This window comes from Pseudoalteromonas sp. MTN2-4, from assembly GCF_042848605.1.
In the GTDB taxonomy this organism is placed as follows: domain Bacteria; phylum Pseudomonadota; class Gammaproteobacteria; order Enterobacterales; family Alteromonadaceae; genus Pseudoalteromonas.
The window spans coordinates 346,028-403,698 of the sequence record NZ_BTGK01000002.1; the positions used below are offsets into that span (position 1 = coordinate 346,028).

The window sequence follows — 57,671 nt, forward strand, 5'->3', positions numbered from 1 at the left end:
CATCATTAGGCAAAGAGCGGCCTTGCTCATTAATTTTTGTGTAATCAAAACCATGAGAGCCAAACCCTAACTTTGACAAGCCCTCGACACTATCTCGACCAGTTGTACAGTCTTGGTTGAATCCCGACTGTAAATCGCATTGAGGTAAATTTGTATCAGGATAATCCCCTGCGTAGGTCACGCCGGTATCGTTATAAGGCGAAACAATTTCATCACAGGTGCATTCGCCGTCGCATTTTGCAATTTCAATTCGCGATAACGGTGCGCTTGAATTCGCATTTTGCGAATTTTCTATTGAGCTTGTTGAGTTATTATTGCTTTGAACTTGGTTATTTTCACTTACAGGCTCGTATTTACAAGCAGGCATCAAAGCTAGCAACAACAGTATTAATAAAGGTTTCAGCAGAGTCATATAAAACATCCTAATTAAATCGTTTATATGAACCAATGCTCAATTTTCATACCAAAAGAACCTAGCACGTTAATTGCTAATGTATTTATACCTAAAGCAAGGCTTTGCCAATTTAATTAACATATTTAAAAAAGGAGTTTTATTCATAGTAGACGACATTTTAATTTCATTGTTAAAGTCTTATATGTAACTAGGACTAATTATGGAAACTGTCGACCCCCTCTTAATTGCGTTTTTACCTAAAGACATCCGCTCGATGTTTTTTCCTTATGCCAGCGTCCAACTTGGCGCTTTAATTTTGAACTTGCTGATGGGCTTTATTATGGCGAGTTTAATTGGCTACCATTTTAGAAAGTACGCCAATGCATTTTGTAATCGCCAAGACTTCTCTCGTCTTTTCCCGCTGCTTATGCTCACGGTTATTTTGATCATCACTGTGGTCAAAGCATCGCTTGCTTTAGCGCTTGGTTTAGTTGGTGCATTATCGATTGTGCGTTTCAGAACACCAATCAAAGAGCCTGAAGAGCTTGTTTATTTATTCTTAAATATAGGTGTCGCAGTTGCTCTAGGTGCCGGACAAACCCTTGCAGCCATTGTGGCCTGTGTTGTGACTCTATTGTTAGTGACTTGGGTTAAGAAGCGCCACAGCAAAGATGTGCAAGAGAACGGCTTATTTCTATCGCTCAACTATCGCAGTGACGACCCCGATGTGAACATTGCCATTTCGGATGTAAAAAGCATTCTAGATCAATATGTTGACCGCCTTGAATTGCGCCGCTTTGATACCGGTGAGCAACACTTTGACGCCGCTTTCTTTATCTCAATCAAAGAAGCCAAACAAATCGATGAGTTCATGCATGTATTGAAGCAAAAGTACCAAGGGATCAACATCTCACTGCTTGAGCAACATAATATTGCAGGAGTGTAGTTATGAGACTCGATACGCCTAAAACCGCCTACACCCCACCCGAACGCAAGGCGTTTATGCTGGGCGTGTTAATTCTTATATTACTGTTAATACCGTCAGTGAATGCAGTAAAAATAGCTCTTATTCATAGCGGCTATGTTGCCCACTACGAAGATGGTAAAAGCAAACTCATGCAATTGGTGCAAGACATCAGCCTTGCACCTAAGCGCCTGCTGACTGCCGATAAAGACTTGCCTGTTATCAAAGTCGATATTAAATATCAGGACTGGCTCAAACTTGAACAAGATAGAAACAACGCGCTTAAAAACGGCATCATTGCCGAGCAGCGCAATCAAGTGAATGCCACCCTTTATTTAAACCAACAAAAGTACTTTGCCAAAGTACGTCTTCAAGGTGACATGCTTGATCATGTTAGCAATGACACCCGTTGGTCATTGCGCTTTGAACTGAAAAAGAAAAAAGCCTTATTCGAATCTCGTAAGTTTGCTTTAGTGGCCCCCAATGTGCGCATTCATCAAGGCCCGAGTTTATTCAGTAAAACGATGGAGCTGGCTGACTTTGATATTATTGCGCCTAAAAACATTCCTGTTCGTGTTGTACTAAACGGCGTTGATTGGGGCACCATGTTTGTAGAGCAAGCCTTCAGCCAATCATTACTTGCTGTGAATGATCGTACCGAAGGTTTAATAGCTCGACTCGATATACATGAACAAACTCAAAATAGTGCCGATAAGATCACGCGCGTGCTAAAACCTCGTGAGTTGCAACGCGGCACCATTCTCGGTAACCCAGCTCTGAGCCAACAAAGACAAATTGCACTTGCGCTGCTGGATGACTTTTTAAATAAAAAGCGTCCTGCCAGTGATGTATTTGATGCTAAAAAAATGGGCCAATACTTAGCCACGGTTGACCTGTGGGGCGCATGGCATGCACTCACGTGGAATAACTGGCGCTGGTATTACAATCCGCATTTAGCCAAATTTGAACCTATTCAAAGTGATGTAGCGGTTACACCAGCTAAACACAATTGGTTGATGACACCACCAAGCCACGACTTTGTATTGTCAACAGCCATGTTAGACGACCCAATTATTCGCTCTCATTATGATGTGGCTAAGCAAACCTTAATTGAACGTATTAATCAAAACTTAATCCCTGAATTACAAGCCTATGAGCAAACACTACTGAACAAATTACATGGCGACAGCCCGCTATTGGCGCCTTTTGATTTAACGGTTATGAAAACTCAAGTTATGTGCTGGCAAAGTGATTATCAAGGAACTGATTGCCAAAATATTGGACAGTTTGATGCGAGCCTGCACCAACATATGCAGGATTACGCAGGCCACGCCAATTGGGATATCTTAGCGCGCTTTAATTCTAGAGCTGGAACTGGCGTATTAAAGCTCGTCAACAACGATAAAGAACCACTGCACTTAAAAAGTATCACCGGTCTTAATCGCTATGAAGATCGCTCTGAGCTCGAAGAGGTTAACGCGGACTTTCCTCGGGTATTGAACCCTGGTGAGACACTCGACATTAACTTATCTGCTGACATTGTCGCAGTTGATTTACGTGCAGCTTTAGCAAGCAAGAAAATTGCTACGTTTCAGTTTAAAAAAGACACCGCGCCATTGCACTTTATTCCTCGCCCACAGCCTTTAAATACTTCATTAATGAGTCAATACCCGTTTATTGAAGTCAATGAAGGGCATTGGTATGTAAAACCGGGGACTTGGCAAATTAACGACTTTTTAGTGACGCCGGATAACACTGAATTAGTTTTGCCTGCTGGCGCCCATTTAGAGTTTGCAACCAAAGCAGGCTTGATGGTGTTCGGTCACCTAACAGTAAAAGGCACTGCTGATAATCCAGCATCATTAACCAAACAAGTCAGTAGCCGAAAATGGTCGGGGCTCAGCGTGTTCTCAAACGAGTACAGTCCTAAATCGGTTGTTAGACACCTCAATATCAGCTATTCGAGTAATCCTAAGCTTGGCTTATGGCAACCACGCGGTGCAACCTATTTTGTTAAAACACCTGTGCTCCTTGAAGACATTCACATTAGTGAAAATCAGTCAGAAGATAGCTTAAACATCATTAATGGCGATATCGAAATTAATCGCATGTTGATCACCAATGCGTTGTCTGATGCCTTTGACTGTGACTTTTGCGTGGGCACCGTCAATGACAGTGAGTTTAGAAGCATAGGTTTTCGCTCTGGCGGAGACGGTATTGATGTCAGTGGTTCAAAACTTACGCTCAATAATGTGTCATTCAATGGTGTACGAGACAAAGCCATATCAGGAGGTGAACGCAGTCATTTAACAGTGAACACCGCGCGTTTTAATAACGTTAATTTCGGCCTAGTTGCTAAAGACGATACCAAGATAACAGCAACCAATATCACTGCTGAAAACGTTACACATCACGCCCTTATGAGCTATTCGAAAAAGCCAATTTTTGGTGGCGCAATGTTAGATGTCAGTCAGTTTGATTGCTTAGACACGCAATGTGAAAATAAAATCACCGTCGAAACTGGCAGCGTACTTACCATTAATGGTACCGCAATAGATAGCCAAGACCTCGATGTAAAGGGCCTTTACAGAACAATTATGAAATCGGATAAACCAAGATGAATACAGATAATACACCAAATTATCGCTTCGAGGTTAAGATCCCTATTCCGCTTAACCGTTTAGAAGAAGTTAGAATATGGCTAATGACCCATGCTTTATGGTTTAAGCCGCATTTTCCAGACCGGGATGTAAACAGCTTATATTTGGATACCCCTCATTTAGAGCGCTATGAAGAAAACCTCAGTGGGATCAGTGTCCGCAAGAAAGTGCGCATTCGTTGGTACAATCAGCTAGATAATGCCAATAAAGCCAAACTGGAGTTTAAACATCGTCAGGGGGGGAAAGGTTACAAGGTTACTTTCAATACCCAATTTGATTTTGATGATCCAGAGTTTAGCTGGGCCAAAGCGCTAAAACTCAGCTTTGACAATCTGCCTAAGCAAGGGCAATTGCTTTGGGGTGTTGAGCACACCCCCGTGCTTATCTGCCGCTATACGCGCCAGTATTTTATTTCAAACTGCCAGAAAATTAGAGCAACATTTGATAAAAACATTTGCGTCTATGACCAAAGGTATAAAGCCGATGTAAACCTGCACAGAAGTGTGCCGCTCGGAGATTATGTGTTGCTTGAGCTCAAAGCTGATGCTGAATTTGAGAAAGAGCTAAGCCGTTTGTTAGCTACTTGCCCGCTTCGTCAGTCCCGTCATTCAAAGTATGTGAATGGTATTCGGCAATTAATGTGGCAATAAGTATCTCTATGCGCAGTTTATGCTACGCTTGCTTAGTCTTAAGCTGATTAAAATCATTCAAGCAATTAAACTTTATAGTTGCGTTTCCATCGGTTAATACGTCATATTGATTCGTAGCTTAAAACAAGAATCAGAGACTTTTTAATATGAAGCGTATAATTTTATCAACAATGCTTTTAGTCACTAGCTCTAGCTTTGCAGTCACCAAAGCGAAAAAAGAAATCTTACTCGATAACACAGACGTTGAAGTGATCAGAGCCACTTACCCTGCGGGCAGCGAATCAGGCGTACATACTCATGTTTATGCAAACCGCGTTGTGTATTTTGTCAAAGGTGGCGTACTTGCCATCACACCTAAAGATACCAGCAAGCCTGACCGTATTATTACTGTAAAAGATGGCCAAACTCTGTATATGCCTGGCGGCACACACAATGTTAAAAACATCGGCGACACTGAAGTCATCATCGTTGAAACTGAAATCAAAAACAGCAAGCTGTAATTTTCATATTTTAAAAAGTAAAACTGTGACAATCTCAAAATTAAGATCCTTTCTTCTTCTGCCTTTTGTAGGCCTAGCAAGCGCCTGTTTGTTAGGCTGTGCAGCCAAAAGCAAAGTGCATGTCATTGCACCTCAGTGTTCACCAGATGAACTCACAAAGATTTACTCTGCATTAGAGGAGGTTAAACAGATAAGTGTGGTCAAATCTGACGCTGAGTTACCAAATGGCATGCTTCATAATTCGATACTTATGCCTAAGTTAGTTCAAGATTTCAATGTCATTGAAGAGTTAGCAAGTGCTTTGACTTTGCATGGGTTCGAAACACATATCAGCTATATCAACAAATTTAACCATCACTATAAAGATGAACACATTGGTGTGTATATTACTCACTGTACCCTTGCCGCTAGCACTTCAAAAAACTCTCAAATTAATTCGCAAATTGCAAAAAAAGTTTCAAAACGAAATTTAAAAGTTTCGTTTAACTAATAATCAATAAGTTATAATTGGCACAGCCTCTGCTTTATCTATAGTGAGTAAATTAAAGATGAAGTAAAGAGGAAGCCGCCATGTATACGCTAACTACTTATCAAAACCTTAAAGAATTATTTCCTGAATTAAATGCACAGCTTTTCAATAGCTCACACGATTATCGCAAACAAGTGCTTGAGATGATGGCTAAACAAGAGTGTAAATTGCATGATTTAAATGAGCAATTTATGGGTGAAAAGCATGAAGCGTCTCGCGAAGAAGCTTGTGTATTAGGGTACAACTGATGCAAAACTACTTTAAATTCTAACTGCCAGGGTAATGCTACTTATATGTGCACACTCTGGCTTTGCCATTTTTCACAACCACAGAACGAGGTTAAAAAAATGAGATAACTCCTATGATTAGCTTTGCCTACATAATTCGATTTCAAATGGCTTTTAGCCCTGTATACTGCCCGCCTAAGTCAATCAATGTGATAGAGCAGTTCAGGTATTTTTCTATGCGTAAGTCCGACAAAAAAGTAGACAATCAACTCAGAGAATCGCTTACTCAAGTATGTGATGCCGCCCTCAAAGATATCGAAGGGTTCCAGTGGCTTACTCACCAAGCTAACTATTCTGATTTTCCAAGTAGCTTAAAGATCACCTGTGTGTTTGATACAAACGAACAATTGAATGACTACTTAAACTCATCACAGAATGCATATTTACTCAATCTTATCAGCAAAGAGTTAAATATGACGAAGTTAAAAATAAAGTCAGTGGCTAAAGTGGTCAGTTACGACTCGGAAGAAAACTGCCTAGCTGAACATAACGGTAATTGGGCTAGAAGACTAGGTAACTAGGAAGCTAGGTAACTAGGAAGCTAGGTAACTAGGAAGCTAGGTAACTAGGAAGCTAGTTACCTAGAGCTGAAATCAATTTAAATTCACACTTTTCTTCTCAGATAAAACGCTGACAATAGCGCTTAATTTTTGCTCTGCCATGTTCATTGAATTTGTGTGTCGTTCGTCTGCAAATTCTTGATATTCAGAGGCGACTTCGAAAGTTTGGTCAACTCCCAAATATTTGCTCAAAGTGCGAAGATGCGGCACTAAATGGCTATGCGCTTCGTTGATACCGCCTTTTTCAAAACCAAATTCACCACTTGAAGTAATAATAACCAAAGTCTTACCCGACATTAACGGTGCTAGAGGCTTATCGCCACGGGCTAAGTCAAAATCAAAGGTCTCATTAATACGAATGATTTGATCAAACCACGCCTTTAGCTGTGCAGGCATACCATAGTTGTACATAGGTGATGAAATTGCGATCACATCTGCTTTTGCAAGCTCAGCAATATACATATCAGACTGAGCCAAGATCTGCTGTTGCTGTGCCGTTCTTTTTGCCTTTGCTGTAAACACCGCACCAATCCAATCTTGCGTAATAAACTGCGGTGGGTTCACTCCGATATCTCGATACATATACTCATCTATATGAGTTTGCTTTTTCAGCTCTGAGATAAATCTTCTTGCCAGCTTCTTAGAAATAGAATCATGATCAGGATTATCATTAGAAACCACTCTTACGCTTGCATCTATATGTAATACAACACACATTTTTTAGTACCTCATTGGTTTGATTTGAGTGTCATTTTTGTCACTTTTTGATACTTAAACAAACGAGTAAAAAACATTTACAGATGAGTTAATCTTATCTATTTTACTTTTTTAAGTTAACAATAAGCGCTATGCACGTTTCATTACCCGCACTAAAAGCATTTGAGTCGGCAGCAAGATTGGGGAGTTTTAAAGCGGCAGCCACAGAGCTGGCAATTTCACCCACAGCTGTTTCTCACCACATAAATAACCTTGAGCAACGACTTAATGTGAACTTGTTTATTCGTGAAACAAGAAAAGTCACGCTCACAGCTGCAGGAAAACAATTGGCAGAAGCCACAAACCAAGGCTTTAACATCATACAAGCTGGTATTGATAAAGTGGCGGCGAAAGACAAATTGATCAATGTTGCAACCACCTCATCCTTCGCCGCTTTAGTCCTTATTCCAGCGCTACACCACTTTTATCAGCAATTCCCTGAGATAACTGTCAACATTACCAGTGGTGAGCAACTTACAACAGATAACTTCACCTTACCCGTTCGATTTGGAATACGTGAGCAACAAAACCAAGCAGATATCATCAAGTGCGAACAATTTAATTTGTTCAGTGCATCAGATATCGCAAATAAGTTCATCAGCAATGAAAGCGTGACCATTTACACCACCAAGTGGAAAAACAACGCTTTACCAAACGCCCCACTTGAAGACTGGCTTGCTCTTAATGCATTACAAGACAAACAAGTTGTCGTTAAGTATTTCGATCAAGAGCTGTTTGGCATTCAACAAGCCATGCTCGAAAACGCCTATGTGTTTTGTTCAAAAACACTCACTCAAGGATACCTACAAGCCGGACTACTTAAAGAATTGAACACCCAAGCTATCGATTCTGCCTTTTGTTACTACATCGAAAACAAACAAAAAAATACCTCTAGACACAACCATATGTTCATCGAATGGTTAGACAATCTCATGCTGTAATGGAACAATAAGCATCGAGTAAAAGATGAATTAAGGAGAGTTATCAGATGCTTGAACAAGTTATGTCTTTAATGGGTTTAATCGCGTCAATTTGGTTGGTTTTAGGTGTGTTTTATGCTGCAAAGCTTTACCCAAACTACAATCATAGTGAGCAGTTTTGTAGCGAACTTGGTGCCGTTGGTAGCCCAACACAGAGGTTTTCTCCACTTATCAATAACTACCCGCTCGGTGTGCTGTTTTGCCTCTTTGGTGCGTATGTATTTAACTTAGAACCTAATATATGGCTTCAGCTTACTGGAGTATGTATTGTCGTGCATGGTCTAGGCACTTGGGTTGCAGGCTTTTTCCCTATGGATGCAGATCCATATACCAAAGCGCCGAGTCGTGACTGTAACATTCATTCATGGGCAGGGTTATTTATGTTGCTTTCACTGTTGCTAGCGCCCATATTCATGCTCATCGCACCGCTCTCTGCCATTAACAGCATCGCGTTTAAAGCTTTTTCAATCATGAGCCTTATCGCTACTATTTATACTCTTATATTGATGAAAAAGGCCTATGTTCAGAAACAAAAAGTCGGGCTATATCAGCGTATTTCTTATGGCACGCAGTTAGTTTGGTTGAGCGTGTTCTCTCTTGTTATCTCTTTTAGTTAATAACCAATAATGAAGCAATCTTTCGAAATTAGCCGTATACATACGCCGTTAGGTATATTTAGGGTGTCAGGAGAAGTTTCTGATCAAAACGATTTAGCAATATCACAACTAGAGATCATGGGTACTGATGGCTGGCTGTTTCTAGACATTCAATCAGGCAAGGTCGTCAACCTAATTAAACAACTGGAGCCGCATTTGCTGGCTCATATGCAGGGTTAAGCACTTATGGCTGAACAATTGAGTAATAAGAACTTAGCCCTTTTTGATTTTGATGGTACCTTAACCGATGCCGATATGTTCACTAAATTCTTGAAATTTTCAGCGACAAAAAAGCGCGCTTGGTTAATTAGGCTGACACTACTCCCTCTATATGGTTTTTTTAAACTGGGCCTTTTCCCAGCGCCAACTTTGAGAAAGCTGGCAAGCTTTGTCGCATATACAGACAAACCCATTAGCTTCCTGTGCCCTATTGGAGAAGAATACGCGCTTACGGTGATCCCCAAACACCTTCGAAAACAAGCTATTGAGCGCTTGCAATGGCACTTACAACAAGGTGATACCGTTGTTGTGGTGTCAGCTTCTTTAAACCTGTACTTAGAGCCTTGGTGTCACTCCCTTGGGGTTGAGCTAATTTGTAGTGAGCTTGCAACTAAAAATGGCAAATTTACAGGGCTTTATCTAAACGGAGATGTTAGCAATCACATTAAGGCTGAGAGGGTAAAATCAATGTTTAATCTCGACCAATTTAAACGTATTTACGCCTATGGTGACACACCAGAAGACCATGCACTTTTGTCTCTAGCCGACGAACAATATATGAATTGGGTGAAGCAATGATCTAAACTAAGCCACGTTTTTCATTGACTTGAGGCGTTATCAACAGATATTTTAGGTACAAACAAGAATAAATGGATGTTCAATGCTAAAACCGCTTATTTTAACTGCAGCCCTATTTTCTTCTATCAGCGCACTTGCAGCCCCAACAATTAACAACCAACAAGTGGAGCAACAAAAAAGTTGCTTCAGTGGCCGCTTTGAAACTTATGCTATTTGGCGAGGCATGATCGAAACTAAAATCAAAAGAAGGATGACTGAGCCTCAGAAAATCGCTCAACGGATGAAAGTGTTTGATGATCGCTTTGGTGAAGAAAAATTTAATGCTTTCAAAAATAAGCTAGAATGCACAAACTTTAAATACAAGGTAAATGGTAATGATGTTTGGGGTTATGTCATCAAGCCAAAAGGTTCTGTGCAACTTTTACCAACCTTAATTTATAATCGAGGGGGTAATGGTAACTTTGGGAGTGTAGTGTTTGGCGCCATGATGGCGAACCTATTTCCAATTGCCGATCAAGGGTTTGTGATCATTGGCTCACAATACCGAGGTACTTTCAGCAAAGATGATAACCTCGACCAATTTGGCGGTGAAGACGTTAACGATGTATTAGCACTGCTAGATTTAATACCTTATGTAAACGGTGCAGATACCAATAGAATTGGTATGTTTGGCGCGAGTCGAGGTGGTATGCAAACACATTTGGCCGCTAAGCAAGCTTCAAATATCAAGGCCATTGCGACCATTGCCGGTAGTGCCGATTTAAAAGCGGGTCTTGAGATACGTGCCAATATGGAAAAAGTCTATAAAAACCGAATTCCAAATTATGCACAAAATAAAGACCAAGAACTTGCCAAGCGCTCAGTGTTAAATTGGGTAGATACCCTGCCAAAAGACAGACCTATTTTGCTGATCCATGGTGGAAAAGATAAGCGCGTATCAGTTACTCACTCTGAGAATTTAGCAGCCGCCCTCAAAAAACATAAAGTACCGCATAAGTTAGTGCTATACCCTGAAGACAGTCACTTTTTAGAACGCTCTAAAACACAAGCCAATGCTGAGATTGTGAGTTGGTTTAAAGCCCATTTATAAAATAAAAAGAGGCATAGATCAGAACTTGGTTTATGCCTCTCTTACCTTTCTAATCTAAAACCATTACTAATTTTCACTTTCATTTACATTAACTGAATAATAAAAAACTGATGTTTAATCAGGTTTTTGCATATAAAGATCCAAAAAGTAATAACTCATTAATAAAAATAAATCTCATTATTGCACCTTTTTAGGGTAAACTCCTCACCCATAGCCATTTCATTAACAATATACATACAAAATGTGAGGTCATTGTTTTGAACATCAACCGCCTGCTTGGCAAAGTAAAAGTTGCCAATAAGCTGCGAATCTCTATTGCTATCTCTATCGCAATTATAGTGGGGATCCAACTCTCTGCTGCAAACAAACTGAAAGACACAATGACAGCTGAAAGACAAACAAAGGCGATTGGCCTTGTGGAATCTGTCAGCTCTCAACTGAATGCCATTGCCAAGTCAGCCAACCTAACCACTGAGCAAAAACAGACACAAGCAAAGTATTTGATCAATAACACCCGTTTCGGTGAGTCAGGCTACTTTTTTGTATTCGACAACCGAGGTGGCATGGTTGCTCACCCGATTAAACCTGCACTCAACAACCAGTCAATGACAACACATGTAAAACCATTTATTCGAAATGCTTTTACACAATTTGTTGATACTGCAGAACAATATGGTCAGGGCTTTGTCACCTACCAATGGCCAAAACCAGGGTCAAATGAACAAGAAGAAAAGGTGTCGTATGTACAAAAACAGGCGCATTGGAATTGGGTAATTGGTACGGGTATTTACCTAACTGATATTCAAGAGACCTACTACCAAACCTTACGCAGCATTCTTATTGAAATGCTGGTTTACATCGCAATATTACTTATTGTTTCGCAATATGTGGCACGTAACATCACAAAGCCATTGAATAAACTAACTCGCACCATGACTCAAGTGGCGAATGAAAAAGATCTGACAATTCAGCTAAAGCATCAGGGTAATGATGAACTATCTGAAATGGGACGCGCCTTTAATGAAAGTAACGTCCAGTTTAGACATGTGCTAGACAATATTAACGAGAATACCATGTCGTTAGCGTCTCAAGCCGAAGAACTATCTGTAGTAACACAACAAATTAAAACCGGCATTGTTGAACAGCATCAAGAAACTGCGTCAATACAAGACAAAGTCAGCCACCTAAACGAATCGGCCCAAGAAGTCTTTCAACAAACACAAAGTGCGCTTGATAACGTGGAGCATGCTGGTCAGTTAACAGCTCAGAGTTTAAAACACATCAATGACAACGCTGTCTCAATCAATGAAGTGGCTGAACGAGTAGATAGCGCAGAGCATGCGGTGAAGGAGCTACAAAATAGCTCTGATAAAATCACCGAAGTACTCGATGTTATTCAAAAAGTAGCTGAGCAAACCAATCTACTGGCACTCAACGCCGCGATTGAAGCTGCTCGCGCGGGTGAACAAGGCCGAGGCTTTGCCGTTGTAGCTGATGAAGTTAGAACGCTTGCAATGCGTACCCAGCAATCAACAGAAGATATTCAGGCCATTATTAACCAACTTCACACAGGGGTAAAAGCCACTGTTGATGAAATGGTACTATGTAAGCAGTCTGCTAATGAAGGCTTATTAATAAGTAAGCAATGTAATGAGACGTTACAGCAAGTAGATGGCGCGATGCAGGCTATCCAGCTTTCAAACGCCGAAATTGCCGCGGCCGCACAATTGCAGTCTGACAACATCGCTGTCATTGCAGATAACATGGCCAGTATCGCAGCAGTTTCAGAGCAAACCGAAACCGGTGCTGAACACACCCATGCAGCTAGCCAGCAACTCAGTGTAATGTCGCAAGAGTTAAGTGATTTAGTGAGAGAGTTTAAGGTTTAAAAGCGTAAAAGTCAGAGCGCGGTATGTGCGAAGTACCACCATTGACTGCAAAAATAACCTTAACTTGAAATGTAGGCGCGATTTTATATCGCGCTTTTTTTGCGCAGAGTAAACCAGCGCCTAAAGGGTTGGTTAGTTCTGGGATTTTAGGTAAGTTCATATTGTAGGTCGGGCTTCAGTCCGACAAAATATTCAAACCATGGCGACATAAAATACCCGACATAAAGTCGGTGCCACTGGAGCATAAAAACTTTGTCGCCTTGAACGACGACCTACATTCATAAAACTAAACAGGTGATTGCTGTAGGCCCGATTTTATATCGCGTTTTTTGTGCCGAATAAACCTGTGCCTACAAAAATTAGCGTATCTTCAAGGATTAAAAATCATTTCGATAAGATATAAATATGTTTAAAACAACACAGGAACATCTCAGCACCTGCGTTTTGTGTCTTTAACTTTAAGCTTGTTGCTTTCAACTCGCTAACTCCCCCAAATCAATCACTCTGCAATGCTTCTATCGGATCTAACTTTGACGCTTTTATCGCTGGGTATACACCAAATGTTAGGCCCACCAGCGCACAGATGCTGAAAGATAAAACGATGGCGCTGAGCGACCAAGATACTGCCCATTCTGAATAGAAGGCGATCAACTCAGATAAAGCGATACCGAAAAACACGCCAAGCAAACCACCTAAGATTGAGATAGTAAAACTCTCAGTAATGAATTGAACTTGAATGTCTTTTTGCGTGGCACCAATCGCGCGCAGTAAGCCGATTTCTTTGGTACGCTCTAACACTGTTGCCAGCATGATATTCATAATACCAATACCGCCCACCAGCAGTGAAATGCCTGCCACACACGACATCACAATATTAAAAATTTGCTGAGTTTGTTTTTGCTGTGCTAATAGCGCAGCTGGCACAATCAGCTTGTAATCATCAATGTCGTTATGACGGCCCTTAACCAAGGCATCAATCGCTTGTGCGGCCATCACTGGGCTAAAGCCCGGTTCAGTTGCCAGCTTAATACGCGATATTTCAGGGTCGAGTAATTCACTTTTAAAGCGGTGAATGGCTGTTTTTAAAGGAATAAAAATCTGGTTTTGTTCATCGCCTAGCTTCACCCCTTGAAACTCTTTCTTTTTCAAAAAAGGCGCTTCTAAAATACCTACGACTTCAAACCATAAATGATTGATCTTGATTGATTTACCTACCGCATCACCAAGTGGAAACAAAGTTTTAGCGGTATTGGCACCGAGCAGCGCCACTTGTGAAAAGTGTTGTCCGTCTTGTTCAGTGAGCAAACGCCCTGCACTTAAATCGAAATGCGCCAGCTTGAAGTAGTTTTCACTGACCCCCACGGCTTGGCCTTCGAACTTAGCGTATTCACTGAATACATGGTAGGTTTCGACTACTTTCTCTGCGGCAAAATCAGTGATAAAAGGCAAGGCTTCAACGGCGACTTTACCATCATTGAGAGACAAACCATCAGAGTGTTTACGTTGCTCTCTGAGCTCTTCTTCTTCAAAGTCTTTGGCTTCAACAATGACATTGTTTAGACCCATAGAGTCGATCATTTTCAATGCTTCGCGTTGAGCGCCCTCGCCAATATTTAACATGGCGATTACGGCGCCTACCCCGAAAATCATGCCAAGGAGTGTCAAAAAGGTGCGTAGTTTATGTTGCTGTAGCTGTACTACCGCATCTTTAAATAAGCCCACTAGATTCATAATTTGCCCTCCTTTTCGACCAACGCAATCACATCTCCCTCTGAGAGGCCTTGGGTAATTTCAACATGGCTTAAGTTGCTTTGCCCCAAACTCACAGGGGTTTTGCTAAAGTCCGACGCCGTTTTAAGTTGCACATACGCACCGTCTTCATCGGCAAATACACTAAACTTAGGCACAACCAGTTTTTCGGCTGCTTGGTTGGCAATGATATTGGCTATGACTTTTAGACCTGGTCGTAAATGTGCACCTTGTTTATCAATACTGGCAGTCAGCTCATAGTATTTTTGCGGATCTTGGCGTTTGATTGATTTAGGAAAGGGTGCAAGCTTGGTCACTTTACCTGTAAAAGTTTTGCTCGGATCTGAGATCAAAGAAAACTCCAGCGTTTGGTCTTGTTGCAAGTTAATGGCTTCGCGCTCTTTTACGAATAGTTTAATTTGCATCACCGAGATATCAGGTAAACCTGCAATCTTCTGACCTGGCCAAAGTGTTTGCCCAGCTCTTGGCTTTTCGCCGCGCCAGTTTACACTGTGCGTTAACAAGCCATCATGGGGAGCAACCACTTCTAATGACGACAAGTTACCATTGAGCATATCAATTTTGCTTTGGTGCTGTTGACTTTGCATATTTAAGAGATCTAATTCACCTTGGGCACTGCTATTAAATTGCTCTGATTGCCAATTAAAATAATCTGTTTTGGCATTCAGATAATCGACCTTTTGCGCCTGCTCTAAGATATCGAGTTTAGAGATGATGCGTACATCATCAATTGAGAAGGTTTCAGCAAATTGCTTTTCTTCTTCAATGATATCAATGTCATACCCTAGATGCTTTCTTCTTGTGTCAATCTCAGAATTTTTACCAGACAAGTCTTGTGAAACTTTATTGTTTGAAAATTCACTTTCGCGTTTTTGCTTACTCATAACACGACCGTCAAATCGTGCTACCACTTCACCTTTTTTAACTTGCGAATATTCAGGCATTAACCATGCGAGCGTTTGTGGACCACGCGAAGAAACAGGCGTACTAATCACTGTTTCGTTTGCAGCGATTAACTCGCCTTTTGCTTCTACGTAATTCTTAAATGGGGCTTTTTGCACCGTATATGTCAATTGTGCATCGACTTCTGCCAGTTCAGAGCAGGCCGTTAGTAATAATGCACAGGTCACTATCGTTAAATATTTCATAGACGTACCTCATCACCTTGCTTTATACCCTTAGTGATCACTGCAAAACCATTACTGATATTACCGACCTGAACAGGCACCTTATCACCGCCTTTTTCGATTACATAAGCGCTAGATCGAGCACCATTTGACTGATCACTGTGCACTGCAGAGATAGGCACAACTAAAACATTTTCAATTTTATCTGTAGCAATTTCTACCCGAGCGGTTAAGCCTGGGCGCATGAGCGCAGCATCGATGTCATCTAAGGTGATCAACGTATCGACTATGCGACGTTTATCTTGTGGTGATTTTTCACGAAAAGCACTACCGATGGTGGTAATTTTACCCGTTGTGATAAGTGGCTCTGGCCCATCTATAGTGACTTTGACATGTTGATCAAGCGCAATACGGCCAAAGTCTGCTTCATCTATTTGTGCTTTTACTTGCATGTCTTCTATTACTGCCATTTCAATAACTGGCTGGCCAAATTGCACACTTTCACCCACGGTCGGCTTTTCACCACTCGAATTACTGTAATACATCACAATGCCATCCATAGGCGCTTTAACTTTCAGCTTTTCTATGTCTTGTTGTAATGTGTCAGCCTCCGCTTTTAAACGACCTACTTTGCCTTCAGCCAAGCGGATATTGAGTGCTTTGGTCTCTTTTTGAAATGCCAATTTTTTTTGTGCCAGCTCCAGGTCATTTTTGGCAATGGTGAAATCTATCTGTGCCTTGCGCTTGTCATTGTCTGAAAGCGAATCATCGTTAATGTCGGCTTTACGCTCAGCAATATCAAAGTTCATCTGCGCTTCGGCAAGCGCTAGTTTTAGCTCTTCTTGGTTTTTAATTTCGAGCGCCTTTTGGTTCTCAAGTTCTTTGACTGCACGATCATATTCGCTGTTTTTATCAATTAAGCGGTCACGAACAGGTTTGTCGTCAAATGCCGCGACCACCTCGCCCTTTTTCACTTGCTTGTTTTCAGGTGCTAAAAACTTCACCTTGTATTGCCACATACGAGCAATAGAGGGTGGCGCAATTAACGACTGCTTTGCTGACTCTAGTTCACCATTGGCCTGCACGGCCAACTGAAAACTGGTTTTCTCGACAGTGTGATAATCAAATTCATCACTGCCACAGCCTGCTAACGATAAAGCAACAACACTGGCTAGTACGCCTAACTTAAACTTATTCACTTTGGCCTCCTTGCAAACGCACACGACCTGTCATCCCCGGCAGTATTTTTAGCTTTTGTGTTTCATCAAATGAGAAAACAGCACGATAATAGGCATCTTTTCCCCATTCTTGGCGCTCTTCTGGCTGTGTCGATAAGTTGGTTAGCTTGGCTGTGATAGGTGTCTTTTGGTAAGCATCTAGTGTCAAATCAACACTTTGTTCTAAAGTAAGATGCTTGTAGTCAATTTCATGAACCCAAGCCTCAAGGTAAAGCCCTGTCATTGCAGGGATTTCAGCAATTTTCCAACCAGGTTGAGCCGTCGCCCCCGAAAATAACTTCGAGCCATACCAAGGGTGGTTTGCATATAAAATTGGGCCTTGATTGGTTGCCTTATGAGTTAAGTCGTTTAAGCGCTCTCGGTTTTCTTTTAAGTTAATTTGTAAACGTGCGATTTCTATTTCTTGTTTACGAATATTCACCTGCGCAGTGGTTTTTGCTTCAGCTAGACTGGCTTTGGCTTTGTGCTTTTGGATCACCGCTTGTTCAAGTTTGAGCTGGTTTTCTTCGTAGTCGAATACGCTGACATGACTTTTTGGCACCGCGGCGTCTATTTTCGCTTTTTCAAGTAATAAATCTGCGCGAGTTAACGCAAACTCGGCCTCTAAAATCGCCTGCTGACCTTTATTCTGCTGCCTTTTTAATTCATCTCGCGCATTATTTAGGCTCACTTCATCTTGCTCCATGGTACTGGCAATCGTTCCCCCTTCAAATACCACTACAACATCGCCAGGCTTAGCCACTTCGCCTTCTGGTAGCATCCACTCAACCTGAATACGCCAATTGTCGCTCTGCGGCGCATAAAAAGTTTGACTATCGCCAGCCTTGATTTCACCAGTGATGAAGATGCTTTGAACAACCTCTGCATAGCTATTCACACTAAATATTGAGCTTGAAAGTAACATAACTAAACACAATGGTTTTAATGTACGTTGTTTTAAGTAAGCTTTCATCGGCGGCTGTCCTCTATTTTCACGCCATCTTTCATTCGAATAATACGTTTTGCATACTCGGCGATATCATCTTCGTGGGTCACCATAACAATGGTGTGCCCTTGAGCGTGCAAGTCACATAACAGTGACATTATTTCGTGAGAGGTTTTGCTGTCTAAGTTACCCGTAGGCTCATCGGCAAAAATGACTTTAGGCTCATTCACTAGGGCTCTGGCGATGGCCACCCTTTGCCTTTGACCACCCGACATTTCATTCGGTTTGTGCCCGGCTCGATGGTCAAGCCCGACCTTGGCAAGCATGGCTAAGCCTTTTTGTTTGGCTTCTTCTGGTGAGGTTTCGCTGTAACGCAGCGGCAAAGTGACATTTTCAAGAGCGCTCAAGCGAGTTAAGAGGTGAAAAGTTTGGAAAATAAAGCCAATACGCTCGTTTCTTATTTTTGATAAGTCTTCATCGCGCATATCTTGAATAGACTGTTTCGAGAGAAAATATTCGCCTTTTGTCGGTGTATCTAAGCAGCCCAATATATTCATGAGCGTTGATTTGCCTGATCCCGACGAGCCCATGATGGCGACGAACTCGCCTTCTTCAATGGAGATAGAAACATCATTTAACGCGGTGACGCGCGTTTCTCCACTGCCGTATTCGCGATATAAGTTCTTAACTTCAATCACTTGCTACAATCCTTGATTATTATTTTTATCGAACGTTCACCGTATACAATGTGAACAGCTGAGTCAACTCATATAACTCGCTGATTTTAATAGTTAAAAATTATCAAAAATAAATGCAATTTATAAACAAAGTTTTAACAAAAAGATCAAAAAAGCCCCATATGCATAAGCAAATGGGGCTTTTCGGCGTGATGGATGTATCTTTACCTTGTGCTTAATCTAACTGATAAACGCTAAATCCAAGACCAGCTACTTGGCCTTTCTCACCTTCAGCTGATTGATAAATCGGTTTCGCATTTTCACTCATCCCAGTCGACTTAATACTCTGAGATTTCGTGCTGGTATTAAAGATAACCGCTAGGTTTTGCTTACCTTGCTCACCCTGATACGCTCGTTTGATGGCGAATAAGCCAGGCTCATCTTGTGAAAATAGAATGCTTTGCTCACCCTGACGTAGTGCGATATGCGCTTGATATAGCTCAGCATATTCAGCAAAACGCTGATAGAACAGGTGCGATGTATCAAAGTTGTCATCAGCTGTGGTTTTATCTGTGGCTAACAGGTCATCATCGTTATAGGTTTTAACCAATGATGGCATCATGTTTTGTCTTGAATCTTGGTCGCCACCGTCACCCACAAAGCCTTGCTCATCACCGTAGTAAATCACCGGTACACCGCGGCTAAAGTACATCAATGCATGGGCTAGAAGAGTACGTTCAACCATTTCGCTTTCGCTGTAATTAAAATCACTGCTCTTTAAGCGATATGCAATACGGCCCATGTCATGGTTACCCGTAAAGCTCACAAGGTGATTGGCACTAAAGCCGTCTTCATGCTTGTATAAATGATCTTTTGCGAAAAGCTTAGTCAGCTCGCTTGTGCCTTTTTGATTCACCACAACCGCTTCAATACTGCCTTGCAGAGCAAAGTCGAGTACCGATGGCATTTTACCTTCAGTTAAGAATGTACTAAGTAGTTCTGGCTCAAAGCTATACGCTTCGCCATACATCATAAAGTTGTTGATACCTAATGAGGCAGCATGATCCATCAGTGCCGGCGAGAACTGCTCCCAGAATGACATGTCTACGTGTTTTACTGTATCAATTCTAAAACCGTCAGGCTTGAACTCGGTGATCAGGTTCTTGTAGATATCGATCATGCCATCAACCACTTTTTGTTGTGTGGTGTCGACATCGTCTAACCCAGCAAAGTCACCTTTGATTGAGCTTTCGCCCGACCAATGTGAATCACCTTGATTGTTATACAAATCAATGTCGTTTAACCAAGCGGGTACTTTAACGGCTTCTTCGCCTTTAGGGATCAGTGGCTTGTAGCGCTCATTTTCTGGTGTATTGCTGTCTTTAAATTGACAGCGGTCACCTTCAACCAACCATCCTAGGCCATCTTTACCATGACACTGTTCGTATTTGATCACGTCAGCCGTGTGGTTCGTGATGATGTCAAAGTACACTTTGATATTGCGTTCGTGTGCTTGATCAATGAAGTTTTTAAGCTCAGCGTTTGAACCCCAGTGTGGGTCAATCTCGGTAAAATCTAAGATCCAATAGCCGTGGTAACCCGATGTATCGGCTTGCATTGCACGGTTACGTAGTACTGGCGTTAACCAAATCGCGGTAATGCCCATGTTATCTAGGTAAGGCAGCTTTTTAGTTAAACCTGCTAAGTCACCACCGTGATACATGCCTTTGTGAGTAACGTCTAAACCACCTCGTGATAACGCACGTTTAGTGTCGTTTTCAGCTGCGCCCATATCGTTACTCGGATCGCCATTGTAAAAACGATCGGGCAATACAAAGTAGAATACTTCGTCACGAAAGTCTCGTTGCTGATACGGTGTCAGCTTAGCCGCTTTACGTTCAAACTGCTCAACGTTCGTCGCTGCAGCTGCGGTATTCGCCTGCGCTGCTGACTCTTTTGCCGTATTCGCTGATTGGCTACACGCTGTAAGACCTGTCGCTAACATCAGCGACAAGGCAATCTTATTCAATGGTGATTTAAACATAGGATCTCCTTTTTATACCAATCCTCTATATTAAATAGTCTATTTTGAGGATTGGTATCATGCTTGCCTTCAATTAAGAAAGCTTTGCATAAACGCTCGCAAACGCTGGCATTTCTAAGTTGTTGTCATTCATGGTCGCAGTCACAAGTTTGTGATCTGTAATAAGTGATAGCTCACTTACGCCTAACTGCTCAAGGCTGATTGTTTGCGCTTCATTACTCAGGTTAAAGCAGACTAAAAGTGTTTGGCCATTGTAGCTACGTTTAAACGCAAGAATTGGCTCTGGCGTTTCAATAAATTCGATGTCACCGTAAAGAATAGCTTCGAAGCCTTTACGCCATGCACTGAAATGACGGTAGCTATTTAGTACTGAGTTTTCATCATGTTCTTGGGTATCTACTGCGGTAGTATAATGCGCTTCAGGCACAGGTAACCAAGGTTTAGCAGTACTAAAACCTGCATTGTCTTTTTGGCTTTCCCAAGGATGTGGAGTACGGCAACCATCGCGGCCTTTGAACTGTGGCCAGAACGTAATGCCATACGGGTCTTGTAAGTCTTCGTAAGCAATTTCAGCTTCAACTAGGCCAAGCTCTTCACCTTGATAGCTACAAACGCTTCCACGCAGTGATGAAATCATCGCATACAACATTTTCGCGAGAGTAGCATTGCCTTCAGCGTTTTGTGTCCTGCCCCAACGGCTCGCAACACGAATAACATCGTGGTTCGACACAGACCAACATGGCCAACCATCCGATACGCGTGCTTCTAATGACTCTACAACTTGCTTAATGTAGCTTGCTTTAAAATCGTCTGTTAAAAGGTCAAAGCTATACCCCATGTGAAGACGCTTATCACCTTGGGTGTACTCCGCCATGGTTTTTAATGAATCTTCAGACGAGATTTCACCAAGTGCGACTGTGCCCGGGTACTTGTCTAATAGTGCGCGAATGTCTTCCATAAAGCCCAAGTTTTCATCTTGGGTATTGTTGTAATAGTGATACTGATACGCATACGGGTTCTTTGAGTCAAAACCGATATTGGTACGCAGCTCTTGCGCTTTAGGCGGGTTGTCACGTAATTGCGCGTCATGGAAGCAAAAGTTAATTGCATCTAAACGGAAGCCATCTACACCACGTTTTAGCCAAAACTCAATATTATCAAGGGTCGCTTGACGTACTTCTGGGTTATGGAAGTTAAGATCTGGCTGACTGGTTAAGAAGTTATGTAAGTAGTATTGCTGACGGCGCGGTTCCCACGTCCACGCAACACCACCAAAAATCGACATCCAGTTATTTGGCGGTGTGCCATCTGGCTTAGCATCGGCCCATACGTACCAATCAGCTTTGTCATTGGTTTTATCTTCACGACTTTCTAAGAACCAAGCATGTTGATCAGATGTATGACTTAATACTTGGTCAATCATGATCTTAATGCCTCGGTCATGGGCTTTGGCGATCAGATCATCAAAATCTGATAACTGACCAAATAGTGGGTCGATATCGCGATAATCGCTGATGTCGTAACCGAAATCTTTCATAGGAGATTTAAAGAATGGCGATACCCAAATCGCATCTACACCTAAGCTTTTGATGTAGTCTAATTTTGCGATGATACCCGGAATATCACCGATACCATCTTGGTTGGCATCATAGAAGCTGCGTGGATATACCTGATAAATAACGGCGCCGCGCCACCACATTTGTTCTTTCATTTAAAACCCCAAAGACTCTTCATCATCGCCCTACACCTCATTTTGTTCTCAGTGTCACAGCTTAGTGGCACTTAGTTTTAAAAGACCCGAGGCATAATCGGATAGTCGTTATAATATTGTCATAAAGAATACGCGTTATGATTTTTTCGTAACAGCCTTTGCATACGTATTCAGGATTTGCAGTTTTATGAATGACGCTATGATGCAATCATCAAGAAAAATGACAAAGAGGTTGGGTGTGAGTAAAGTTTTTTTGGGTATTAGCCTAGTTACAGGGCTGGTTTTAAACCCACTCATTGCAGTACAAGCTGTTGAAAATAAGAACAATGACAAACCTTATACGATTGCATCAAAAGCGCACAAATATGTGTCTCATAGCTATCAAAATGGTGAGCTGACGGTTACCACAACACTGGGTGATGTTACCTTCTCAGCACTCAATGACAGTGCCATTGAAGCGGTATTCAATGCCAAACAAGCTGCGGTTTCGTCAAATAACCTGCCTTCTTATACCATCAGTGAAACACACCAAGGCCACACCTTACTCTTTAGTCAAAAAGCTTCACAGCAAGGCAATGTGCTTGTTGGCTCAGCAGGCAATATGCGTGTCGAAATTACCACGCAGCCTTATTCAGTCAGTTACTTTAAAGGCAAACAATTACTGGTAAAAGAAGATCAGGGCTTTTACTCAGGCACAGTAATTGAACAGCATGACAGCCAAACTGAAATACATAACGTACATGGTGTTCGCTTTAACTTAAATGACAGTGAGCAACTACTCGGCACAGGCGAGCGCGTATTAGGTATGGACCGACGCGGCCATCGTTTACCTTTGTACAACCGTGCGCATTATGGTTATGAAACTGAATCAGTACAAATGAATTACAGCTTGCCTGCGGTGATGTCCAATAAACAATATATGTTGTTATTCGATAATAGCGCCAAAGGCTGGGTTGATTTAGCAAAGTCAGAACAAAATGTCTTGCAGTTCGAAGCTGTGGCAGGGCGTAACGCTTATATTGTCGTGGCGGGTGATTCTTACCCTAAACTTATCGCCAACTACACCGATATCAGTGGCGCACAGCCCATGTTACCGCGCTGGGCGTTTGGTAATTTTGCTTCACGCTTTGGTTATCGCACACAACAAGAAGTCATGGACACAGTTGCTAAATTCAAAGCGCTAAATATCCCTCTCGACTCCATCATCATTGACTTATATTGGTTTGGTAAAGACATTCAGGGCCATATGGGCAACCTTGCTTGGGATAAAGACGCGTTTCCTGAACCTGAAAAAATGCTGCGCGAACTCCGTGCGCAAGGCATTCAACCTATTCTGATCACTGAGCCATTTATTCTCTCAAGTTCAAAACGTTGGGATGATGCTGTTGCACAAAAAGTGCTGGCAAAAAATGCCGAAGGCAACCCAAAAACATTTGATTTTTACTTCGGTAATACCGGCATTATCGACGTCTTCAACGACACAGGTCGAAACTGGTTTAATAATATTTATCAAGAACTTGCTGAACAAGGTGTACAAGGTTGGTGGGGCGATTTAGGTGAACCAGAAGTACACCCGGGTGATGCATTGCACACTCTTGATAATGGCCAGCAAGTGTCTGCTGATGCCATTCATAACGCCTACGGTCATCAGTGGGCAAAAATGTTATTTCAACATTTACAAACGACGCAACCTGAACAACGTCCATTTATTTTAATGCGTGCAGGTGCTGCTGGCTCTCAGCGATATGGCATGGTGCCTTGGACTGGGGATGTAAACAGAACTTGGGGCGGATTAAAACCACAAGTTGAGTTATCACTGCAAATGGGCATGTTTGGTTTGGGCTACACGCACTCTGACTTAGGTGGTTTTGCCGGTGGTGAGCAGTTTAATAAAGAGCTGTATATCCGTTGGTTACAATACGGTGTATTCCAACCAATTTATCGCCCGCATGGCCAAGAACATATTCCATCAGAAGTAGTATTCCACGATAAAGAAACGCAAGATATTTTGCGTCAGTTCATCGAACTTAGATACCAAATGATGCCTTATAACTACACGTTAGCGTATCAAAATAGTCAATCAGGTCTACCTCTAATGCGCCCTACTTTTATGGATGACGCTGCCAACACAGACCTTTCGAACAAAGATAGCTACCTATGGGGCGACGCGTTTTTTGTACACCCAATTACCTCCGCGAATTTAAGTTCTGTTGACGTCACGCTGCCAGAAGGTGTGTGGTTTAACTACTTCACAGGCAAAAAGTTCGAAGGCGGCAAAACACATAAAGTCGAAGTAAACCTTGAGCAAATCCCTGTGTTCGTTAAAGCGGGGGCAATTGTGCCTATGGTTGAGAAGTTCCAAACCACGCAAAACTACAACTCAGGGCACCTAACCTTACATTATTGGGCCGATAGCCAAGTGCAAACAGCAACGGGTAGTATGTATGAAGACGATGGCCATACCATGAATGCCGACAAACGTGGTGAGTTTGAACTACTTAACTTCGTGGCGAAGCAGAATAATAGCCAACTGGGCATGCTGCTTATGCGTCAGGGCAAAGGCTACAAGGGCATGCCTAAAGCACGTGAGATCACCTTAAAGATCCATAACTGGCAACAGCAGCCAAAGCAGGTTAAGGTAGGCGACCAAATTATTCAATCTTATGATTGGAATAATAAAAACAGCACCTTAACGGTGAAATTTAACTGGCAGCATCAGCCACTGACACTACAGGTTCAATAACATGACAACACAACAGTCTGAGTCTTTAACCCGTATTATCGCCGACATTGGCGGCACCAATATTCGTCTTGCGATTGTCGACGAGCAAGCCGACGGCTATTTCCGCAATATCAGCACCTATAAATGTGCTGATTATGCCGGTCTTGCCGAAGTATTAAAGCTGTATATCAGCGAGCAGCAATTAGAAGACAATCGCTTAAGCGCTTGTTTAGCCATTGCATGTCCGGTGGATGATGATTTGATTTCGATGACAAACCTGCCTTGGCAGTTTTCTCAATCGGCATTAAAAGAGACATTAAAGCTTGAGTCTTTAACGCTGATTAATGATTACACTGCCATTGCCATGGCTATTCCACTCTTGAGTGATGCACAAAAAGTGAAAATCGGTGATGGTGAAGCCGTTGCTGATAAACCTATTTCAGTGTGTGGTCCAGGTACAGGGTTAGGTGTTGCGAATCTTATTCCTGTAGGTGACAAATGGCATTGTGTCAGTGGCGAAGGCGGTCATGTTGATTATGCCCCTGTTGGAGAGCTCGAAATCGAAATTTTGCGTTTCTTAAACAAGATTAAGCAGCGAGTTTCTTACGAGCAATTGCTATCGGGTTATGGTTTAGAACAGGTTTATCAAGCTATTTCTGCCATTAAACAAAACCCAAACACCGAAAAACTCTCGGCACAGCAAGTATCAGAGCGCGGTTTAAACAATGACTGTGAATACTGCAATCTAGCACTCAATGTGTTTTGTCGTGTACTCGGCGCCTTTGCAGGCAATTTGGCGCTAACATGCAACAGTGTCGGCGGAGTCTATATCGCCGGAGGCATAGTGCCGCGCTTTGTTGATTTCTTAAAATCAACGGCATTTAGAGAGCGCTTTGAAAATAAAGGTCGTTTATCACACATTCCGCGTCAAGCGCCGACTTATGTGATCACAGAAAGCCAACCGGGCCTACTGGGTGCTGCAGCTTATGCGATGCAAAGCTAGCAGCTAACAACGAAAAGCTAAGTAGAGCTCTTACTTAGCTTTTCGCTTAAGTATTTATCAAATGTTATACTTTTTTACCCCTTCCACATTCTGCTAAATAACTAAAAAACCTGCTAAATTTAATTAGAAATAGTCCCTTTTTTAAACTAGGCTTAAATTAACCTAGCTGCCTCTAAAAATATCAAAAGCCTTTTATGGATAAACTATTTAAATTCGCGCATGCTGTTTTCGTCTTACTACTTATTATTTCAAGCAACAGCTATGCGCAGATCCCACTGCTAACTAATGAATATTCGATAAAAAAGCTCACTGCCGAAGAAGGGTTTGTATCATCTGAAATCTACTCCATCATTCAAGATAAACAAGGGCTGATTTGGTTTGGCACCGCAGAAAATGGCGTAATGCGTTATGACGGTCGCAAGGTCACACTATTCGAATTTGACAGCATGAGTGAAAATGGCCTATCGCATAATGATGCAGGCAATCTAATGCTAGATAGAAACGGGAATATTTGGATTGGTACTTGGGGCGGCGGGGCTAATAAATATAACCCTGCGACTGGTAGATTCGACACCTATTTACATGACCCAAAACGCAGCGACTCTATTTCAGCGAACCGCATTCAATCACTGCATCACGATGAAGACGGCTCAATATGGCTTGGCTCTTACGATCAAGGATTAAATCTATATCTAGGTGAAAACAAATTTTCACATGTAAAGATAGCCACAGAGAAAGCCTCAGGCTTAAGCCATAATCGAATTTGGGATATTGAAAATAATGACAAAGATGCGCTCTGGATTGCCACCAGCTTCGGTTTAAACTTATTCGACAAAAAGAATTTAACTTTTAAGTATTTTTTTCCAGATCCAACTAACCATACCCCAACAGGTGCGAACGAGATTCGCCATATACTCAAAACTCGCAGCGACCAAATTTATATTGGCACGCAACAAGGTCCTTTTAAATTCAGCCAAGACACTAAACAATTTACGCAATTAGGTCTCATTAATAATGAGAGCTTAGGCCAAGTTAACTCTATGATTGAAGACCAAGAGGGATTTATTTGGTTTGTCACCAGCAAAGGCGTGTTTAGGCTCGACCCTGCCGATGATGAAATCAAGCAACTCGAATTAGAGCACAATAACGGCTTACGCATTATTTTCGAAGACAGTGGCAGAACGCTTTGGATCACCAATGAAGTACAAGGTATTTACAAGCTGGTGCCTCACCGAAAATTTAAATCAATTCAAAACCCAGAGCTTGTGGCACCAAATGGTATTTTAAGGAATACAAACGGTGACTTACTAATCGCGACATCCAATTCCGAATTATTCAAATGGCAAGTTGACTCTCAAAAACTTGAAAAGCTCTCAAATGCTATTTTTAATGAGGAAAATGGCTTTAACAACAACCGCTTGCTAGAGAGACCTGTGCTTTATTTATCTGACGATAATTTACTCTGGATTGCGCAAGATGATGGGTTGGCAACGTTTGATCTTGTTACGAGAAATATCGAGTTAATCACCTACCCCAAAAACGATCCAGGTCACAAAGAGTTTAGAGAGATCCGCGCTCTAAGTGCCGACACATTAGGCAAAATTTGGATAGGTACATACAAAAACGGGGTTTATACCTATGACCCACAACAACGAAAGTTCACACACCTAGATTCAACTTATGGCCTTACCCACCCCGAGGTACTAGAAATATTTAGAGACGATAAAGGTAATATGTGGGTAGGCACAGGCGATGGTGCGAACTTATGGCAAGAAGATATGCAGTTCTTCATGCCCTTTAAAAATAACCGTTACAACCCTGATAGCTTGCTTGGCAGTATAGTCCAAGACATACACCAAACACAAAGTGGCGAGATATGGGTTGCCACGCAAAAGGGACTAAACCTTTACCAACCTGATGCGCAAAACTTCAAACATATAAAAAAAGAAGATGGACTACCCACCAATTTAATTAGAGCCATCGCCGATGACGCTGAAGGCTATCTATGGCTGACCACAAACAAAGGGGTTTCTAAATATTCACCCAAAAACGACACCATTAAAAACTTTGACAGCCAAGATGGCTTGTTAGGCTTGAATTATTACCCAAATAGCCTTGTGAAAGGCAGTAATAACACCTTCTTTACCAGTAGTCAGCGCGGTATTGAGTACTTTAGCTCAACTTCTTTGACCAGCAACCAAGCTGACCCAAACTTAATATTAACTGGGTTTAACGTGATGGGGCAGCCTGTACAGTTAGATATGCCTTACTCTTTTGTCACTGACATCAACCTGTCTTATCTAGATTATGTATTTTCTTTCGAGTTTGCAGTTTTAGACTTTATTTCACCCAACAAAAACCAGTACGCATACAAGTTAGAGGGCTATGACGATAAATGGATTGAGATCGGCAATCGTAACATTGCCTCGTTCACCAATTTAGATGGCGGTGATTATAGGTTTATGGTCAAAGCGACTAACAGTAACGGCGAATGGAGCAAGAACATGCTCACCGTAAACCTGCATGTATCGCCACCGCTTTGGCAAACTTGGTGGGCTTATTGTATTTATGTCTTGATATTACTGACCCTAATTTTCAGTGCAATTTATTTAAGAACACGCCTGCAAAAAGTTGAAATAACAAGACAAAAACAATTTGTGACTAAACTTGAGCAACAAGTCTCTGAGAAAACGGCGTCACTGGAATCTCAAGCCAAAGAGCTGGCTGCTGCGCTCGAGAAGGCAAAAGAAGCTACGCAATTGAAATCTGAATTTTTAGCCAATATGAGTCACGAGATCAGAACACCCATGAATGGTGTGATTGGTATGTTGAATCTCCTTAAAGCCGCTGAGCTAAGCTCTGAGCAAGCACACACGGTTGATATCGCTAGAACCAGTGCTAATTCGCTGCTGACTTTAATCAATGACATTCTAGACTTTTCAAAAATCGAAGCTGATAAACTCGAATTAGAAAATATTGAATTTGATATCAGGGAGTTGATTGAATTACTTGCCGAATCCATGTCACTCAGCGCGCAAAGTAAAGGTGTTGAGATTGTGCTCGATTTAACTGAGCTAAAAACCACGGCAATACAGTCTGATCCGGGTCGGATCAGGCAAATCCTGACAAACATACTTAGTAATGCCATTAAATTTACCGAGCATGGCGAAATTGTTATTGCAGCAAAACTGCTAGCAACAGACTCGCCAGGTGCCTTTGAGTTAAACTGTCAAATTCGCGATACAGGCATTGGTATACCTAACGATAAACTCATCTCACTCTTTGATGCATTTAGCCAGGTTGATGCATCCACAACCAGAAAGTACGGTGGTACGGGCCTTGGTCTTAGTATTACAAAGCGCTTATGTCAGTTGTTAGGCGGTGATATTGGTGTCACCAGTGAAGTCGGTGTTGGAAGCTGTTTTACTATCACTTGCCTTGTAACGAGTCAAAATCAATCAACCACAGAGCAGTTCGATCTCAGGCACCTTGCATTGAAGCTGTTGCTCGTCGACGCCAATAGTTCAAGTCGCTTTGCACTGAAGAAACAACTTGATGCCTGGGGGGTAGAAGTTGCGGATTGCGTTAGCGGTGAAGCCGCACTAAACACATTAAAAACACTAGATAAGCAAAGTACAGCAGCTTTCGATATTGTGCTATTTGATAAGTATTTGCCCTGTATGCAAGGTGAGTCATTTGCGAAACAACTTAGAACTACAACCCGTTTTAGTGAAACGAAACTCGTCATGATGGGCAGGCTCAACGAGCAATATACCCAAACACAAATTATCGAACTGGGGGTTAATGCCTATTTTTACAAACCAATTACCCAAGCCGCCTTACTAAAGTCCCTCGCAATAGCGAGTGCCGAACTTCGCCAACAGCTTGAAGCGAGTAATTTACAGGCACTCAGTGTTAAACAAGCCCCAACTACACCTCATCCAGAGTCTGATTGGGCCACCAATGTCCATCTATTACTGGTAGAAGATAACAAAGTTAACCAACTGGTAGCATTAAAAGTATTGAGTAATATTGGTATAAAAACAGAGGTAGCGGAGAACGGCTTACAAGCTATCGAAAAGCTCTCTGCATCAAACGAGTCCCAACCATTTACCTTAATTTTAATGGACTGCCAAATGCCTGAAATGGACGGTTATCAAGCAACTCAAGCCATTCGTCTAGGTGAAGCAGGCGATAGCAATATCGCCATTCCTATTATTGCTATGACCGCAAATGCGATGCAGGGTGACAAACAAAAGTGCCTTGATGCGGGCATGAGTGACTATATTACAAAGCCGATTGTTGAAGCCCAAATCATTGAAAAGCTAAAAGAGTGGTCGTTAAAATAAGCAGCCTACTTCTCTTAACGATCACTTAATCTAGTGTTTTACACAATGCTGAATACGTATGCATAACATGGTGGTTGTTCCATATACTCGGTAGTATTGATTGAATGCCATATTAAATGCCATTTTTTTACGGTTTAAACTGACTAATAAGTGAATACTAATTGGTCAAAATCATCTGTATAAATATTGGTATAAATTCACAATAAGAGTCGCTTTATGACCAGACAACAAACACAAAACACCAAGCCAAAATTGAGCTTCTGGCAGATCTGGAATGTCAGTTTTGGTTTCTTAGGCGTACAGTTTGGCTTTGCCTTACAAAATGCCAATGCCAGTCGAATTCTTTCAGACCTTGGCGCAGACCTTCATTCTCTTTCTCTTTTTTGGCTAGTAGCCCCTGTAATGGGCTTAATCATTCAGCCCATTGTTGGTTCAGCGTCAGATAAAACATGGAATCGTTTAGGACGACGTAACCCTTATATTTTAGCCGGTGGTATTGCCGCTGCATTTGGTATGTTACTGATGCCAAACTCTTCAAACATTGCCACCTTTATGACACCGCTCTTATTTGGTGCCATGATGCTGGCATTGATGGATGCCGCATTTAACCTAGCTTTCCAGCCATTCCGTGCGCTTGTGTCTGATATGGTCTCTGAAGACCAACGCAACCTAGGTTATTCAATTCAGTCTTTCCTTATCAATATCGGTGCAGTATTTGGGTCGATTCTACCTTTCTTACTGACCAATGTGATTGGGCTAGAAAACGTTGCAGATAAAGGCGAAGTCGCCCCTTCTGTGATTTGGGCATTCTATATCGGTGCAACAGTGATGTTAGGTTCAGTGCTTTGGACTGTTCTGCGTACTAAAGAATACGCGCCTGGCGAAAATGGGCTGCCAGAACTAAACCAAGAAGCCGAAAAGCTGCCACTGGGTGAGCGTCTTGCTGGTTTCTTTGGGCTAATGAAAACCATGCCTGAGACCATGAAGCGTCTTGCTATTGTGCAGTTTTTCTCATGGTTTGCGTTATTCATTATGTGGGTTTACACCATGCCAGCCATCACTCAACATATCTGGGGTGTGGATGCAAAATGGTTTGATCCTGATTACTTATCTCAAGTTGGCCAAGTACCTGCACATATTGCACAGGCTAAGGGTACTGCAGGTGACTGGGTCGGCATTATGTTTGCTGCATACTCTGTTTTTGCTGCTATCGCATCATTATTTATGGCAAAAGTCGCTAATCAAATAGGTCGTAAGCTGACTTATTCTATTTCACTTCTAGCAGGCGCAATTGGCTATATCAGTATCATTTTCTGGCAAGACAGTACGCTGACAATGGTGAACTTAGGGATCACTGAAATCGAAGTACCACAAGGTGCTGTGATGTTACTTATTTCTATGATTGGCGTTGGTATGGCGTGGGCTGCAATCTTAGCCATGCCTTATGCCATTCTTGCTGGCAGTTTACCGCCGAAACAAACTGGTGTGTATATGGGTATTTTCAACTTCACCATTGCCGCGCCACAAATTGTATCTGGCTTGTTTGCGGGTTGGATTTTAACCTCAGTGTTTGAGAACCAAGCGATTTACATCATGATGATGGCCGGCGGCGCAATGCTGCTCGCAGCCTTGGCTGTTTACTTTGTAAAAGAAAATGGGTCGGAAACAACTGAGACCAATTCAAAGCAAGCAACAGCTTAATACGAGAATCAAAGTAGCGTTTAAAAGTTAAAGTTTATTTAACGTTATCCCAAGCGAAAAGCCGATTAAAGCCAAACTTCAATCGGCTTTTTTATATCTCTCCTTATTGACTACCTCTCAACATTCTCTCTAAAGCCAATCATTAGACACTTTTTAGACTGCTCTGCTTTTGGCAATAAATCGGAAGCGATGGCACAGTTTTCTGTAGCCATGTTTTGCTACTTCTCCAACCGTTCACTGTTTCAATTGTTAAATAAAACAGTGAGCTCTGTATTTCTGCGGACAATGTGTATGAGAAAATTATTATTACTTACAAGCTTGATAGCCCTTAGCGCATGCAATAATGACACATCTGTTTTCATTGAAGATGATAACAACATAGGCAGTCTGCCAAGCATTCCCCCTTCACCAGAACATAATCCAACGACTGATGAAAAAGTTACATTAGGTAAACTACTATTTTGGGACACTATTCTATCGGGGTATAAAGATATTGCTTGCGCCAGCTGCCATCATCCAGATCACGGTTACGCTGAAAACATAGACTTAAGCATAGGTGTCGGCGGCTCTGGCTTGTCTGAAAATAGGCATAGCGGAAAGCTTATTCATCGCAATGCACCAACAATACTAAACGCAGCTTTCAATGGTATGGATGAAGATGGGGCAGTTAATCCACTGAACAGCCCAATGTTTTGGGATAATCGAGCCACCCCATTAGAAGAAAGTTTTGCTCGTTTTGCAATCAGACGTTGAAATGCGCGGTGATACTATTTCTGAAGACGAGATTATGCAGGTACTTTCAGAACGTTTAATCAATATTGCCGAATATCGCAGCCTTTCTAATGATGCATTTGGCGATGAAACTATAAACGCCGTTCGTATCACACAAGCAATTGCCGCTTTTGAACGTAGTTTAATCGTCTCAGACAGCCCTTTTGACCTGTATGCACGCGGAGATGAAAACGCCTTAACCGAGCAACTAATTCGCGGTATGGATACTTTTGTTCAAGCTGGTTGCGCAGAATGTCATGGTGGTCCAATGTTCTCTGACTTTGAATTGCATCAACTTCCTGTAAAAGAAAACGCCAAGTTAGTACAACTAGGGGTTGTTGATGAAGGAAATGAGAAACGCTTTAGAACACCATCATTGCGTAACCTTTCTTTCACAGCGCCCTACATGCATAAAGGCACAGAAGCCACATTACGTGATGCAATTCTATTCTATGATGACATTGCCAACCCAGGTAACTCAGAAGAGCTGGCGAACTTTAATTTTGATGATGTAGATTCAGAAACACTAGATGCTATTGAGGCTTTTATTCATGCTTTGAGTGATGATCGCTTTGACAAGAGTATCCCGCAGACAGTGCCTAGCGGCTTAAAGCCTGGTGGGAATATATAAGCATTTGTTGTGAATGTGGGGAAAAAAGGCCCACATTCTTATTTCTTCTTTAACAAGACTGCCTAACAATAAGCTGAGGTTCTATCAAACGGCTTTCTACCGCCTTGCCTGCAATCATATCAAGCAGCGCTTCGACCAATAACTCACCTGCACGCTTAGTATCTTGTTTCACCGTAGAAAGCGGTGGCGAGGTAAAGTTGGCAACAGCAATATCATCAAAGCCAGCGACTGCCACATCTTCTGGGATGCTTAAACCATGCTCTTTAAGCGCGCGCATTGCCCCTACAGCAATCAAGTCACATGCTGCACAAATTGCATCAAACTCAACGCCTGAGTCGAGCAATTTTTTCGCAGCATCATAACCCGCTTCTTCAGTATACAAAGCGTTTATTTGCAGCTTCTCATCAGCCTTAATAGCGTGCTCTTCTAGCGCAGCACAGTGGCCTTTATATCTGTCGAAAAACTCTGGCGCATGGCTTGAAGCTGTACCCAAGAAAGCCAACTTTTTACAACCCTGATTCAGTACATGTTGTGTTATTTCTTTGCCACCAGCAAAGTTGTCACAACCAATTGCTGAGCCTTTGAGTTGATCTTCACCCACACCCCAGCGTACATAATGGGTGCCTTGCGCAGAAAGTTTTGTGAGTTTTTCAGCAAAATCGACATAGTCTCCATAACCCAACAAAATGAGGCCATCGGCTTTATTACTATCTTCAAAGTCTGCATGCCAGTCATTACTGGCTTGCTGAAAAGAAACCAATAAATCATAGCCTCTATCTGCACAGGCACGGGTAATGCTGCCCAGCATAGATAAAAAGAAAGGATTAATGGCTGAACCATCATCGGTTGGGTCTTCAAAAAGCAACAAGGCTAACGTATCACTGTGTTGGGAACGCAGATTACTGGCGTTTTTATCAACTTTGTAATTTAATTCTTTAGCAATTTTTTGCACTTTTTCGCGGGTTTCTTGGTTCACCAAAGGGCTATTACGCAAAGCGCGCGAGACCGTTGATTGCGACACCCCAGCAAGGTAAGCGATATCGAAAGACGTTGCTTTTTTCACAGACAAAACTCGTAGTTAGACTCATCTAAGAATATACCTGAGTAGACCTTTTATGTGTAGTTAAAAGCACAGGATTGATTAGTAAAGTAAAAACCGACTCTTTGTTGTTGGCGAGACTTTAAGTCGCGCAAAATACAGGCAAACAAAAGCGTGTGGTAAACCCACGCTTTTGTAGAATAGTAATGCTTATTTATGATTGAGACTCAAGGTCAATTTCTTCTCTCACTTCATCATCACCCAATGCCATCACGTCTCTTACGTTCTTTTGCACTGTAATAGCAGCAAAACCACTCAATAAAAACGCCATGGCGTAAAAGCCTTTTTCGCTCAGTAATAACTCTGCGTTTACTAGACCCACAGTTAACAGTGCAATTGCAGATCCAGCAGCGACCCAGCACATCATAAAATAAGGTTTTGAAATGGTTTGACCTTCCATTTTATCTCGAATGGTCTTTTGTAAAGACACGAATGAAAACAGGCCAAATAACAATACAGCTAGGTAGTAGCCTTTTTCATTCAATTGCATGGTGGCATTTGCTAAACCAATTAAGAATGCCGCCACACCCGCTACCAACATAGCAACGGATGCCATTCTAAATGCCTTGCTTGGTTTGTTTATAAGTACTTGTTTATTCATCATCTGTGTCTCCATTAATCTTGAATTCGTTACGTCTTGTAAGTGACTTCAGTATTAGAGACACAGCAAATTTAGTAAACCCAAACTATCAAAGGTTAGTATTTGGGGACTAAAAGTATTGTTTTAATAAACTTTATTGAGGTTTTATTAAATATGGCCCCTGAAACAAGTTCAGGGTGACGAGCACTTTTACATTAAATCTCTAAACGCCGTCATCCTGACGAAGGTCAGGATCCATTGAGTGAAAAATCCTTATACTCACTGAAAATGATTACTTCAAAGTGTTGTTAATAAACCCTTGTATCTGTTCAAGCATTTGCTCGTAGTAGGGGTTAAAGGTTAAGCGCTGCAAATTAGGGGTCGTTTCTAAGTTCGCCTCTGTAAGCTCACCTAAAGTAACCGCATTGGCTGTTTTACAACTGACGAATAGTTTAGTTCCGGTTAGATGCTCGCAATTACGATAACTGCCCTGCCAACCATAATGCGGGTTACTCGGCGCATTTGTTGGGGATGTGTGTGCTATATCAAGCACACGCTTACAATACACTTGCCCTTCACACGAAAAAGTCGTGACGGTTTTTAATGAGTTAGGTAAGGCATTAAGTTGATCTTCAACGTTATTGGCATAGTAATACACAAGCTTATCTAGTGCTTGCGCTGCGCCGTTTTGTGCGTGCCAGCGAGCCAGTATGTTTACCGTTGCTTCGCTGTTGATGGTTTGGTCAACTTCGCTCGCCACCACAAAAAACGGTATATTGCGCAGCCCTTTTAACTTTTTCGGTTCAATCCGCTTCATAAGCGCATGAACTTGTGCGCCCGCATTGGCAGGAAACGATTCATACTTAGCAAAGTCGATATCAGCCGCTTCATCTAAATAGTCGGTAAACCAACTGACGTATTTCGCTGCCCACGCCATACCCGCTTTTGCTTCACTGGCTGGCGACCACAGCATTACCCCTTTAAGTTTTTGCAGCTCACTTTCGTTCAAGGTATTGTGATTCAAGTAATCAACAACCAAAGCCCCCCCTGTTGAAAAGCCACCCAAATACACGTTATCGAAATCGTTAAGCATGCTTTTAATGGCATACGATGCCGCTTGTCGCCAATCAGCTTGATCAATATCAACCAAGGCTTCTGCGGCTGTACCATGTCCAGGTAATAACAGAGTACGCACCGATATACCCTGCTCTACAAATGAATTGGCTAAATCATGAAATAAATATGGTGAATCAGTTAAACCATGAATCAGTAATACCGCGGCTTTTTCGTTATCGGCTTTAACTTCAAACGGCGTGATTAAATCTACGACCTGAAGAGACTTGTCTGCATACAAGCGTTTGCTGGTTGGCGTTGTAATTGGGCAAGGCATACTGGCTTTGGGGTTTTGCGCATTAATATGTACACGCGCTGCAACCAAATAATCTTGAAAAGGTTTGTTTGATGCAAAATCGAAGTTGATACGCTGCAAACCCCCTTTAGCAAATCGATAGGTGCCTGCTTGTTTAAACTTTTCGATTTGCGCAAGGTCATTATTAATCGTCACACAGTTAAGCGAACTTGATGTTTCGGCCGCGAACACATTGGCTGAGAAAGCACTTACAGAGAAAGTACTCGCAGATAAAACGAAAGCACTCAACATCGCTTTTTTGAAAATAGTATTAACTGACATGGAAAGTGTCCTTCTAATCTTGAGATTTATTGCGTCGAAACTGCTCGAATAAAGTCGGTTCCCATGCTCGCATCGCGAACAGCAGCCCCATATGTTTTCGTTTCGAAATTGGTAGAGCTGAATCTTCTTGGTTTAAAATCGCAGCTTCTTTAGTCAACTGATTCAATTTACGCTGAATGATCTCAATCGATGAATTTGAATAACGACCACGTAAATAAAAACGAAAACTATCTTCTTCATCAAACTTGCTCGCCATAAAACGATGCAACACTTCTTGTTCCATAAATCGCTCTAATGGGCCGTTTTTGATCCACCTGAAATCTTGGGCTATGAGGAGTTTATAGTGGTTGTTTGGTAGTAGTTGAATAAGCTTGATTTTATCGAGCCGCGCAAATAAGCGAATAAGCTCAAATTGGTCGATATCATATTGCTCAATAATGTCATCAAACTGCCATGCATCACGAACACAGACCGCCACCAGTAGCAACTTAGGGTTATCAATAAGCTCTTGCTCTTGATCTAATGTTAGCTCTGTTAGTTGGTCTTGTTGCTTCTCAGTAATAGTAAATAAATCAGACAAGCTAATCTGCAATAAATGACAGATCTCTTCTAAGCGTTGCAAAGTAAAGCTTTGCTGAGCAAAAATCCGTTTGATATTAGCCTCACTCATGTCGAGTTTTTCGGCAATGCCTTTGTACGTTAGCTTTTGCTGTTTAAGCAGCATTTTAAGTGTATCGCTCACCTGCGAAATTTGACTCATAGTGTTCCTTAAATTTATTCCCAATGGCTTTCAAAAGCGCATATATGACAAGAGAGTCATTACCGCCAACAACCAAGAAAATTGAAATAGCCAGAGTAAAACGCCTGATAGTTTAGGATTACTATACTTAGAGTTTCTTAAATTGCTACATCTAATAACTGAGTTTACGTAATTAATCCTCTGGTCTAACTTATAGTCAACGCAAACAAACACAGTATGTTGATTTTTAAAGGACACCACTATGAAACGCATTTCTCAACTTTTCACATTAGGTTTAATTGCATTGACGTCATTTGCATCACACGCAGAATCAGCGTCTGAACATGCCAGCAAAGGCAGCCGCCACTCTGCACTTGCTAGCGCACACAGTACAACAGCCAGTGCCCAAGTAGCCAGCGGCGTGGTAGCAGTACCTTTATTAGTTGTTGGCAGTACAGCATCAGCAAGCCAAGCAGCTGGCGAGTCACTAATCGATGCTGCGTCAGGCAAACATAAAATCGATAAGCATGAACCGCTCGAAATTACCGAGATCACCATTACCGTGGACCGCTCACCCGCAGAGCAAATGAAGAAGTCAGACAAGAAAGACTAATTAAGCAACTTAACTCAAATACCTACCAAAAGCTGTAAAGCCCCTTTACGGCTTTAATCAAGGAGCACATTATGCGCTACTTTAAATCTCTCATTTTCACATTTGCTCTATTGCTTTCTCTAAACACCTTTGCAGGCAGCCAGCAAAACAGCGAATCTAAATTTGCAGCCGAAGAAGTCGCAAGCTTTGCCAAATCCGTCGAAAAGTACGCCGCGAAACAAGGTGCGCGTGCATTCATTATTGCGCGTTTAGGTCAACCAGAAAAAGACTTACCTCGCGGCTTTCAATTCACTCACACTGCTATTGCTGTTTATTCTCAGATCTCTTTAGAGAATGGCGAAAAAGCCAAAGGTTATGCCATTTATAATCTCTATCAAAATGCCGATAACCCAGCAAAAAGTGTGTTAATGACTGACTATCCTGTCGATTTTTTCTGGGGCGTAGAAAGTCTAAAAGCCGGTATTATCATTCCCTCACCTGACTTGCAACTTCGTTTAATTGAAGCCATCGCATCAGGTAAAAACAAAGCACTACATAACCCAAATTACTCGTTAATCGCCAACCCGTTTAACAACCAATTTCAAAACTGTACAGAGCACACGCTGAATGTGATCAATGCTGCAATATACGAAACCGATGACATAACGCGTATTAAAGCCAATACCGAAGCCTACTTTAAGCCACAATCTGTGAAAGTGAGCCGCTTTAAACTCGCATTAGGAAACTGGTTTGCTAAAGGTGTGAGCACCGACGACCATGAACGAAAGATTCAAACGACCAGCTTTACGAGCATTGCTCGGTATTTACAAGAGTTTGGATTGATGAAAGAAGCAGTGGTTTATGAAGAGAAGAATATAAGACAACTTCTGTAGAAATTACACAAATATGGCCTTAAAGATTAAGGCCATATTTTATTTAAAGTAAGCTAGCTGTTTGCATCACTTAGCTTTTAATACGTCTTCCTCTTAATGCAAAAGCAAGCATAATTAAGCCAAATATGCCAAATGAACCGCCACTGTCTTTGTTTTTGACTTCAACACTCACGGTTTCAGAATGAGACAGGCCAAATTCGTCTGTGGCAGTCACTACAAAAACTAAAGTGCTGGTTTCATCAACATCAGGCGCCGTAAAACTAAATTGGCTTTCATTACTAGGCAATGCTACTGATTCACCCGAAGTTTGTTCCCAACTAATAGTAATGTTATCGCCATCTGGGTCTTCTGCACCTACTACATTAATGCTGAGTGACTCTCCTTCATCAACACTTGACTCACTGCTAGTAAGTGTGAATTGAGGGGCATTATTTTTGATTACATTAACTTTTACTAGTGCAGTTGAGGACGCGCCAAATTGGTCTGTTGCAGTAAGCTGATATACTACAACTAAATCTTGAGCTACTTTGTCAGCACTAAGTTTTACTGTACTTTCCTCACTTACTAGCTGATTTTCTGATGCTATTCTTACCCAAGAATAAGAAATGCTATCATTTTCTTTGTCCGTTGTTTGACTAGCATCTAAGGTAAATTCTAATTCACTTCGAACCGTAATAACTTCTTCAGCTAACGTAATTTGAGGAGCATGGTTTTTAGCTATATTTACTTTAACGAATGACGAGGCAGAAGCACCATATTCATCTGTTACGGTAACTTGATAAATCTTGGTTGTATCTTCACTCACCTTTCCAGCAATCATTGCTAAACTGCTTTGCGTACTAAGAACATTTTCAGGTTCACCAAAGTCAACCCATGCAAAAGTTAAATTGTCTCCCTCAGGATCAAATGTTTCGCTTGCATCAATGCTAAACTCGGTTTCACTTCGAACACTTACTTCAGATTGATCCAATATAATGCTTGGCTCTAAGTTTACAAACGTTGCTTGGATATTTTTTAAAGTGACACTGTCTTGCCCAGTAGAGACAGAGTAGTCTTTTATATATTCAACTCTAATTTGATTCAAACCATCTACTAAATCTACACTAAATGGTCTGTACTCTCCTGGTTCGCCACTATCAGATAAAACCTTTTCTTCATTATGGAAGATTTCAACAAAGTCGTATCTTTCTTCACTTGAAATCAGATAGTCAAAGCCAATAGATGTAATGTGGGTACTATCAGCCTCAATCATCAAAATAGACTTCTGCGATTGTTCAGTAATTTCTGGGGTTTCATCAGAATCTGAAATATCACCACTTACAAGAGTTGGCTGTTCAGATGTCATATCTACGAACCAGTTTTCGTTGCCACCTGTTGACCACTTTATACCTGAAAAGGTTGCCATCAACTCATTCACATTTTGATCAAAATTAAACAGCCTTGTATAACCAAAAGTAACATTATTGATTACTTCAGATGGTGAAGTAATATGGGCATTAATAGTATATTGACCTGTTTTAGAGTTATCCGGAGTCATCACTTCAAATTGACATTCTAAGCCAGACTCAATCACTGAGTTTGAACAGTTTTCTTCAGAAAACTGATAACCTTCTTTATCACTTGAAACACTAAAGTCAGCGATAGATAAAGGCATTTCTAAAGTATTTTTGAACGTGCCTTTAATAGCCATTGATGACTCATCTGTAATGTAAGAGTGAGTCTCATTTTGACCAAGACCAAAATCAAAAGCCTTTGACTGTATCCAGAAAAATAATGACTCTACATCTGCATAAACGCCTGGTTTATTAGGCAGAGCACATCCGTCACCCCAGCTTACTACACCAACCTGAAACCATTCATTATTCTTTTGTACAATTAGTGGTCCACCACTGTCGCCTTGACATGAGTCTTTGCCGCCCTCTGCCAAACCGGCACAAATCATAGTATTAGATATTTGTCCGTTGTAGTGCTCAGTATTGTTACACACTTCATTTGTGACATAAGGCACATTGACTTCTTGTAATCTTGTAGGTGTTTCGCCACCAAAACTCAGTCTTCCCCATCCCATAACTTTTAAATTATCGCCAGCGACTAGGCTATTACGAACTTCTTGATCTGCCAGTTTAATAGGTGTGATATTTTGAACTGGACGGTCAAGCTCTAATACAGCTACGTCATTGTTATAAACGTAATCAACACTATATTGTTCATGCATCGACATAGAAACCACGTTGTAGGTTTCCCACTGCGATTCATCGGTCAGGTCATGACCTTCGAATTTAACAGTAAAATCTTCCGCACGCATTCCCTCAATACAATGACTTGCTGTGAGTACTTTATTGCCACCAATGAATGACAAACCGCAAAAATGGCCACCGTTATAATGGAGACTCCCCATAAATGGATATGCAAATGGAGTAGTCTCTTGCCCGCCTACGATACGAGGCTTAGACAAATGAGTAACAGCTTTTTGAGATTTTATAGGTGCTGCTTTATCACTTGCGTAACTCGTAAATGGCGCAGTAATCGTCGCTAGAAGAAGCATTCCCTTTAGATTATTGTTCATTTTTGTTCCTGTTTTGTTAATTTCATGGCGTATTGTATAAAAAAATAACTATTTGTCTATGATGGAGTTACTTCAACTTTCAATATTTAATAGCCAATTTCAATACTGTTTAGTGCCCCCTAAAGCGAGCAATACTGCGATTTACCAAACCGTCAACATGACGCGTATTAAGACCAATGTTGAAGCCGATTTCTTCATGCCATAACCTGTGAAAGTTAGTCGCTTAAAATGCGCATTTAGAATTGTATTGGCTAAAAGAGTGAGTGTCGTCCGAGACTAAAAGCACGGACACTTTTTAAATGTCTAATAGTGCTGAAAATAAATGGAATGAAATAAAGGAATAGACTGTGACCGACCCCATTGTGGTGTTTTTAACCTTACTGATTGTGGGCCAGATTTGCTTAAGTGTGCCACTGCTGCTTGCGCGTGCAAAAAAACATACGTCTTATTTGTACTTAGCACTATTTTTGTTTGGCTGTGGGGTGCTCGCAATGAACAACATTGTCTTGCAATCGCTACCCCAGTGGTACCACATTTATACTGTTGTGGCGTTTCCGACGTTATTCTTGCTTTGCCCTTCATTGTGGTTTTATATAAAAGGCATAACAGCCCAGCAAACGTTTATTTGGCAAAGAAAACATGCTTTGCATTACGCTTTAGTTGCTCCGGCAGTCTTGGTTTCAGGTATGATGTTATTTTTATAAATGATAGAACCGTCTCTACTCCACTTGCCAAAACAATTATTATTAGCTTATTAATCATGATGTTGTTTTGGCTTGCTCAGTGCGTTTTTACGCTTTTTTTAATCGCGAAACGCTTGAAAGATTATCGAAAGCGCTTAAAGGATTTCTTCTCAAATAATGAACACCATGACTTAAAATGGTTTAACTGGCTGATGTATTGTGCAATCAGCTTTTGGTTGCTGTCTCTTGTCAGCGTGTTTTCATCAAGTCTGTTTAACGCGTTATTATTCAGTGCCAGAACCGAGGCTTTTATCACTCTGTGTTTGTTATGGAGTTTGGCTCACTTTGGTTTACAGCAAAAACCTGTTTTAACCACCTTTAATGAAACAGATACACAAGGCTTTCTATTAGAGGATAAACTTAGCGCAAAACAACACGCTCTTGAAGCGACAGCATCTGAGCCTTTAAATACCCAACGCACACTTGATGCACCTAAAAAGTATCAACGCTCGGCACTGAACTCAGAACAAGCCAGCCGCATTGCCGAGAAGATAAATACCGCGATGCAAGAGCAGCACCTGTATTTAGACCCGAGCTTAACACTACACAAACTCGCCGCTCACCTGAGCATTTCACCCAATTATTTATCACAAACCTTAAATGAAACCTTGGGTGTTAATTTTTTTGATTATGTAAATCAATGGCGTATTGAAGCTGCCAAACCCAAAATCATCGCTAATAAAGATACGGTGCTCGACATTGCACTCGAGGTGGGGTTTAACGCCCGTTCGTCTTTATAAGGCGTTTAAACAAGCAACAGGGCAAACGCCCAGTGAATATAGGAAAGTGAACTAGCGCCTTTGTGTTAAATGTTGTCATTGATGCCGAACTACAAAAAACTATCAGACTCAAATTTTGCTTATATCTATGCATAAAACCTACAGACAACTCCCCTACCCCTTCTATATCGCCTGAAAGTAAGCAATTGATGAGTAATGTCAGCGCATGGATGCGCTGCAAGGCTGAGTTAGTCCATGGATGGGTGACGAGTGAACGATGCGAAGCATCGCAGCGCGAGGAAGTGGAGGCATGGATGCCGACAGGCTGATGCTTCAGGGAAGAATTTCGTAGCAATTTCAAATTGAATGACTCAGCCGCCCTTTGGTTGCCGTCGCCAACGCGACAAGAAGTGAAATTGAAGGCTAATTTAAAATACCTCAACTACAGCTAAAATGGCTAATTTATGGTTGCGCAAAAGTAACTTTGCTTCTCACACAACTTCTGTAACCTCAACTACAGCTAAAATGGCTGACTTATGGTTGCGCAAAAGAACCTTACTCCGTAAGGTGTATTTTGCACGGTATTTAACAAAATATATACAAATGAATAATCTCATGATAGCCTATTCCGGTTTTTATCTATTAATTTGTTAAAACACGGATAGGGGTTGAATGAAGGAAATCGAAAGAAAGCGAAGTGCAGAAAGCTTTAAGCTTCATGTGCAACGTTCACTACGGCAAATGCGGCAAAGTAAAGGTATGTCACAAGCGCAATTGGCTAAAAAAATGATATCCAATGTTGATCAATCTACGATAAGTAATTGGGAGTCTGGCAAAAGTGAAATGACGATGACGCAACTTTTAGATGTGTTATTCATTTTTGGTGTTGACCTAGATTCTTATTTTTCGTTTTTAAGGAGAGATTAAATGGACGCATTATCAGAATATTTAGATCTTATAAATTACCTACCTTTTCTTATCGCAACTTTTGCATTGATTCATAATTGGAGCAACATAGGCGCTAGATGGCTACTAATTCTAAGTCTGACCGTTGCATGTCTTGAGGAGTATACTCAAACATACGCTATTCACTGGACAACCCATTATTATGCATGGGCTATTTTCTTTAATTTTTTATACATATTCCCTATTTTGTTCAGAAAAAAAATAGCGCAAGAAATTTTCAATAGAACAGGTAATAAGTTTTTTTATGAAGCTACTAAACTAAAATTTAGCCCGCAAGAAGCTGCAATAATGCTCCTATGTTTAATATCTGTAGTAGGCCATGCTATAAGTTATGTAGAAGTTTTCTTGTATAAAAGCTTCTTAATTGATGTAATGTATTTTAAGAACTATATATTAGCAAAACTTCAGCTGATACTACACATATTAGCAACTTTAGCTATTCTATCACTTTCTTTTAGATTCAAAGGATTAAATTATGCAGCGACTAAAGCTTAAAGATTTGGAACGGGTTACTGCTGGTATTGGTGGTATAGGTGGCGGTATTTCTCCACCTAAAGATCCTCCTCGCGGTGATGAAAAAACAGAACAATCAACCAACACCGACGGTAGCTACCAACCAGCGACTTTACCTGCCGAACCTGACGAAGGTTAATTAGTCTTCACTAATTAACTCAACCACCTAAATAAACCCTGATTTTCAGGGTTTATTTGTTTTATTCCCTCCAAAAAATCCCTACACTAAATAACCCGTTCAGCTGACGTGCACCCTGCGCAATTAGAATGCCTGAACTGATAAAAAAATCTAACTATAAAAATAAAATGAAAATACATTCGTTCAACAGCGATGTTTCAAGGAAGTAATATGGCTTTAAAAAGACTGTTATTGTTAAGCGCATTTCTAGTTGGCTGCAATGACAATAATGAACAAGCAACACAACCTAATGCTCCTCTTTCAGCGCAAAAAAGCGCTGATACAGCTGTCACTGACAGCCACAAACATGCTGCCAATACTGAATTACCAGCAGAGATTATCGCTGAGCCTGAGCCGCTTGAAACTCCGCCTCAAGTCACAACGTATACTTTAAAACGCGGCCAAACCATTACCCATGTTTTAAAAGAAGCCGGATTCAGTTTATCGCAAATTTATGCGCTAGCCCGCGACATAAAGCCTCATTTTGATTTTAAGAAAATTAAATCTGGCACTCAGTTCGATGTTGTCACGCATGTAGTAAATGCGCCAGTTATGGCTGCTGAAACAATGACTGATGCCGACATAAACAGCAACGACACCGCAGACACTGACACAGTAAAAGAACAAAAGCACCTTCGCTTTGCCACCAGCTATGGTGAATTAATTGAAGCCACATTAATTGATCACACTTGGCAGTTGTCGCCTATTTCAATAGAAGTGAGACAGCGTCGCTTCAGTAAATCATTTGAGATCAGTCAAAGCCTTTATAAAGCAGCGAGTAAGGCAGAGATCCCTGCCAATGTGATCAACAGTGCGATTTTAGCCATGTCTCATTTTGTCGACTTTCAACGTGAGATCAGAACTGGCGATAAGATCACATTAAACTTTAGCCAATCAAGGGTGCAGCAAGACGCACATTTATTTGAAAAGTTTAGTGCTCCACAAAAACTTGTTGCCATAGAATTTGTGAACAACAAAGACGTCTACCAGCTCTACCAGTTTGAAGACGCCTATTACTTTGCAGATGGGAAACTGGCACAAAACTTTTTAATGAAAACACCGCTCAATGGCGCGCGACTTTCATCGTCTTTTGGTAAACGAAAACACCCTGTATTAGGCTACACTCGCCAACACAAAGGCATTGATTTCAGTGCACCAACTGGTACACCTATTATGGCGGCAGGTAAAGGCAAAGTACTCAAAGCCAATTACAGCAAAAGCTTCGGTTATCGTGTCTTATTAGAGCATCATAGTGGCTATCGCACCTTGTATGCACATTTAAAAGGGTTCGCAAAAGGCATTAAAAAAGGCGCGAGTGTAAAACAAGGGCAAATCATTGGTTACTTAGGTAATACCGGTATGTCTACAACCCGTCACTTACACTATGAGGTGCATAAAAATGGCAGAGCAATCAACCCATTAACCATGAAACAACCAAGTAATATTCAGTTGAAAGGCAATGATTTAGTGGCATTTAAAACGCATATTCAAGGGGTAAATCAAAGGTATGCCGCCATTCGTAAAAGCGATACGCACATTGCCGAGTAATCGCACCGTCTAACTCAATCATAAATGACGAGACTTTAGAAAATCGAGGGCAGAATAACCTGAGCCCTCGATATATAATCACGCTCACACCATCTCCCCCCTCTGTGTTTTCACATACTCAGCTACTACGACACATCGAAAAGTAAATTGCTAAAAGCACACAAAAAACCAAAAAACCACAACCTTTTAACTATTAATTGTAAATTTAATGTTTACTTTTTACTCTTTTTATGGATTACTAATAGCTCAAAAATAAAACACTCTTTCAAGGACTGGCCAAAACTCATCTAATCTCTAGAGAGGTAAGCTATGTTAAAACCCCACCATTTAGGCACCTTGCTGATCGGCTTATGTTGCTTCATATCTGCGCAAGTTTACTCGGCAGCTTGTACTGGCAAACTCTATGGTATAAATGCAGGTCGAGGAGAAGTCGGCTTAGTTTTTGATGTAAATGAGTATAGTGGTGACACATTTATTCATTCCAAAGCACTCTTTAGCTCTGCGGCATTGACTTATGCCAGCGATTTAAATCGCTTGTACTATATCAGTGCGCCTAGAGCGCATGAGTATCAGCTTGATTTATTTGGCGTTGATTTAAATAGCACAGAGTTGAAGTCTCTACCTATTTCGGCCAGTCGGCACAAATACACCCGGATTGCCTATGTAGATATGACAACCAAAACACATACTTCTCTGGCGAAAAGTAAACCTATGTACCGTTTAGCTTATAATGAGAATACCGGCTTGCTAGTTGGCTCTTACTTCAATAAGTTATACAGCATAGACCCTCATACTGGCGCGACAACTTTACTTGGCACACTCTCAGGCTACACAGAAGACAGTGAAATGTGGCGAGGCGATCTGGCTTTTAATCAAGGGCAATTATATTTGGTTACTAACTCTGCCATTTTTACCGTTAACCTTGAGTCACTAACATTAAATAAGCTTTCCTCTCATTCTATCCCAACTTTAACAGGGGCGGTATTTAATGGCGCAGGTGCTTTGATTGTTAGCCGAGATAAAACCAATGATTATGGCAGTCTAAATAAAACCGACCTCTACCAAGTTCAACCTTATACGGGAGAGGCATGTAAAATGGCAACGCTGCCTGCACAGCTAAATGATTTAGCCGTTGATAACACTGACAGTATAGGTTGCCCTGAAACACCATTATGCCAACCTCTCACACAACCTGAAATTTCTCTTTCTGCAATTACAGCTTCGGTGAATGAAGGTGGCACGTTAGAGTTTGAAGTCACGCTTGATAGAGCAACAGGGCAAGACGTTAAAATTGATGTTTCAACGACCCCAATCACGACACCGAATAATGATTACACCTACCCAGATCAAACCGTCACGATTGCAGCCGGTGAAACCAGTTATCGTATCCAGATCCCAACCATTGATAACTCGGTATACGAAGGAAATAAACAATTCACAGTACATGTTTCTGCTGCAGAGCATGCGACAGGGAGTGCACAGCAAATAGCAACCATTATAGAAAATGACCCGAATACCGCTGAACAATTACAAAATGCCGCTAAAAATGGTCAAGTCAACTGGGAAGGCTCAGATGGTTGCTGTCACGGCCAGCGTATTAGAGGCATTAAAGGGTATTTTCCAAATGCGCCCGCAGGCACTGTTGTTAATTTTTATATCAGTAGTCAAAAAATAGCAACGAAAACACTGTCTGGCAGCTTTGCTTATGCAGGAGACAGTCAAAGTACTTGGTGGATGAACAATGGCACGGTAGCTTGGGCAACACTGACGTATAACGGTGTGACAGTAAACGTTCATACTGGTCATAAATCTCAAATTCACAATCATCACAATGTAAACTGCGCAAACGGTTGCTGGTAAAGCGACTCCCCCACAAGTAGTGCAAAAGCAAAATGGCTTCTGGAGAGAAGCCATTTTTTTGCTGAGAGCTAAAGCCAGTTATCACTATCTGGCTTAATCGAAGTTTAATAGATCTTGATATACCCTATTCATATCGTAATGCTGTGATTGGTCGCTCTTTTGCTGCAATAGCTGATAAAGAGCCTACCGTTACCCACGCAATCACAAAGGCCAAAGTCGTTGCAACCGCAAATGGCAATATTGATAAATCAATACGATACACAAAGCTGTTTAACCACTCTTGCATAATGAAGTAAGCGGCAGGCCAAGCAATGATGTTGGCGATCAACACCTGCTTTGAGAACTCTTTATTGATTAAGATAACAATATCTAACACCGATGCGCCTAGTACCTTACGAATACCAATCTCTTTTGTGCGGCGTTGTGTGGTGAACGATGCCAGACCAAACAACCCTAAACATGCAATGAAAATAGCCAGTAATGAGAACAGGTTAAATACAATGAATTCTCTATCTTCTTGCTGATACATTTGGTTGAATCTATCGTCTAAGTAGTCCAATGCAATCGGCTGCTCAGGTACAAACTTGCGCCATGTTTGCTCAATATAGTCGCGTACTTGTGCGGTGTCGCCCGTGTACTTAATCGACATGTTGTAACCATTGTTATGGTTAAGCAAATGGTAGGTCGGTGCCACTTCTGTTTTTAAAGACGAGAAATAATAGTCTTCAGTTACACCCACAATGGTCGCTGTGCCTTCAGAAGTGCGAGTGAATAACACTTTAAATTGCTTACCTACTGCCTCTTCTGGGGCATAACCCAATGTTTTTGCGGCTACGCTATTAATGACCACACTAAACTCAGGGTTTGGGTTTTCTTCTGAAGGTCGAGAAATTGCATCTGCAGTAAAATCACGGCTGAACCCTCGGCCACTCAGTAACTTAATATTGTAAGACGAGAAATAATCTTCATCGACTGCCAGTACAGGCATAAGCTGCATCTCTTTCGTTGCAGGGTGAATTAAGCCCATAGCATCTGTTAGAGAGCCAGTTGGGAAGCGTGATGTTTTAGTTACGCTGCTAATATTTGGATTCGCCAATAGTTGCGTTTTAATGGCATCGCGCTGTGGGCTGGCTTCTGTGGTATATAAACCACGCAGTACAAAGGTATTCGACTTGTCATAACCTAGGTCGATGTTGCGCGCATAACTTAACTGTAAGCTTGCAACCACGGTCGCCACAATCAAGATGATAGCCACACTGAACTGAAAAACTACAAGACCTTTACGCAGTAACGCGCCGGCTTTACCTTGCGTCACTTCACCTTTCAGCACCTTTGCGGGTTTGAAAGCACTTAAGTAAAACGCAGGATACGCACCTGAGATCAACCCGACAAATAAACCCAAAGATAGCAAAATAGCTAATGTGCTTAAATCGAAGTAGTTAAATACCAGCTCTTTGCCAATAAAATCTGCGAAGATAGGCAAGGTCGCCTCAACCAGTGCAATGGCGATGAATAAAGCAATATAACAAAGCATAATAGCTTCAACCATAAACTGAGTAACTAAGCTGTGCTTCTTCGCGCCTAGGGTTTTACGTACCCCGACTTCTTTTGCGCGTTTAGTCGCCGTTGCAGTAGACAGGTTCATAAAGTTCACACACGCAATCAGTAGAATAAGCGCGGCAATAATACTGAATGAATAGACGATATTGATGTCGCCATTTTCTTTCATTTCACCATAGAATTTAGAGTTGAGATAAATATCAGTGATGTTAATAAGCGTATAATTCAGCGCATCACTCACCCCTTCCCCAACATGGTTTTCTAAGAAATCAGGAAAGCCAGCTTCAAGGGCTTTGATATCTGTATTCGGCGCAAGCTGAAAATAAGTCAGATAGTTAAAGCTTGGGTTTTGATCCCAATTTGGGTTTTGTAAAAACTCAGGGGCAGTACCCATACTAATTAGCGCTGAAATATCTAAGTGAGTACGCGTTGGTAAGTCTTTAATTACTCCTGTGACTTTTAAACTAATGCGATTAGCCAACATTAGGGTTTCGCCCATCACATTAGTGCTTGAGAAGTAACGCTGTGCCGCAGATTCTGTCAGCACCACAGAATTTGGAGCAGCAAGGGCTGTTTGTGCATCGCCTTGTAACATTTCTAAAGAGAAAAAATCGATCACATTGGCATCGGCTAGATTAATGCCATCATCACTAAAATGTGTATTACCAAACCCTAAAGTAGCACCGATTTCACGTAGTCGCGTTGCTTCTTGGATCTCATCAAAGTTTGCCGAAAAACGTTCAGCGTTATAAACCGAGCCTTGTGCAAAATGCTGCGCAGGCGAGCCTGGCACTGTCATTTTTAATGACGTACGGTAAATGTTTTCGTGGCCTTTAATGTGTTTATCGTAACCTAACTCAGATTCAACAAAGATTGCCATGCTTATACAAATCGCCAAGCCAATTGCTAAGCCAAGAATATTAATACCTGAGTAAAGTTTTTGTTTTAACAGATTGCGATAGGCAATGATCAAATAGTTATTAAGCACAACGCACCTCCTGCATATTTTGTGACACGATATGACCGTCTAATACATTGATAACGCGGTGTGCGTAATTGGCATGGTGATCTGAGTGAGTAACCATCACAATGGTTACGCCTTCACGATTTAATTGCGCAAGTAACTTCATGACCTCTTCACCGTTTTTAGAGTCCAAGTTACCTGTTGGCTCATCGGCCAGTAGCATTTTTGGTTCAGCAACAATAGCGCGGCCAACTGCGACCCTTTGCTGCTGACCACCCGAAAGTTGCTGCGGATAGTGATCTTTACGGTGCGCAATGTCGACCTTTTCTAAAATCGCCAATACGCGCTGCTCACGCTCTTTTTTCGCTATGCCTTGGTAAACCAATGGCAGCTCAACGTTTTCAAAAACAGTTAATTCATCAATTAAGTTAAAACTTTGGAAGATAAAGCCAATGTTGTCTTTTCGAATGTCGGCCAGCTTATTTTCGGTGAAGCAACTGATGTCTTTACCATCGAAAATGTATTCTCCTTGATCGATATGATCGAGCATGCCGACGATATTCAGTAGCGTTGATTTACCCGAGCCTGACTGACCCATAATGGCCACAAATTCACCACGTTCTACGTGCAGCGAGACGCTATCAAGCGCATGTGTTTCGACTGATTCTGTGCGGAATATTTTGCTAATGTTGGTTAAGTTGATCATCTGTTTAGTCCTAATTCTTTTTAATTTTTAATTGGTGACGCACGTTTACTGCGTCAGCTTTAAAGTCTGCATATCGATAAAAGTGCTATAGCTTGAGGTAATGACTCTGTCGCCCTCGTTTAATCCCTCTAACACTTCAATGAATTTGTTATTGCGCTGGCCTAAGCGAACTTGTTTACGAACTGCAACATCACTACCTTGCTCGATTACAAACACCCACTTACCAGCTGTATCGAGGAAGAAGCCGCCATTTGGGATCATCTTGGCTGGTTTTGCATCGGCAAGTAGCAATTCCATCTGCAGAGTTTGGCCGCGACGAATACGCTCGGGTAAGGCATCGTTAAAGGTTAAATCGACTTCAAAACGGCCATTGCTTACCTCGGCATACACTTTTGCCAGTGTTAGTGTGTAATCTTTACCTTGGTGGGTGATTTTTGCGGTTTGACCAGCAAATACACGGCCCAGATAAAACTCATCAATTAACGCGCTGACCTTGTACTCACCGACAATATCAACCTGACCTAAGCGTGAACCACGCGACTTTGACTCACCCAGCTCAGCATTAAATGCGGTTAGCTGACCGTCAATCGGTGCTTTGATCACTAGGTTTTCAAGGTTCTTACGGGCGAAGCTTAAGTTCTTATTAAGCTGTGCAACACTGTCTTCAAGCTGAGCAATTTGGGCGGTACGAATAAGCTCATCTTGCTCTTGTTGTTCAATTACCAATGTACGACGATCTTTTAAATATTGTGTGAGGTCGATAACTGCTTTTAATTCGTCTTGCGATACTAGGTTGTTCGCCACCAGCTTTTTGTGCTGTTTTAATTTGCGCTCGCTTTGTTTGATCTCGAAATCCAGCTCTAATAAGTTACGCTTTAGATTTAAACGGTTTTGGTCGATGGCTAAACGGGTATTGTGTAGGTTATTTAACTGCTCAGAAATTTGTGCTTCACGAGAGATAACATCAAGCTGCAAGCCTGTGTTACTCAAAGCTAAAATCTTATCACCCTTTTTAACCATGGCGCCTTCTTCTACAAAGCGCTGCTCTACACGGCCCCCCTCAATGGCGTCTAAATACACTGATTTGCTCGGGGTGATATTGCCACGTAGTGGGATCATATCGGTGAATTCACCACGAGTGACTGTACTTACCTTTATTTTGTCCATGTCTAGGTTATAACGACTGCCGCTGCTATTCGCGGTATTGCTTATTAAAAAATACGCGATGGCAATTGCAGGGAATGCCAACCACCCTGCTTTAAATGTGCGTTTTTTGCTGATCACTTTATCCATTTCTAACATCCTAATCGTTTAGATTTGTTAGATATAAGACAATTACTGTGCCAAAAACAAAAACCAATATAAAACAATCAGTTACCATTTTAAGTACGATTTAACACAGATAAAAGTGTAAAACTTTAAAACACTTGGTGTACGATATCGTACACTTTGAAAGTAAGGAAATGCGCCATGGCTGTAATTGATAAGTCGATTCTGGTGGTTGATGACAACGCCGAGATCTTAATTGCCACTAAGATGTTATTAAAGCAACACTACAAACGTGTTGTCACGCTAGATAACCCACATAACATCAGTGACGCCATGGAGAAAGAGTATTTTTCTCTTATCTTACTCGATATGAATTTCACCCGAGAATCCACCTCTGGGGCTGAAGGCTTTTACTGGTTAAAGCAAATAAAAGCCATAGACGAAGACGCCGTTGTGGTGCTATTTACAGCTTTTGGTGATATGTCGATGGCGGTGGATGCCATTAAACAAGGGGCCAGTGATTTTGTGCTAAAGCCTTGGCAAAACGAAAAACTATTGGCAACCGTGGCAAACTGTATTGACTTAAGCGCACAGCGCCAAAAAAGCAAAAAGCTGAACCAAATCGCGGCGCTGTCTTTGGCAGATCAAAATCGTCCATTTGAGAACCTGATTGCTAAAAGCCCTGCCATGGAGCAAGTGTTCACAACCCTCGAAAAAGCCGCAAAAACCGATGCCAATGTACTGATTTTAGGTGAAAGTGGCACAGGTAAAGAAGTTATCGCCCGGGAATTTCATAAACAATCACTGCGTGCCAACGATACCTTTTTATCGGTTGATATGGGCACCATTGCCAGCTCATTATTTGAAAGTGAGCTGTTTGGTCATGCCAAAGGCGCATTCACCGATGCCAAAGAAAACAAGCAAGGTCGCTTTGAGCTGGCAGATACCGGCACCCTCTTTTTAGATGAAATCGGGAATATTCCACTCGAATTACAAGGCAAGCTGTTAACTGCCATTCAAAACCGTGTGATCACCCCAGTTGGTGGCAGCAAAGAAATTTCGGTCGATATTCGTTTGATCACCGCGACCAACATGAATTTATACGACATGGTGCGTGAAGGCTCGTTCAGACAAGACTTGTTGTATCGCATCAATACCGTCGAGATCACACTGCCGGCACTGCGCGATAGACCACAAGATATTCCCTTGCTGATAGAGTTTTATGCTGATCTTTACTGTAAAAAATACAAGCTAGGCCATAAAACGGTGAGCGATAAGACCATGGCGCAGTTACTTGCCTATGATTGGCCGGGTAATATTCGTGAATTACAGCATTTAGTTGAGCGCTCAGTGATTTTATCAGACGGTGAGCAACTGCAATTTCAGCTCATGCCCAGCCAAGAGGCGCAAAGCGGTACAGCGCAGTTCGACACCTATAATCTTGCTGACATTGAACAAATGACCATAGAGCGTGCTATTGCTGACTTTAAAGGCAACATAAGCCATGCAGCTAAAGCACTCGGTATAACCCGTGCGTCGTTATATCGCAAAATGGAGAAGTACGGTGTTTAATAAAAACAGCGCGGCGGTGTTGGGTTACTTTGTCTCGGCGGTTGGTTTTGCTTGTATTGGACTCTATGGTGTTGCATTCAGCCATGCCACTTTGCTCAGCATTTTGGCTTTATTTGGCTCTGCCCTATTTGCAGCCCTAACACTCAAACTTTTTGCCAAACAGCAACAGCAGTTCAACGAAGTCATCAACGCACTGAAATATCTAGACAGTAGTTTTCGCCTCAGTGAAACCCACACCCTAGGTGCTAAAGAGCAACAGGTCTGCAATGAACTGATCAGAAAAGTACAAGACGATAAATTCAAGCAAGCCGAGCAAGTCGCTATTTTCGAGACCATGCTACAACATATTGATGCAGGGGTTATTCTCACCAAAAATCAGCAAGATGTGGTGGTGTGTAACAATACGGCTAAGCGAAGCCTAGACATTCGAACGTTTAGCGATGCAAAAGAGCTTTTAACCGCAAAGCCCATTCTTGAGCAAACCAAGCAAGGTGCCAGTGTCGAAGACGACATGTTGTTTAAATATTTCGCCTTTAATTACCATAACAATCGCTATGAGCTTTGGTTGTTTACTGCCATTTCTGAGCAAATAGAAAGTACGCAAATGGATTCGTGGCAAAAGCTTATTCGTGTATTAATTCACGAAATTGGTAACTCTGTCGCCCCAATTTATTCGCTCTCAAACACCCTAGCGACCATCACAGAGCAGCAACTTGCAACCCAAGTAGATGACCAAGACTTAGTCGACGATTACCTGCAAAGCCTGAACGCTATTGGCATTCGCAGCCAGTCCTTACTTGGCTTTATTGAAGATTATCGTAAGCTCACACATATTCCTCATTTAGAGCTACAACCGATCTCAGTGCAAAGCCTATTTGATGATTTGCAGCCGCTCGTTAAGCCACAATTTGATGAGGCCAATATCGCTTTAACACTTTCGATTGAGCCCGAAAACTTAACTGTCTCAGGCGATAAAAAGATGCTTGAGCAAGTGCTGGTTAACTTAATCACCAATGCGCTAGATGCCTTAAAGTTGAGTCAAAAAAATGAGAAAGCAGTGAACATCACTGCGAGTATTAACCGCTATGGAAAATGCGAAATCACCATACAGGATAACGGCGATGGCATAGAACCCAGTGCACTTGAGAAGATCTTTGTGCCTTTCTTTACCACTAAACCTAAGGGTTCAGGCATAGGCTTAGCCCTTAGTCAGCAAATTATTCATCGTCATAAAGGGCGTATAAAAGTGGCCTCTGAGGTAGGTGAAGGGGCAAGCTTCACCTTGATGTTATGACTTAATTATCTATTCAAAACTCGAAAACAAAGCTAAAACTTAATTTTCTCAAGTTTTCCCGAGTCATATTTATATGCGAATGGTGAGATGTTGTAAGGTAAGTTAGGGAACTCGTTGTAAGCAATAAGTGCCATTTGATGAAGAGATTTTTGATCGTTAAGCTCAGCAATCAAAACAAATTGTCGACTGGGCATAACAATACCAACTGGCCCATTAAACTTTTCAGCTATTTTCTTTTGAAAATAAGACGAAAATACTCCACTTGCCTCGTAGGTTTCATCTACGACAAACATATACAAATTTATATCACCATCCAATTCCATCTTATTTATAGAAGCATCAGCTTTTTCTAAATATTTATTGAAATTTTCAAATGCTATAGATTTAAGTTGAGCTTTCGATAAATTAAAATCAGAAAAAGCAGACTTGCTTAAATATTGAATACTTGTTGGTGTATCTAGTGCCAATAGAAGAATGAGATCATCGTTAAGAATTTCATGATAAAACGGAAATGGGATTTCATCTCCTGACTGGTTTATTTGAGCCGTAACTTTATCAATATAAGATTTAGGTTTCACAACGGGCATTAACTGGCTCAGTTGAATTTGCTGTTTGTCAGTGAGTAATGTGTATGACTTCATAGATGAAATGAAATCTGAGAATACGTCATCAATTGACTCACCATGTTCACTATAAAGCAGATAAATATTTCCTAAGTGAGTACTTGATGATGTCCCATCGGCATAAATTACATTTATGTTTAAGTCATCTTTTATTTCAAATTTAGCACCCTTGAAATGATTTTTAGCCTCTTTGACATATGCTTTTGTAAAAGCAGTTTTAGAAATGACATCAGCATGACTGTTAAAAGCTAAAAAGGTTACAACTACAGCAACAAAAAGTTTAAGTCCAATTTTCATTATTTTATCCAAGTATAAAGTTAAAAATAAATTTAACATGGATATTGAAACACTTACATAGTTCACTTTTTATTTGTTATTTCCCGCAAAAATAATCACTGTAGATAATGTCTCTTGCGGACCAATTTTAGCGGCACCGCCGAGCACATATACCTCTCCGTTTAGGCTCACTTTACCGTGACCATGACGCGGGGTCGGTAAGGGTTCAAGCTCCTGCCACTCGTCAATGTTAGGGTCATACAAAAACACTGAATTAAACACTTTGCCATCTTGCCAATTGCCGGTGTTTGAAAATGCTTCGCCGCCAGAGACGATAATCTTGCCATCAATCACGGCAGCAGCAAGGCCTGCCGCAGCAATCGGTAAAGGAGCGCGAGTTTGCCAAGTTTCAGTTTGGGTATCGTATACTTCAACAGTGTTTAAGTTCTGTCGATTTTCACCGCCAGTCCGTCCGCCAATCACATAAATATCATTACCGACCACTGCACCTGCGGCCGAAGCGCGGGCTGTCGGTGCGGGTTTGGCTTTTCGCCAATACGCGTTATTCACCAACACATAGTGGGCGTTGGTGTCGATGTTTTGCTTCTCGCCTCGTTTTCGCGTTTTCCCACCAATCACATGAATGCTTTTACCAACGCTTGCATAAACAGACTCGGCCATAGGAATTGGTAAAGATGATGCACTCATCCAGCGACTCTTTCTGCTGTCTAAACGGTACACTGAGCGTTGTGGTTGCCACGCATCCTCTTTAGGGCCGGAGAAACCACCGATGGCATAAACATAATGAATATTGCTCGTCATTCCCAAATGATGCCGAGACTCAGGTAAATCGGGTGCTTTTTCCCAAAACTGTTCTGCAGGATTTAAAATAAAGATCTTTCTTGTTGGCCCAAGGCCATAGAAACTCTCTGATTTTGATGGCACGAAGCCACCCCCAACGAATATACGATCTAAAAACACCGCTGGGTAAACCTCTTGTATGGCGACAGGAAGATCAGGTGCAGGTTGCCAAATTTGCTCCATACCAGCCGGCTCTATAGTATCGACAGCTTTCTCTTCAGCAGCAGAATAGAAACTAATCAAGCTCAATAAAACCAAAGTAATCATTCCAGCAGATAATTGTTGCATGTACATTCCTTAAAAAATGTTCTTTCAATTATACCATTCAGGGGTGTATCTAGATCAGTAACATAGCCGTCATATTTGGAGAAGATAAATGCGTCTAATCGTTGATTACTAAAGATTAGTTAAAGCTAGGTGATTTTGACAACTCAATCAGCATAAATACAAATGAATGACTGATATTGCATTCAACTCA

51 protein-coding genes (1 of these 51 cut by a window edge) are annotated in these 57,671 nt (G+C 41.5%); 31 read left to right on the forward strand and 20 right to left on the reverse strand.

Going from position 1 to position 57,671, the window contains the following annotated elements; genetic code table 11:
- Positions 1 to 412 carry the 5' end (the start) of a DUF1566 domain-containing protein gene (locus ACGHEH_RS06525; RefSeq protein WP_390443094.1) on the reverse strand. 989 nt of this gene lie to the left of the window's left edge, so the window shows 412 of its 1,401 coding nt (coding positions 1-412); the start codon lies at positions 410 to 412; its stop codon lies beyond the left edge, outside the window.
- Positions 413 to 614: 202 nt separating this feature from the next.
- Here ACGHEH_RS06525 and ACGHEH_RS06530 point away from each other — a divergent pair, with 202 nt between their 5' ends.
- From ACGHEH_RS06530 to ACGHEH_RS06560, 7 genes are all read left to right on the forward strand, one after another.
- Positions 615 to 1,340, forward strand: a complete 726-nt coding sequence (locus ACGHEH_RS06530) for a DUF4956 domain-containing protein (RefSeq protein ID WP_390443097.1) — start codon at positions 615 to 617, stop codon at positions 1,338 to 1,340.
- Between the two features lie 2 nt (positions 1,341 to 1,342).
- The gene (locus tag ACGHEH_RS06535; protein WP_390443100.1) at positions 1,343 to 3,979 is read left to right on the forward strand and encodes a hypothetical protein; all 2,637 of its coding nucleotides are present in this window, start codon (positions 1,343 to 1,345) and stop codon (positions 3,977 to 3,979) included.
- Positions 3,976 to 4,668 (forward strand): polyphosphate polymerase domain-containing protein, encoded by a 693-nt coding sequence (locus ACGHEH_RS06540; protein ID WP_390443102.1) that lies wholly within the window; start codon positions 3,976 to 3,978, stop codon positions 4,666 to 4,668. The genes ACGHEH_RS06535 and ACGHEH_RS06540 overlap by 4 nt, the downstream gene beginning before the upstream one ends.
- A 146-nt stretch (positions 4,669 to 4,814) precedes the next feature.
- The gene (locus ACGHEH_RS06545) at positions 4,815 to 5,168 is read left to right on the forward strand and encodes a cupin domain-containing protein (RefSeq protein ID WP_390443104.1); all 354 of its coding nucleotides are present in this window, start codon (positions 4,815 to 4,817) and stop codon (positions 5,166 to 5,168) included.
- An 88-nt stretch (positions 5,169 to 5,256) separates the two neighbouring features.
- Entirely contained in the window at positions 5,257 to 5,658 is a 402-nt protein-coding gene (locus tag ACGHEH_RS06550; protein WP_390443107.1) for a hypothetical protein, read from the forward strand.
- A gap of 80 nt (positions 5,659 to 5,738) precedes the next feature.
- Positions 5,739 to 5,945, forward strand: a complete 207-nt coding sequence (locus ACGHEH_RS06555; protein ID WP_390443109.1) for a hypothetical protein — start codon at positions 5,739 to 5,741, stop codon at positions 5,943 to 5,945.
- Positions 5,946 to 6,160: 215 nt separating this feature from the next.
- Positions 6,161 to 6,505 (forward strand): Fis family transcriptional regulator, encoded by a 345-nt coding sequence (locus ACGHEH_RS06560; protein ID WP_390443112.1) that lies wholly within the window; start codon positions 6,161 to 6,163, stop codon positions 6,503 to 6,505.
- A 72-nt stretch (positions 6,506 to 6,577) separates the two neighbouring features.
- Here the strand turns inward: ACGHEH_RS06560 and ACGHEH_RS06565 are convergent, their stop codons facing one another.
- A complete protein-coding gene (locus ACGHEH_RS06565; RefSeq protein ID WP_390443114.1) occupies positions 6,578 to 7,261 on the reverse strand; it encodes an FMN-dependent NADH-azoreductase in 684 nt (227 codons plus the stop codon).
- A gap of 131 nt (positions 7,262 to 7,392) precedes the next feature.
- On the opposite strand from ACGHEH_RS06565, the gene ACGHEH_RS06570 reads away from it, so the two are divergent.
- The 6 genes from ACGHEH_RS06570 (at position 7,393) to ACGHEH_RS06595 (ending at position 12,713) form a co-directional block, all read left to right on the forward strand.
- Entirely contained in the window at positions 7,393 to 8,241 is an 849-nt protein-coding gene (locus ACGHEH_RS06570) for a LysR family transcriptional regulator (RefSeq protein WP_390443116.1), read from the forward strand.
- 47 nt (positions 8,242 to 8,288) lie between these two features.
- Positions 8,289 to 8,897 carry a DUF998 domain-containing protein gene (locus ACGHEH_RS06575; RefSeq protein ID WP_390443118.1) on the forward strand — a complete coding sequence of 203 codons (609 nt, stop codon included), beginning with the start codon at positions 8,289 to 8,291 and terminating at the stop codon, positions 8,895 to 8,897.
- A 9-nt stretch (positions 8,898 to 8,906) separates the two neighbouring features.
- Positions 8,907 to 9,116, forward strand: a complete 210-nt coding sequence (locus ACGHEH_RS06580) for a hypothetical protein (protein ID WP_390443121.1) — start codon at positions 8,907 to 8,909, stop codon at positions 9,114 to 9,116.
- Positions 9,117 to 9,122: 6 nt separating this feature from the next.
- Positions 9,123 to 9,734 carry an HAD family hydrolase gene (locus tag ACGHEH_RS06585; protein WP_390443124.1) on the forward strand — a complete coding sequence of 204 codons (612 nt, stop codon included), beginning with the start codon at positions 9,123 to 9,125 and terminating at the stop codon, positions 9,732 to 9,734.
- A gap of 82 nt (positions 9,735 to 9,816) precedes the next feature.
- Positions 9,817 to 10,824, forward strand: coding sequence for an alpha/beta hydrolase family protein (locus ACGHEH_RS06590; RefSeq protein WP_390443127.1), 1,008 nt, complete (start codon positions 9,817 to 9,819; stop codon positions 10,822 to 10,824).
- A gap of 257 nt (positions 10,825 to 11,081) precedes the next feature.
- Entirely contained in the window at positions 11,082 to 12,713 is a 1,632-nt protein-coding gene (locus ACGHEH_RS06595; protein ID WP_390443130.1) for a methyl-accepting chemotaxis protein, read from the forward strand.
- Positions 12,714 to 13,208: 495 nt separating this feature from the next.
- On the opposite strand, the gene ACGHEH_RS06600 is transcribed toward ACGHEH_RS06595, so the two are convergent.
- The 7 genes from ACGHEH_RS06600 to ACGHEH_RS06630 all read right to left on the reverse strand — a co-directional run bounded on the left by ACGHEH_RS06600 (position 13,209) and on the right by ACGHEH_RS06630 (position 22,205).
- The gene (locus tag ACGHEH_RS06600; RefSeq protein ID WP_390443133.1) at positions 13,209 to 14,444 is read right to left on the reverse strand and encodes an ABC transporter permease; all 1,236 of its coding nucleotides are present in this window, start codon (positions 14,442 to 14,444) and stop codon (positions 13,209 to 13,211) included.
- The gene (locus tag ACGHEH_RS06605; RefSeq protein ID WP_390443136.1) at positions 14,441 to 15,631 is read right to left on the reverse strand and encodes an efflux RND transporter periplasmic adaptor subunit; all 1,191 of its coding nucleotides are present in this window, start codon (positions 15,629 to 15,631) and stop codon (positions 14,441 to 14,443) included. The genes ACGHEH_RS06600 and ACGHEH_RS06605 overlap by 4 nt, the downstream gene beginning before the upstream one ends.
- A complete protein-coding gene (locus tag ACGHEH_RS06610; RefSeq protein ID WP_390443139.1) occupies positions 15,628 to 16,809 on the reverse strand; it encodes an efflux RND transporter periplasmic adaptor subunit in 1,182 nt (393 codons plus the stop codon). The genes ACGHEH_RS06605 and ACGHEH_RS06610 overlap by 4 nt, the downstream gene beginning before the upstream one ends.
- Complete coding sequence (locus ACGHEH_RS06615) at positions 16,802 to 17,800, reverse strand: HlyD family secretion protein (RefSeq protein WP_390443142.1); 999 nt, start codon at positions 17,798 to 17,800, stop codon at positions 16,802 to 16,804. Before ACGHEH_RS06615 ends, ACGHEH_RS06610 begins: the two co-directional genes overlap by 8 nt.
- Positions 17,797 to 18,471: an ABC transporter ATP-binding protein gene (locus tag ACGHEH_RS06620; RefSeq protein ID WP_390443145.1), complete on the reverse strand. Its 675-nt coding sequence runs from the start codon at positions 18,469 to 18,471 to the stop codon at positions 17,797 to 17,799. Before ACGHEH_RS06620 ends, ACGHEH_RS06615 begins: the two co-directional genes overlap by 4 nt.
- Positions 18,472 to 18,685: 214 nt before the next feature.
- Positions 18,686 to 20,494: an alpha-amylase family glycosyl hydrolase gene (locus ACGHEH_RS06625; RefSeq protein ID WP_390443148.1), complete on the reverse strand. Its 1,809-nt coding sequence runs from the start codon at positions 20,492 to 20,494 to the stop codon at positions 18,686 to 18,688.
- Positions 20,495 to 20,567: 73 nt separating this feature from the next.
- Positions 20,568 to 22,205 (reverse strand): alpha-glucosidase family protein, encoded by a 1,638-nt coding sequence (locus tag ACGHEH_RS06630; RefSeq protein WP_390443151.1) that lies wholly within the window; start codon positions 22,203 to 22,205, stop codon positions 20,568 to 20,570.
- A gap of 238 nt (positions 22,206 to 22,443) precedes the next feature.
- Here ACGHEH_RS06630 and ACGHEH_RS06635 point away from each other — a divergent pair, with 238 nt between their 5' ends.
- The 6 genes from ACGHEH_RS06635 to ACGHEH_RS06660 all read left to right on the forward strand — a co-directional run bounded on the left by ACGHEH_RS06635 (position 22,444) and on the right by ACGHEH_RS06660 (position 33,382).
- Positions 22,444 to 24,948 (forward strand): TIM-barrel domain-containing protein, encoded by a 2,505-nt coding sequence (locus tag ACGHEH_RS06635; protein WP_390443154.1) that lies wholly within the window; start codon positions 22,444 to 22,446, stop codon positions 24,946 to 24,948.
- A gap of 1 nt (position 24,949) precedes the next feature.
- Positions 24,950 to 25,930: a glucokinase gene (locus tag ACGHEH_RS06640; RefSeq protein ID WP_390443156.1), complete on the forward strand. Its 981-nt coding sequence runs from the start codon at positions 24,950 to 24,952 to the stop codon at positions 25,928 to 25,930.
- A gap of 194 nt (positions 25,931 to 26,124) precedes the next feature.
- Positions 26,125 to 30,279, forward strand: a complete 4,155-nt coding sequence (locus ACGHEH_RS06645) for a response regulator (protein ID WP_390443158.1) — start codon at positions 26,125 to 26,127, stop codon at positions 30,277 to 30,279.
- A 216-nt stretch (positions 30,280 to 30,495) separates the two neighbouring features.
- Complete coding sequence (locus tag ACGHEH_RS06650) at positions 30,496 to 31,980, forward strand: MFS transporter (protein WP_390443160.1); 1,485 nt, start codon at positions 30,496 to 30,498, stop codon at positions 31,978 to 31,980.
- 291 nt (positions 31,981 to 32,271) lie between these two features.
- Positions 32,272 to 32,733, forward strand: coding sequence for a cytochrome-c peroxidase (locus ACGHEH_RS06655; RefSeq protein WP_390443162.1), 462 nt, complete (start codon positions 32,272 to 32,274; stop codon positions 32,731 to 32,733).
- Positions 32,708 to 33,382, forward strand: a complete 675-nt coding sequence (locus ACGHEH_RS06660) for a cytochrome-c peroxidase (RefSeq protein WP_390443164.1) — start codon at positions 32,708 to 32,710, stop codon at positions 33,380 to 33,382. The genes ACGHEH_RS06655 and ACGHEH_RS06660 overlap by 26 nt, the downstream gene beginning before the upstream one ends.
- 49 nt (positions 33,383 to 33,431) lie before the next feature.
- Here the strand turns inward: ACGHEH_RS06660 and ACGHEH_RS06665 are convergent, their stop codons facing one another.
- The 4 genes from ACGHEH_RS06665 to ACGHEH_RS06680 form a co-directional block, all read right to left on the reverse strand.
- Positions 33,432 to 34,445 (reverse strand): LacI family DNA-binding transcriptional regulator, encoded by a 1,014-nt coding sequence (locus ACGHEH_RS06665; protein WP_390443166.1) that lies wholly within the window; start codon positions 34,443 to 34,445, stop codon positions 33,432 to 33,434.
- Positions 34,446 to 34,635: 190 nt separating this feature from the next.
- Positions 34,636 to 35,082 (reverse strand): inner membrane protein YiaA, encoded by a 447-nt coding sequence (yiaA, locus tag ACGHEH_RS06670; RefSeq protein ID WP_390444155.1) that lies wholly within the window; start codon positions 35,080 to 35,082, stop codon positions 34,636 to 34,638.
- A 271-nt stretch (positions 35,083 to 35,353) separates the two neighbouring features.
- On the reverse strand, positions 35,354 to 36,751 hold the full coding sequence (locus ACGHEH_RS06675; protein WP_390443168.1) for an alpha/beta hydrolase: 1,398 nt from the start codon (positions 36,749 to 36,751) through the stop codon (positions 35,354 to 35,356).
- 13 nt (positions 36,752 to 36,764) lie between these two features.
- Complete coding sequence (locus ACGHEH_RS06680; RefSeq protein ID WP_390443170.1) at positions 36,765 to 37,511, reverse strand: helix-turn-helix domain-containing protein; 747 nt, start codon at positions 37,509 to 37,511, stop codon at positions 36,765 to 36,767.
- 241 nt (positions 37,512 to 37,752) lie between these two features.
- Between ACGHEH_RS06680 and ACGHEH_RS06685 the strand changes: the two genes are divergently transcribed.
- Positions 37,753 to 38,103 carry a hypothetical protein gene (locus ACGHEH_RS06685; RefSeq protein WP_390443173.1) on the forward strand — a complete coding sequence of 117 codons (351 nt, stop codon included), beginning with the start codon at positions 37,753 to 37,755 and terminating at the stop codon, positions 38,101 to 38,103.
- Between the two features lie 71 nt (positions 38,104 to 38,174).
- Complete coding sequence (locus tag ACGHEH_RS06690) at positions 38,175 to 38,975, forward strand: DUF2145 domain-containing protein (protein ID WP_390443176.1); 801 nt, start codon at positions 38,175 to 38,177, stop codon at positions 38,973 to 38,975.
- Positions 38,976 to 39,045: 70 nt separating this feature from the next.
- On the opposite strand, the gene ACGHEH_RS06695 is transcribed toward ACGHEH_RS06690, so the two are convergent.
- The gene (locus tag ACGHEH_RS06695) at positions 39,046 to 41,541 is read right to left on the reverse strand and encodes a trypsin-like serine protease (RefSeq protein WP_390443178.1); all 2,496 of its coding nucleotides are present in this window, start codon (positions 41,539 to 41,541) and stop codon (positions 39,046 to 39,048) included.
- A gap of 58 nt (positions 41,542 to 41,599) precedes the next feature.
- Between ACGHEH_RS06695 and ACGHEH_RS06700 the strand changes: the two genes are divergently transcribed.
- The 6 genes from ACGHEH_RS06700 (at position 41,600) to ACGHEH_RS06725 (ending at position 44,621) form a co-directional block, all read left to right on the forward strand.
- Positions 41,600 to 41,746 carry a hypothetical protein gene (locus ACGHEH_RS06700; RefSeq protein WP_390443181.1) on the forward strand — a complete coding sequence of 49 codons (147 nt, stop codon included), beginning with the start codon at positions 41,600 to 41,602 and terminating at the stop codon, positions 41,744 to 41,746.
- Between the two features lie 142 nt (positions 41,747 to 41,888).
- Entirely contained in the window at positions 41,889 to 42,245 is a 357-nt protein-coding gene (locus tag ACGHEH_RS06705; protein ID WP_390443184.1) for a hypothetical protein, read from the forward strand.
- 56 nt (positions 42,246 to 42,301) lie between these two features.
- A complete protein-coding gene (locus tag ACGHEH_RS06710; RefSeq protein ID WP_390443186.1) occupies positions 42,302 to 43,024 on the forward strand; it encodes a helix-turn-helix domain-containing protein in 723 nt (240 codons plus the stop codon).
- Positions 43,025 to 43,675: 651 nt separating this feature from the next.
- A complete protein-coding gene (locus ACGHEH_RS06715; protein WP_138479151.1) occupies positions 43,676 to 43,930 on the forward strand; it encodes a helix-turn-helix transcriptional regulator in 255 nt (84 codons plus the stop codon).
- Positions 43,931 to 44,464: a hypothetical protein gene (locus ACGHEH_RS06720; protein ID WP_390443189.1), complete on the forward strand. Its 534-nt coding sequence runs from the start codon at positions 43,931 to 43,933 to the stop codon at positions 44,462 to 44,464.
- Complete coding sequence (locus ACGHEH_RS06725) at positions 44,445 to 44,621, forward strand: hypothetical protein (RefSeq protein WP_390443192.1); 177 nt, start codon at positions 44,445 to 44,447, stop codon at positions 44,619 to 44,621. Before ACGHEH_RS06720 ends, ACGHEH_RS06725 begins: the two co-directional genes overlap by 20 nt.
- 803 nt (positions 44,622 to 45,424) lie before the next feature.
- Here ACGHEH_RS06725 and ACGHEH_RS06730 read toward each other — a convergent pair.
- Positions 45,425 to 45,487 (reverse strand): hypothetical protein, encoded by a 63-nt coding sequence (locus tag ACGHEH_RS06730; RefSeq protein ID WP_390444157.1) that lies wholly within the window; start codon positions 45,485 to 45,487, stop codon positions 45,425 to 45,427.
- Positions 45,488 to 45,710: 223 nt separating this feature from the next.
- On the opposite strand from ACGHEH_RS06730, the gene ACGHEH_RS06735 reads away from it, so the two are divergent.
- The gene (locus tag ACGHEH_RS06735) at positions 45,711 to 46,208 is read left to right on the forward strand and encodes a M23 family metallopeptidase (protein WP_390444159.1); all 498 of its coding nucleotides are present in this window, start codon (positions 45,711 to 45,713) and stop codon (positions 46,206 to 46,208) included.
- 309 nt (positions 46,209 to 46,517) lie between these two features.
- On the forward strand, positions 46,518 to 48,068 hold the full coding sequence (locus ACGHEH_RS06740; protein ID WP_390443195.1) for a Calx-beta domain-containing protein: 1,551 nt from the start codon (positions 46,518 to 46,520) through the stop codon (positions 48,066 to 48,068).
- 124 nt (positions 48,069 to 48,192) lie between these two features.
- Here the strand turns inward: ACGHEH_RS06740 and ACGHEH_RS06745 are convergent, their stop codons facing one another.
- The 3 genes from ACGHEH_RS06745 to ACGHEH_RS06755 are packed head-to-tail and all read right to left on the reverse strand — an operon-like array spanning position 48,193 to position 52,591.
- A complete protein-coding gene (locus ACGHEH_RS06745; protein WP_390443198.1) occupies positions 48,193 to 50,616 on the reverse strand; it encodes an ABC transporter permease in 2,424 nt (807 codons plus the stop codon).
- Entirely contained in the window at positions 50,609 to 51,298 is a 690-nt protein-coding gene (locus tag ACGHEH_RS06750) for an ABC transporter ATP-binding protein (RefSeq protein ID WP_390443200.1), read from the reverse strand. The genes ACGHEH_RS06745 and ACGHEH_RS06750 overlap by 8 nt, the downstream gene beginning before the upstream one ends.
- Positions 51,299 to 51,343: 45 nt before the next feature.
- A complete protein-coding gene (locus ACGHEH_RS06755) occupies positions 51,344 to 52,591 on the reverse strand; it encodes an efflux RND transporter periplasmic adaptor subunit (protein WP_390443202.1) in 1,248 nt (415 codons plus the stop codon).
- A 177-nt stretch (positions 52,592 to 52,768) separates the two neighbouring features.
- Between ACGHEH_RS06755 and ACGHEH_RS06760 the strand changes: the two genes are divergently transcribed.
- Entirely contained in the window at positions 52,769 to 54,139 is a 1,371-nt protein-coding gene (locus tag ACGHEH_RS06760) for a sigma-54-dependent transcriptional regulator (RefSeq protein ID WP_390443204.1), read from the forward strand.
- The gene (locus tag ACGHEH_RS06765) at positions 54,132 to 55,433 is read left to right on the forward strand and encodes a sensor histidine kinase (RefSeq protein WP_390443207.1); all 1,302 of its coding nucleotides are present in this window, start codon (positions 54,132 to 54,134) and stop codon (positions 55,431 to 55,433) included. The genes ACGHEH_RS06760 and ACGHEH_RS06765 overlap by 8 nt, the downstream gene beginning before the upstream one ends.
- A gap of 32 nt (positions 55,434 to 55,465) precedes the next feature.
- Here the strand turns inward: ACGHEH_RS06765 and ACGHEH_RS06770 are convergent, their stop codons facing one another.
- Together ACGHEH_RS06770 and ACGHEH_RS06775 are read right to left on the reverse strand one after the other, a co-directional pair.
- Positions 55,466 to 56,353, reverse strand: coding sequence for a DUF1444 family protein (locus ACGHEH_RS06770; RefSeq protein WP_390443210.1), 888 nt, complete (start codon positions 56,351 to 56,353; stop codon positions 55,466 to 55,468).
- A gap of 69 nt (positions 56,354 to 56,422) precedes the next feature.
- Positions 56,423 to 57,481 carry a Kelch repeat-containing protein gene (locus ACGHEH_RS06775; RefSeq protein WP_390443213.1) on the reverse strand — a complete coding sequence of 353 codons (1,059 nt, stop codon included), beginning with the start codon at positions 57,479 to 57,481 and terminating at the stop codon, positions 56,423 to 56,425.
- Positions 57,482 to 57,671 lie beyond the last annotated feature (190 nt).

Bases quoted from the DNA above. Each gene is read 5' to 3' on its own strand.
- ACGHEH_RS06530 (WP_390443097.1), top strand. From the start codon at position 615: ATGGAAACTGTCGACCCCCTCTTAATTGCGTTTTTACCTAAAGACATC.
- ACGHEH_RS06535 (WP_390443100.1), top strand. From the start codon at position 1,343: ATGAGACTCGATACGCCTAAAACCGCCTACACCCCACCCGAACGCAAG.
- ACGHEH_RS06540 (WP_390443102.1), top strand. From the start codon at position 3,976: ATGAATACAGATAATACACCAAATTATCGCTTCGAGGTTAAGATCCCT.
- ACGHEH_RS06545 (WP_390443104.1), top strand. From the start codon at position 4,815: ATGAAGCGTATAATTTTATCAACAATGCTTTTAGTCACTAGCTCTAGC.
- ACGHEH_RS06555 (WP_390443109.1), top strand. From the start codon at position 5,739: ATGTATACGCTAACTACTTATCAAAACCTTAAAGAATTATTTCCTGAA.
- ACGHEH_RS06560 (WP_390443112.1), top strand. From the start codon at position 6,161: ATGCGTAAGTCCGACAAAAAAGTAGACAATCAACTCAGAGAATCGCTT.
- ACGHEH_RS06565 (WP_390443114.1), bottom strand. From the start codon at position 7,261: ATGTGTGTTGTATTACATATAGATGCAAGCGTAAGAGTGGTTTCTAAT.
- ACGHEH_RS06570 (WP_390443116.1), top strand. From the start codon at position 7,393: ATGCACGTTTCATTACCCGCACTAAAAGCATTTGAGTCGGCAGCAAGA.
- ACGHEH_RS06575 (WP_390443118.1), top strand. From the start codon at position 8,289: ATGCTTGAACAAGTTATGTCTTTAATGGGTTTAATCGCGTCAATTTGG.
- ACGHEH_RS06580 (WP_390443121.1), top strand. From the start codon at position 8,907: ATGAAGCAATCTTTCGAAATTAGCCGTATACATACGCCGTTAGGTATA.
- ACGHEH_RS06585 (WP_390443124.1), top strand. From the start codon at position 9,123: ATGGCTGAACAATTGAGTAATAAGAACTTAGCCCTTTTTGATTTTGAT.
- ACGHEH_RS06590 (WP_390443127.1), top strand. From the start codon at position 9,817: ATGCTAAAACCGCTTATTTTAACTGCAGCCCTATTTTCTTCTATCAGC.
- ACGHEH_RS06600 (WP_390443133.1), bottom strand. From the start codon at position 14,444: ATGAATCTAGTGGGCTTATTTAAAGATGCGGTAGTACAGCTACAGCAA.
- ACGHEH_RS06605 (WP_390443136.1), bottom strand. From the start codon at position 15,631: ATGAAATATTTAACGATAGTGACCTGTGCATTATTACTAACGGCCTGC.
- ACGHEH_RS06615 (WP_390443142.1), bottom strand. From the start codon at position 17,800: ATGAAAGCTTACTTAAAACAACGTACATTAAAACCATTGTGTTTAGTT.
- ACGHEH_RS06625 (WP_390443148.1), bottom strand. From the start codon at position 20,494: ATGTTTAAATCACCATTGAATAAGATTGCCTTGTCGCTGATGTTAGCG.
- ACGHEH_RS06630 (WP_390443151.1), bottom strand. From the start codon at position 22,205: ATGAAAGAACAAATGTGGTGGCGCGGCGCCGTTATTTATCAGGTATAT.
- ACGHEH_RS06640 (WP_390443156.1), top strand. From the start codon at position 24,950: ATGACAACACAACAGTCTGAGTCTTTAACCCGTATTATCGCCGACATT.
- ACGHEH_RS06645 (WP_390443158.1), top strand. From the start codon at position 26,125: ATGGATAAACTATTTAAATTCGCGCATGCTGTTTTCGTCTTACTACTT.
- ACGHEH_RS06650 (WP_390443160.1), top strand. From the start codon at position 30,496: ATGACCAGACAACAAACACAAAACACCAAGCCAAAATTGAGCTTCTGG.
- ACGHEH_RS06655 (WP_390443162.1), top strand. From the start codon at position 32,272: ATGAGAAAATTATTATTACTTACAAGCTTGATAGCCCTTAGCGCATGC.
- yiaA (WP_390444155.1), bottom strand. From the start codon at position 35,082: ATGAATAAACAAGTACTTATAAACAAACCAAGCAAGGCATTTAGAATG.
- ACGHEH_RS06675 (WP_390443168.1), bottom strand. From the start codon at position 36,751: ATGTCAGTTAATACTATTTTCAAAAAAGCGATGTTGAGTGCTTTCGTT.
- ACGHEH_RS06680 (WP_390443170.1), bottom strand. From the start codon at position 37,511: ATGAGTCAAATTTCGCAGGTGAGCGATACACTTAAAATGCTGCTTAAA.
- ACGHEH_RS06685 (WP_390443173.1), top strand. From the start codon at position 37,753: ATGAAACGCATTTCTCAACTTTTCACATTAGGTTTAATTGCATTGACG.
- ACGHEH_RS06690 (WP_390443176.1), top strand. From the start codon at position 38,175: ATGCGCTACTTTAAATCTCTCATTTTCACATTTGCTCTATTGCTTTCT.
- ACGHEH_RS06695 (WP_390443178.1), bottom strand. From the start codon at position 41,541: ATGAACAATAATCTAAAGGGAATGCTTCTTCTAGCGACGATTACTGCG.
- ACGHEH_RS06700 (WP_390443181.1), top strand. From the start codon at position 41,600: ATGATGGAGTTACTTCAACTTTCAATATTTAATAGCCAATTTCAATAC.
- ACGHEH_RS06710 (WP_390443186.1), top strand. From the start codon at position 42,302: ATGATGTTGTTTTGGCTTGCTCAGTGCGTTTTTACGCTTTTTTTAATC.
- ACGHEH_RS06715 (WP_138479151.1), top strand. From the start codon at position 43,676: ATGAAGGAAATCGAAAGAAAGCGAAGTGCAGAAAGCTTTAAGCTTCAT.
- ACGHEH_RS06720 (WP_390443189.1), top strand. From the start codon at position 43,931: ATGGACGCATTATCAGAATATTTAGATCTTATAAATTACCTACCTTTT.
- ACGHEH_RS06725 (WP_390443192.1), top strand. From the start codon at position 44,445: ATGCAGCGACTAAAGCTTAAAGATTTGGAACGGGTTACTGCTGGTATT.
- ACGHEH_RS06735 (WP_390444159.1), top strand. From the start codon at position 45,711: ATGAAAACACCGCTCAATGGCGCGCGACTTTCATCGTCTTTTGGTAAA.
- ACGHEH_RS06740 (WP_390443195.1), top strand. From the start codon at position 46,518: ATGTTAAAACCCCACCATTTAGGCACCTTGCTGATCGGCTTATGTTGC.
- ACGHEH_RS06750 (WP_390443200.1), bottom strand. From the start codon at position 51,298: ATGATCAACTTAACCAACATTAGCAAAATATTCCGCACAGAATCAGTC.
- ACGHEH_RS06755 (WP_390443202.1), bottom strand. From the start codon at position 52,591: ATGGATAAAGTGATCAGCAAAAAACGCACATTTAAAGCAGGGTGGTTG.
- ACGHEH_RS06760 (WP_390443204.1), top strand. From the start codon at position 52,769: ATGGCTGTAATTGATAAGTCGATTCTGGTGGTTGATGACAACGCCGAG.
- ACGHEH_RS06770 (WP_390443210.1), bottom strand. From the start codon at position 56,353: ATGAAAATTGGACTTAAACTTTTTGTTGCTGTAGTTGTAACCTTTTTA.
- ACGHEH_RS06775 (WP_390443213.1), bottom strand. From the start codon at position 57,481: ATGCAACAATTATCTGCTGGAATGATTACTTTGGTTTTATTGAGCTTG.